The sequence below is a fragment of the Niastella sp. sgz303648 genome (assembly GCF_059587045.1).
This window is the reverse complement of sequence record NZ_JCAPSW010000020.1, coordinates 57,672-115,342: the sequence shown is the minus strand read 5'-3', so window position 1 is coordinate 115,342 and position 57,671 is coordinate 57,672. Positions and strand designations below refer to the sequence as shown.

Genomic DNA, 57,671 nt, shown 5'->3' with positions numbered 1-57,671 from the left:
TCCAAAACGAAAAGAATAGACTTCTCGAATTTTTGATTTGAATGCAATATTTCCTGATTTGTCAATAAAAACAGTTGGATATGCTTTTTCTGTTGGGTTAACCTTTGCAAGTCCGCAAGAAAAAGGTTCAGCGTATTTGAATTGAGGTTTAATAGTAAATGTGCCTCGTTCGTTTATATAGCCCCATAGTCCATTTACTTCAGCTAAAGCTAAGTTCTCAGAAAAATATCCTACACTATCGAACTGATAAGGGATTTTCAGAATTTGGTTATTGTCAATGAAGCCCCATTTCTGATCACGCTTAACAGGGAATAAACAATGGGTACTGTCATCACAAAATGCACTTTGGATTGTCAGGAATAGAAAAATAAAAACTGGCGTTATAACTTTCATAATGTATCGATAGTAGCGCAAACAATGGTTGGCAGATTTGCGATGGTCGGGGCACGAAACCCCTCCTGACCTAATCAGGTAAATCAAATTCATTTCCCTCCAGGAAGTCAAGTGTCGAGTTCAGTTTGATTTTGTAATTCTCTTTGTCGGTATACTTTGAATTATCTAAATATGTTTCATACGATTTATAGATTTCTTCAAAAGCATCTCTGCTATATTTGTTTGCAAGAATTAAACCGGAGGTGAAATGCTTTTCCACACTCATAAACTCAGTCCTTTTTATTGGGAGTGAGTTCAATTCCTTTTCAAGCTTTTTCAGGTCAGTAAATCTATTGAAGAAAGGATTTATAAAAGTTTGATAGCTTTCTATCATATCTTCCGCAGCTTTATTAATCGAAAAATTGTCATACTGATGAGTTGCCTGATCATAAAGGTCAAAACTGTCTTTACCATTATTCTTTTTACATTCTGAATAGTTAAGCAAATCTTGTCCAATAGTTGAATTTAAAATTCGCTGCTTACTCCCATTCATTTGCTTCAATATTTTTTCAAGTTCAAAAAAACTGCTATTCCAATAAATTCTACCACTTACAAGGTGTCCCCATTTTAAAAATGAAGGATATACTTTTTCAATACGGTTACTGTAAGTTCGTTCGAAAAACGTCTTCTTAAATAGATAATTATTTTCAATAAAAAATTTATTCAGTACTTCTAAAAGTCTCTTGCCTGGTGGTAGTGAAGGATCTGTAATTAGCATAGTCGTTCCAATTCTTTAGAGTGTCCCTGTACAATAGCAGCCATCATTATAGTTCCGCTATTATGCTCTATTCCTAACAGCAAACCAATAATGCAATTTATTCTTTTTTAGATACTTAACAAAAGAGCGGTTAGTTGCCCTGCTGGGAAAATGAGTAATGACGAGGCAGTATTACATATGTCAGTCGCACACTTACTGCCAAAAACAACACACTTATCGCCCAAATCCGCACACTTATCAACTCTATCTTTGTAATTTGAAAAATAAATATAATTTCCCATTACGTTAAAGCACTAATAAAAGAAGTAAAAGGAAATTACTAATCGTTTACACCTGATCTGGAAAAAACATTAACAGGTTCAAGTAAAGTAGTCATTGAAACTGCAAAGAAAAATTTAGTGTATATCAACGAACAGCACGCATGAGATCAGGTAATTATCGTACCCCGTTATTGATATTTGTTTTTTTGCCTTTGCTGCTGACCGGTGGACGTCTTTGGCTCGTACAATTATCCGCAGGGCTTATTGCCCTGGGTATCCCGATTGGTTACTATTGGGAAGTTATCTGCAGGGTTTACTCACTTTTACTGGTTTTGTCAATTTTTTTTGTGGCTACCATTTCTGAAAAACTTTTGGCTGCTGCGGTAAATTCAGAAGGCAATAATACAATAGTCGTTGTGTTATTGTCAATTCCAATTTCAGATAACATTTGCATTCTTCGTAATTCGAGTGCAATAGGGCTTCCTTCCATTTCTTTCGCTCCCTGTGTTAATTTTAATGATGCTTCAAGCTCGGCTTCCGCTTTTACAATTCTAGCTCTTTTTTCTCTTATCGCTTCAGCTTCTCTCGCCATGGCTCTTTGCATTGCTTCGGGAATTTCAACGTCTTTCATTTCTACCATTTCTATTTTTATTCCCCAGGGTTCAGTCGCAGCATCTACAATTTTTTGAAGTCTTCCATTTATCTGTTCCCGCTCTTTTAAAACTTCGTCAAGCGAATGTTGACCGATAATGTTTCTCAATGCAGTAACAGAAAATTGATAAACTGCTTTGTAGAAGTCTGCTACTTTTATAATCGCTTTTTCAGGGTCTGTTACTCTAAACCATAGAACGGCATTAACTTTTATCGTTACGCTATCCTTTGTAATTGTTTCCTGTTGTTCTAAATCAACGGTCTTTGTACGAATGTCGATTGTTCTCTTTTTATCAATAAATGGAATAATCCAAAACAATCCCGGACCTTTTGTTCCGTGAAATCTACCAAGTCTAAAAACAATTGCCCGTTCATATTCTTTAGCAATACAAAGTCCAAGGACAATAAAAAGAAGCACAATTGCTCCAATAATAATAGGGATAGGAAGTGTCATTGTTATATTTTTAAAATGTCGATTTACCTGGTCTGCAGGAAAGTATTATAATTAGTTAGTATGCCAACACTGAAAATATTACAACCTGGTCAATAAAATATCTCATTAACAGAGAATAAGCTATACGCAGGCTTAGACCTGCAAAATTCTATCTTCGCAGAGTACCTTGCAAACTGTATCACAAAAGAAAGTGGAAAAAACGCTAAGCGCCTTTACTTGTCAACGGCGGCAATTTACCGGTGGGGTATTTCAAACCAGGTAGTGGGCTCTCCTATTGCCCGCCAGGATGACAGGGATGGGCAGTCGAATGGGAAAAGACCGGCATATCTCATCCCTATTTTTTCCAGCACTCTCCGGGAGGCCAGGTTGTCGGGATGTGTCATCCCATAAACCTCTTTGAGCTGTAATGTCTTCAACCCATATTGCAGGGCAGCACTGGCTGCCTCTGTCGCATAGCCCTGCCCCCAGTATTTCCTGAGAAGCCTGTAGCCAAAATCATAATAATCGGAATGCTGATTGATTGTTTCCTTTATAAGCCGGAATCCCGTCCAACCTACAAACGCTCCATCGTCTTTTTTGATGATCGCCCACCGGCACACGCCGACCTCGGCGTATTGGCGCTGTAAGAACACAATGAGATCTCTGGTCTGTTTGATATCCGTGAAAGGATTATTTCCGAGATATTTGTGCACCTCGCTGTCCGAATCCAACTCGAACATACCTTGTTCGTCTGTGGGATGTATTTCTCTGATTAGCAATCTTTCAGTCTCTATCAGAAGGTTTGCATTTCTCAAGGACTAAAGTTTATAAGCAAATGTAATAGATGCTGTTCGCACCATAACAGAAATAAACCAAACTTTAGTTAAAATACTTATCCAACTTTATAAATCAGGAAACGATATACTATGTTTATCCTGCAATTCTCAAACACCTTACTTCCGGATCATGAAAAAATTATTACTCTGTTTGTCACTTTTACCCACAATCGCAATCTCCTCGTATGCACAACAGATAGTGAACGGCTGGATGAGGTGATGCAGGCCGCCACCAATGCCGGCATTTTTAACGGGGTAGTGCTTGTAGCCCGGAACGACAGCATTTTACTTTTCAAAAGTTACGGCTGGAGGGATTTTGAACATAAAATTCCACACGACACCAATTCCGTATTTCAGATTGGGTCGGTGACGAAGCAATTCACCGCTACGGTCATTCTGTGGCTGCAGGAGCATGGGCGGTTAAACGTAAACGATAAACTTAGTAAATATTTCCCGCAATACCCTTATGCGAACAGGATAGCCATTAAGAACCTGTTAACACATACATCGGGTATCTATAACTTCACGGATGAACATTATTTAGAAGATCATACAACGGCGGAGGATCTGTATCGCTGGAACCTTGCCCTGTACACGAATTCGATCATCAGCCAGGCATCTTTGAACGAGGCTTTTACTCCGTACAAGGGCAATTATGGTTATGGCTGGTATATTGAATCCGGCGGTGGCGTAAAATTTATGGCGCATAATGGCGGCATCTGGGGGTTTGAGGCGCAACTCAAAAGATTCCCGCAGAATCATGGCTGTATCATTATACTCCGCAATGAAATGATGCCTTTCGATGAATATGCTTTAAGCCTTCACCGCATCCTTAATCACGATCCTAATTACTATATCCCCCGAAAAGAAATTGTTGTTGGAGCAGACAGCCTGCGGCCATTTACCGGGCAATATGAGCTTATTGACAAGCCGGAATTCAAGGCTGATATCGTTCTTTCAGCCGATCACCTGGAATTGACATGGTCACATATGGCCCCCGCAGGAAATTTTTGCCGAAAAAAAGGATTTCTTCCATTTCAAAGTATACAATATGCAGTTGGCTTTTACACGCAATGAGCAGGGGCAGGTTTCCGGCTTTTCGGCCATTGGCAGCGGACAGACCTTTAAGTACAGGAAACTGTAATAGCTGTTTTGTATATTCGCTACATTAAAATGATGCCTATAAGTAGCCTATGAAAGCCTTTTTTATTAGTGGAATCGGAGCAGATAAAAGATTATTCTCCTATATCGAATTGCCTCCGGGGATCGATCCCGAATATATTGAATGGATTCTTCCGCACGAAAAAGAATCGCTGCAGGAATATGCTATTCGCCTGTTTACTCCGTATTATACGGATCAGCCCTTTATTCTAATCGGTTTATCACTTGGAGGAATTGTGGCAGTTGAGATTGCTAAAAAATTTCCTCCGGTTTGTACCGTCATTATAAGTAGTGTTCCTGTTAGCAGCCAACTGCCCCCCTATTATAAGTTTGCCAGGAAGATAAATTTACAACGCCATATTCCGGCTGGCTTGTTTAAGATAACCGCTACGCTAAAACATTATATTTTCATGAAATCCCGGACTAATAAAAAGCTAATGCGGCACGTTATCAGGGATGGAAATAGTCGATTCATCAAATGGGGTATGAACGCGGTACTTTCCTGGACCAATGAGGTATTACCCAAACCACTGAGTCATATTCACGGTACCAGGGATGAGGTATTTCCCGTTAAATATGCAAAACCTACCCATGTTATTCCTAAAGGAGGCCATATGCTTGTATTAAACCGTGCAACAGAAATCAACAATATACTTCAGGAAATACTGCTCCCATATAAATCAATCCAAAACTCGTAATAGTTGGATTTTTTGATTTCAATTTCATTCGTGACCGGATAGGTTAAAGTAAACACTAATTTTGTATTTGATATGCCTAAAATATTAAAATACTACAAGCATTTTATTTCGGTCAAAGTGCGTTTTTCTGATCTGGATGTTGTTGGTCATTTAAATAATGCTAAATATCAAACATATCTGGAAGAAGCCCGGATTGCCTACTTCCATGATGTTTTCAGCCAGGATAAAACCAAACTTAATTTTAATACGGTTGTTTCGAGAATTTCCATTGATTTTATTAAACCAATAGAATATGGAGATGATATAACTATTTACACACGGGTATTGAATTTTAATACGCGTAGTGTTGATGTACATAACCTGTTTGTACGAAGAGAAAAAGATAAAAAAGAAATTGTTGCTACAGCTCAAACTTTAATGGCTGCATTTGATTTTCACACCAAACAACCAACAACATTTCCTGAAGAATATTTCGTGATAGTAAGGTCATTTGAGGAAACAGGAGAAATTTCTTCACCAGGAAATTTAATATAAACCGATGTTGAAGGTCTTTTTCCTTCCTGTTACTGAAAACTATATGGCTAACTGGAAGGCTTATATGGAAACCCTTCCGCATACATTTCAACATGACATTTTACGCCTGAAAAACCCACTCACCCGAATTCAGAAAACTTACGCTAAAGTGCTGCTCCAAAAAGTTTTAATTGGTTTAGGGCATACGGAAACTATATTGAATGAGATGGAAATTGGCGAAAACGGAAAACCCGTTATTCCTTCCTTTCCCGGAGATTTCAATATTTCGCATTCTGAAAATTTAATTGCCCTGATTGTATCTGACAAGCCGGGTGTGGGTATTGATATTGAAAAAATAAGGATTGTTAATCCAACCGGGTTTAAACATTTCTTTTCAAATGAAGAGTGGCAAACAATCATTCATTCAAATGAAAACGAAAACACCTTGCTCCGGCTATGGACTATTAAAGAAGCCATATTAAAAGCCAGATCAACAGGTTTTTCGGATGGCGTTGAAAATCTTCATATCAATTACTCCGACAACACGGCCAGCTTTACATCAGATCACAACACGTATTATTGGAATTATATAGATACCATTTCAGCATACATCGTTTGTTATGCTACCTGTCAAAAAGATGTAATACCGGAAATAACTGTCGTAAATAATCTGTAAGGGCCACAAAATTAAACCTGCTCAATAAATTCTTTATCATAAAAACAGCCGTTGAAATTAATTGCCGAAAGCTATAAGTGAAAAAAGGCAAACAAACTCATCATGATCGCATTAATTAGTTAGGGATTTAAGGATGTTTTTCCGGTAGTAATAACAGGCTCCTTTCATTATTTCTTCTGCAACCCTAACCACTTTTCTGTTTTCAGGTTTCTCCAAATCTGTTCCCTTAACCCAACCATTGAACGCCCCCATGGATGGTCCGCACCATATTTGATAATCCAGCTCCCTTCCTTTTTCTCCGCTATTTGCCCAGCGGGATGACAAACCCAAATACCATCGGAATATCAGCGCCATTTTAATCTTCGGGTCTGCCTCGGCAGCATGTAATAAGTTTATATCTCTTTCCCTGAAAAAATCTTTAGTATCGCCCCATACTTCTTCCAGTGAACGTCTGAATATCTGCTTCTCAATCTTTTCTTTTTCTGCTGCCGGTATAGCGTCAATTAAGTTATACGACCTGTATAATTCATACAACTTTTGTGCTCTTCCCGGAAACATGGTTCCTCTTTTTAAAACCTGCAGTTTAACGCCCATTTCAAACATATCTGCTGCAGGAGCCATTATTACATCTGTCATTTCTGCCTGTGCCAATAATTTTCTTACAATATCTGAAGCCCCTGACTCTATGCATGCCTGATTTACAGATCCTGTTACTATAAATGAAGCTCCCATTGAAAATGCGGAATAAGCAGCAGTTGGCGTACCTATTCCTCCGGCTGCGCCAACATGTATTTTATAATTGTAACCATATTGCCCGGTAATTTCATCGCGAAGCGCAATGATGGCAGGCAGTATACAAACCAGCGGACGGTTATCTGTATGTCCGCCTGAATCTGCCTCCACAGTGATGTCATCCGCAACAGAGATGCCTGCCGCCAGTTGTGCCTGCAAGGGTGTAATTTTTTTTTCTTCAACCAGTTTATCCAGTATTGAAGCAGTTGGTGGCTGCATAAACTTTCTGGCAACTTCCAACCTTGATACTTTGGCTATTACTTTGTTTTCAGATTTCACCATTCCATTCTCTTCCGATAATCCGGCGGCCTTATACCAAACGATATATGGTGTTAAATCCATATAAGCAGACGCTTCAACCACCTTTATCTTATGTTTTAAAAACAGCTCTACTCCGTTTTTTTCCAGGGCTTCTTCACTGGGGCTATGTATCAGATTACAGGCAAAAGTTTTATTTCCAAGCGCTGATTTGATATTTATTATTGCCGCTTCCAGCCGCGAAGGGATAAGACCTGCAGCCCCAAATGAGCTTAATATATTGTTTTTACCCAACTCAATTACCATTCTTTCAGAGGCTATACCGTTAGCCATAGCGCCGGTCATGTAAGCGTATTTAACATGATAGCGCTCCCTGAATGTTTTGTCGCCTATATTTTCAGGGCTTACTGAAGGAAGTATTCCGCAATAGTTTAATTGAGGCCAGTCGGGTGTTATTGCTTCCGATATTTCTTCAAAATGTATTTGATTGTTGCTGTCTGAAAAAACGTGATACGCATGTTTAATATTAGAAAGCGCGTTATGGCACCGCGCGCATGCGGTAGAAACAAGCTCCTTCATTTGTAATAATATTTTAGTGATTCAAATGGTTAGTAAATCGTTATTAATTTTCTTCTGTAATGGCAAATGCCAGATTTTTTATTTCATAGATCCTTATATCTTCTTTCCACAGGCTTCCTTCTGCAATAACGATCGTATGATTGTTGTTTTCTGTTATAGAAGTAATATGAATTTCAAGGCTCATGCATTTATCATCCGGCACAATTTGCCCCCTGTATTTCCACATGGTTTGATGGTTTTCAAGTTGTTTAAAACAGGGCTTGACATATTTATCTCCCAAATTTTCGAGTATAGCAAACGCCTGCATGGCTTGTATCATGGCTTCAACACCCAAAGAGCCGGGCATTACGGGGTCCTGGTAAAAGTGGCAATTGTAAAACCAGTCGGCCGGATCTATTTCTTTAAAACCATATATATAACCTTTGCCGTGTTTTCCACCATTTTTTACCCACGATAATGTATCGAGGAAATTCAATTGTGGTTTATTTAAGCGGAAATGTTTTTTGCCGTTCTGTATGCTGAACAATTGCAATCCGGTTTCCGAAGCTAAATCAATATGCCGGATGTCTGACGTTTTTGGCGCTGTGTGAAACCATGCCGGTATTGTTGAACCCTGGTCGAGCCCAACCTGGTTTACCAGGCTTGATTTCGGAAAAAAGCCGAAGGCAGCAGTACCTTTATAAAACACCTTACCATCGCACATCATTTCGAAGATGAACTTTTGTATAATGTTGCCTTCATAGGCTGTATGGCTGGTAAGCACGGCTTTACTGGTAATGGTTTTGCCCCGTACATCTATATTTTCGCTCAATGTACCTTCGCCATCCAGATTTCTGAAGAATACATCCTGATCGGGATAAATAAATATACTTCCCAGGCAGGTGGTTAGCGCACCGCATGGCTGTAAAGCTATTTCCATTAAAATGGAATAGGGTATTACAGGAGCATTGTTTTCGTTACTATACCACGGGCTTATTGGAACATCATATTCGCAAACTATCGAAGGTTTGTTTTTGAATTGATGGCGCTGGCCGTTAAACGATAGTATTCTTGAGATAAACTGTAAATCGGTATTTGGCTGACGCGAAAGTATTCTGTTTTCAAAGGGTACGAATTCGCTATCGAACGCTTTCACTACGGAGCCTAAAGCATAGTTGACAACCTGTTCTTCGTTCAACAGCGGAGTTGCCCGGTTGTGGTTTTTCACTGTAATAAGATGCGAATTATTTTTTTCTTTTAACCGCAATCCAAGGTTTTCGAAATGAACGGCAACAAGTCCGTCTTCGGTCAATATTTCCACATCTGATATAACGCGCGGTTCAGGAATTAAGCTTATTTCCTTAATCTCCATACGGTACGTTAGTTTGGTGTTTTGGGGTGTTACCTGTTTTCTGCACCGTACTTTTTGTGGTAACCCTTCTATTGGCTGAAAACGGGCATCTTTAACCAGTCCGTGCATGCCCAGGTACAACATAAAAAATTGCAACAGCTGCCCCCCACCCTCTGCCTGCAATGAACCAGCGAGTACTTCATCGCCTTTAAAGTGACAGGGAAAATACCAATCGTTTGGATGAAGGTCTTTTTCGGCGGTTATTAATCCTAAGCCCCAGGCGCCACCCTCCCGATCAACTTCCGTTACCCTGTCGAACATTAATAAATGTTCTGATGGAAGACGTAAGGAAGCGTTTCTCCACTGATGGTGATATGATTTACCAAAGCATAGATCGGGTCTGCCATTTACAAGGTGCAGCAAATCGGGTCTGGTGAAAGCCGTTTTTGAGGTGGTTTTTATTGGAGCAAATCTTCTTTTTTTAATATTGCTGCGCAACTCCAGTTCCTTTTTGGATTTAACAACGCCTTGTCCCTGTTGCAGCTCTTCGTCACTAAAAAATCCGGCACAGCCATTGGTCATTGTCAAAACCATTTTTTCGCCTACATAACAGTTGTAGCTGAAAAAGAATAACAGGCTATTGCCATTTCTTACAAATGAATTGATAGAGATGTCGTACCTCAGGGTATCCCCTTCCTTAGGCAGCTCGTCTAAAAAAGTAAGCGTGCAGTCGAGCAGTCTGTAAACCCTTTCGCCTTTGTTTTCAAAATCAATACCCAGAAAGCTTATCAGCATTAAGTCGCATTGACCCGATTCAACCGAAACAGCCCAGGGAACCTGGCCATCTACTGAATACCATGCATTATAAGGAATGTCATATTCCGTGGTCATGTCAGCAGGTTTGAATTCGCCGGTTTTTGCACGCAGTTTGGTTACCCTGCTCACCAGTAAATAAGGTGGCAATGGTAAACGCACTTTTCTTTTAAAAGAGTCAATTATTTTATACTGCTCTCCAAATACTTTGGCTATGCTTCCGCCCGCAAACTCCAGCAAATCTTTTTCATTCCAGATAGCGCCTTCGCTGTTCTTTTTATGTACAGGTAATTTTCCGGCAAAAGCGTCTTCAAAAGAATAAATTTCAGCAGGCACTTTGGGATTGTTTTGTATTTTAACTCCGTTTATGGTTGAAGGTGTTCCATGGTTTGTTTTCGACGCCGGGGAAAAACAATCAGCAAAACGAACGCCTCCGTTTACGATTTTTCTCAGTGAAGCTGCTTTGTTTGCAGGAGCGTTGTTTTCATTGAATGAAACAGGCGTCTTTCCGGCCGAAACGGAGATGAGCCCTGTAGCTCCGGAATGCCTGTTTAATGAAGCAATAATTACCTGATCCTTTGCATTTGCGGGATGCGTGTTGAGCCGTAGCAAAGCTTTTGCAAAACTGGCGGCAACAGAAGCAGCGTACGTATACCCTACATTGGGCGTTACACTTCCTGATTGTAAAGGTTTCAGTTCTTTTACAGCATGCTGCACAAAATCATTGTTATATACCGAGCTGCCTGCAAATTCGAGGTACGAAATATTCTTAAAGCGATTGCTTAATAAAGGCGTTTTGTTTTCATCTATTAAAACGTCGTTCAGGTATGCAAATACTTTTTTATCGGGCGATTCAACCGTATTTTCATTTTGCAATACAAAAGCTGCGGCGCCTTCTCCAACTGGGTAGTTGGTAGATTCAAATTTATTACGCAACAAAACATGTTCATATCCTCCGGCAAGGTCAACCGCTCCAACAACCACGCCGTCGCAGGTACCGGCTTCTATCATCAGTTTGGCTATATCCAGCACTTTGGTAAATGAATCTTCTCCGCACGAAACAGTAAATGCCGGCCCGGTAAAATCCCATAAGGCTGAAACGCGGCTGGCCATAAGATTTCCGATGATCCCTGTATTAATACTAACCGAAGGTTCTTCGGCAATAACATCATTGATAAAATCTTTAATATTTTTTTCAACGTTCGCCAACTGCTGACCGGAAACATTTTTGTTTTCGGGTGCTTCGCCTAATTGCCAGCCCAGGTCCAGGCGGGCCGTATATTTATGCAAAGCCTGTTCGGGCTGCATAGCAATAATAACACCTATGTTAGCGCCTTGCTGCAGGCCTGCCTGCTGTATAGCTTTGTCGGCCGTTTTTAATATTAAAAGTTGCTGTGCAACCATTTTAGATGCTTCGCGGGGAGGTATTTTATAACGCAATATGTCAAAATCAAAAGCATCTATATAATTTCCTTCGGGAGCTTCTTTTACATTAAATCGCTGCAAAATGCTTTTCCTTTCTTCAATGCCATACCAGCGGCCTTGCGGCAGTTGACGTTTTACAATTTTATTGGTTGTAATTACTTCGTTCAATTGATGCAACGATGTAATTTCTCCCAAACAAACCTCCATACCTGTAATGGCAATACGACCCACCGGTTGTGGGTTCGGAAAAATCTCAACATCCTTTGCTGTTGATGGAGTGCCAAGGATCAGATGAGCATTGGCGCCTCCAAATCCAAAAGCGTTGACGGCTGCCAGTTGCAGCTTTTCTTTTGGCCAACCCATATTCCTAATTACTATTTTTTCTTTTAAAGCCACCGGGTTTTCAATTCCAATAGTAGCAGGAATTGTTTTATTGTTTAAGCTGTTGATCACTTTCACCAGGCCCGCTATGCCGGAAGCCATAAGCAAATGCCCGGTATTTGATTTAACCGCGCCCAGATAGGGAACGGTTGCTTCGCCAAAAAATTCTTTAATAGATTCTATCTCGGTTACATCACCAACAGCAGTACCTGTTGCATGGCATTCGATGTAGGCTATATCTTTTGGAGAAATACTTACGTGGCTGTAAGCTCTTTCAAAACATGCTACCTGCCCTTTTATATTGGGACTTAACAGGAACTTTCCTTTGCCGTCGTTAGATAGCCCTATGTTATATATTACCGATAATATTTCATCGCCGTCTTTGAGGGCATCTTCGTAGCGTTTTAAGAGCAATACCCCTGCTCCTTCACCCGGAGTCAATCCCGCAGAGCTTTTATCAAAAGGCTTTGATCTTTCACGATGAGAAGGAAATGCCTGAAAAAAGGAAAACCCCAGGCTTATAAACAGCGGGTCGGAACAGGTTACGGCTCCGGCGAGCATCATATCGGCTTTACCAGTGTTGAGATAATTGGATGCAATTTCAATGGCGTGTAACGAAGATGAACAGGCTGCATCCAGTGCAAAATGCCTTCCTCCCAGCCCTAAAGCCTTTGAGGCAAGGGCAGAAAGATTTTCTCCCGAAAAGGTGTTGTAAAAACTCCACAACTCAGGTTCATTCATGCGCGGTAAAGAAAAATTGTCGACATGGTAAATGCTTTTTATAGCGTCTTCTGCAATATCGGTATACAACTCATTTAATATAGAACGTGATGTTCTGGTAGGCAGGGGAAAACTCCCTATGATCAAACCACATTTTTCGAGCAGCGATTTGTTCCAATAACCGGCTTTTTCCAGCACATCGCGGCTCGTGTGAAGCAGCCACTGATATGTTTCATCAAGATTTGTTAATTCATCTTTGTCAACTTTATAGCCTTCGGGATTAAATGTAAAATCTCTTAAAAACGCTCCGTTTAAGCAATAGCTTTTATCAATTGTATTTTTTTCGGGATGATAAAAATAACCGGCGTCTTTTCTAAACTCTTTTTCGGTAGGCTTTGAAGTAAGACTTTGATTGTTTAAAATACATTGCCAGAATTCTTCTGCATTCTTGTTTTCGGGAAACAGAGCAGAAAGACCAACGATTGCTATTTTCCCTTTCATAAAGCCACTGTATTTTTTTTGTTAGCGAATAACTCGTTCAGTTCTTTGCTTAAAACTATTTCGGCCCCCATCATGTTGGTACAGGTATTCCCATCTTTATCGCAGGTATAAATATCCGCGCTCATCATTACATCGCTGGCGCTGCGCAGTTTAAACAGTACAAAGTATTCGGTATTAAATTGCAATGGTTTAAAAAACTCGCCTTTAACCAATTTAACAGGTAAGCTGGCCGAGCCAAAAAGATGTTTTGCCCATACCACCAGCCCCTGGAATTTTACATCCATTACAAAGCCATTGTAATCCGATACAGGGAACTGTCCCTGCACCTGCACACTAACAGGCTTTATAAGGCATTTTACAATGAGTTCATTATTGTCTATTTTCAAAACTTCTGTAATACCCTTATAGGATGGTCCGTGAAACAAAGTGCCGTCTTCATATAAAACTTCGCCTTTAATGACCCCTGCCTTTTTAATAAATCTTTCAACAGGAATAACGGGTGATGGCTTTAAATGCCTGCAAAGCAACACACGGGTTTTATAGTGCATTAGCTTTTTTCCCGTTTTGGTTTGACTAAATAATATCCCTTCAATCAATACTTCGTTGTTGTTCTTTTTTAATTCAGTTAATTCAAGAACAAAGTTTTCGCTGATTTTTTTGTCAAACACAATTCCTTTCAGCACCCGTGCATCTTCAATAGCGGCAATTTTTAATCCGGGATACAATTGTCTGCTACTGTCTATGATCATACCAACCGCATTAACGGCAGGCAATACGGCGTTCCCGGCTATAACATGGTCGTTAAGGAAAGGATTGTCTTCTAATTTTAATTTTCTTTCAATCGTGTATTTTTTGAGGTTGGGCTTTATAGGTACCGGCGGTAATGGAAGCGCGCTTCCGATAATAACCTGCGCATTTCCGGAATAAACACTACTTAACTCCGAAACAAAAAGCTGTGCGCCGTAATCGGGCGGAATAGTAAAAACATTCTTTTCTTCGAACATCTTTTTCAACCCGGGGCTTACCATTCCCGCATCCCACGGCCCCCAGTTATACGAAACTGTTTTACACTGCCTGTAACATTTAGCAATGTATAATGCCAGTTTGTTCAATATTTCGTTCGACAGGGCATAATCGGCCTGTCCCTGATTTCCATAAAATCCCGCAACAGAAGAGAACAATAACAGGAATTTCAACTTTTCGGGAGGTAATACTTCCAGTACCGAAAGCAGGCCTCCTACCTTTATGGAAAATACCTGTTCAAAATCCTGTTCCGATTTTTGTTCAATGAGTTTATCGGCCAGCACGCCTGCACCATGAATGACACCCGTTATTTCGCCCATTTTCAATCGGGTTTCCTGTACTATTTGCTCCAATTGTTTTTTATCACGCACGTCGGCCTGAAAATAAATTGCTTCAGCACCATTTGCTTTTAATTCAGCAAGCGTTTGTTCTATTTCCCGCTTCGAAATTATCTGCTTCAACATTTTCTGCACTTCGGCCGGCACTGGTTTTTGGCCCTCATGCTGAAACTGTTCGGCAATTTTCTTTTTAAGCTCTTTTTCATCGGTTACTCCGTTTGCCCAGGCTGGTTCAGGGTGGTTTATCGATGACCGGCCCAATAATATAAATTTAGGCTTACAATATTGAGCCAGCTTATTGATGCAGGTACTTGTTATGCCTTTTCCTCCTCCTGTAACCAGAAATACGTCGTTTGAAGTAACCGTTACATGATTCAGCGAATCGGCATCAGTCGCCATCTCTTCTGCAACAATGGTGTTTCTGGTGTTTTTGGTAAGCGCTACCTCTTTTATTTCCCTATTGGGATCGAGCAATTCATCTATAATTAATGAAGCAGCAAGTTGTGTATCCAGGCCCGGCTGTATGTCTATACTCCTGCAGAAAACATCCGGCCACTCCAAACCAATCGTTTTTACCAGGCCGGCGTTACCTCCCTGTATCAGTGATAGGTTAGCATTGTTTTTAAACCCCAGATATCCGTCAATTTGCGATACCGAAATAAAGAAAGGCCTCGACTCAATAGCCTGTTGTTTGTTTAACGAAAGCTTAAAATGTTTGGCTATAAAAAACGCCGCTTTTACATACACATGGTCGTTTATTATTGCATTGAGTGCAGCCGGATCATGGTTTTCAGAAGTGCAGATAACACCTGTAACAGCGCCATACATTTTCGCCATTTCGTCAAAAGCCTGTTTTATGGCCTCATCAGAAACGCTGCTTAATGATACATGGGTAACTTTTTTGAATTTTATATCAGGTGATTTTTTCCCAATGCCTTCGGGCAAATGAAGCAATACAACATTTACAGGCAGGTTTAAAAGGTTATCAACCAGGTCAGTCAACAGCTTTGATCCGTTATCTGTTATAACAACCGTATCGTTTTTATTCCACTCAATTACCAGTTTATCAGGTTTTGGAAGAAATTTTAAGCGGGGCTCAAAACGTTTAATGGTATTATGGATTGAAATTGTTTTATCGGGTGCTGATTTTTTTACCTCCTGACTTACGGCGTTTTCCCCTACTGTTCCGTTTACCTTTGCACCGAGGTAATCTACAATTTGTTCCAGTGTTTTTAGCACCGCCATTTCCTTAGGATTGGCACCTTTAATAGTTGGGAAGGCTTCCTGCATGGCGCCGAAAATCTCTACGCGTTTTATGGAATCAATACCTAAGTCGGCTTCCATATCCATGCCTAGTTCGAGCATCTCCGTTGGATAACCTGTTTTATCACTAACAATTTGTAACAGCGATTGTACAAGCGTAGTTATATCAGTTCCGGGTGAAGCAGTTGTGGCTTGTATCGCTGATGCCGTAGCCGGAGTTGCGGCGGAGGTTGTACCAGTTTTTGCTCCCAGGTAATCTACTATTTGTTCCAGCGTTTTTAACACGGCCATTTCCTTAGGATTGGCTCCCTTTATAGTTGGGAAGGCTTCCTGCATGGCGCCGAAAATCTCTACGCGTTTTATGGAATCAATACCTAAGTCGGCTTCCATATCCATGCCGGGCTCAAGCATCTCCGTTGGATAGCCTGTTTTATCGCTGACAATTTGTAATAGCGATTGTACAAGCGTAGTTATATCAGTTCCGGGTGAAGCAGTTGTAGCTTGTGTCGCTGATGCCGTAGCCGCAGTTGCGACAGAAGTTGTACCGGTTTTTGCTCCCAGGTAATCTACAATTTGCTCCAGCGTTTTTAGCACGGCCATTTCCTTAGGATTGGCTCCTGTGATGGTTGGGAAAGCCTCCTGCATGGCGCCGAATATCTCTACACGCTTTATGGAATCAATGCCTAAGTCGGCTTCCATATCCATGCCGGGTTCAAGCATCTCCGTTGGATAACCTGTTTTATCACTAACAATTTGCAGAAGGGTATTTACAAGTTCGTGCGATGTCGCTGCTATTTTTGTAGTGAGATTGTTTTCCGGAGTAGCCTTTACCGGTGAAGGTGGCGGGGTTACAGGCATCATTCTAATTTCCAAATGCTCCGGAGTAAACAGTTTTGGGTTACGCTCTGTATGATTATTAGTTATTGCTTGTCCCGAATGTAACGACTCAAGCAGTTTTACCTGCTCTGCCATCAATTGAGAAATAGATTTAAACCCTTCTAATTGTTTCCCGAAAATATCGCTGTAAAATGCATTAGCTGCTGTCTCTGGCCGCACATTTTCCAGTGCAGTACCACCCGTACTTACAGCTGTAGTTTGTACCGGTTGTTTACTGTTTGCTGTTTCCGGCGTGTGTTTTGTTTCTGCAGCGGCCTTTAATTTTTTTACTTTTTCAAGGCCTTCATTATAATATTTAATGGTTGCCTCGCTTTGATAATTAGCGCCGTTTAACACAACATTTAGCTTGTCGGCAACGATATTTTTTTGCGCCGGTATTTTAAATACATCCGGATCACCAACAGGCAGGCCTGCTATTTTCATTTTAATAAGCGCATCCTTAAACTGGTATTCGCTGCCTTTCTCTTCCGATGGATTTATTGCAATGGCAATGAATTCCCTGCCGTTCAATATTTTCTTTACAAGATTGGTTAGTATCCCTTTTGGTCCAAATTCAACAAATATCCTTGCATTATCATTGTATAGCTGTTCTATTTCATCTTTAAACAAAACAGGTTTAAGAATGTGTGATGATAAAGTTGCTTTAATGGCCTCAACGGTTTCGGGGTATTTAGCAGCGCTCGTGTTGCTGTATACAGCAATTTCGGGCAATTTGAATTTGGTTTTGGCAATTACTTCAGCAAACGGCCCTGCTGCATGTTCAACATATGAAGTGTGAAAAGCAGCTGAAACAGGGAGTTTAACTGCCGAAATTCCCAAACGCTGAAATTCGGCCAATGCTGTTTCTATTTCTTTTGTATCTCCTGCAAGTACAATTTGATTTTCGGAATTAATGTTGGCAACAAACAATTTTTTTAAGTTGGCAATAATTTCCTTTACGCGTTCCAGCTCTGCACCAACGGCCAACATAGCGCCACGCTCCTCCCCTGTATCAGCACCCATACAACGGCCTCTTGCTGCGGCCAGTAAAAGATAATCTTCTTCCGTTAAGGCTCCGGAAGCCCAAAGGGCCGTGAGCTCACCAAAACTGTGGCCTGCCACCATATCGGGCGAAAAGCCTGATTGCTTAAGCAATTTGTAATATGCCATGCTTATTGCTCCTATGGCCGGCTGTGCATATTGAGTTTGTGTGAGTTCGTGTTTCTGTTGAGCTTTGGTTTGTTCGTTAAATGCCGGTATCGGATAAACGATTTTAGAAAGTGCTTTTCCCCCGCTTTTATCAAATAATTCATCCAGCTTACCCAATACTTCCCTGAAAGGAGGGAAAAGACAAGCCATATCATTTGACATATTTACATACTGGGCGCCCTGTCCGGAAAAAAGCGCAGTGATTTTTCCTCCTTTTACCAAATCGTTTTCGGAATAATAAAATCCTTTGGGATGTTCAAAAGCAGGTGTTGCCGTAGTGCTGATATATTGTATTGCTGCAGATAGTTTGGCAATTGCTTCCTGAACATCCGCTGCAACAAAACCCAGTTTGGGTTGATTACCTTTTACTATAATTTTTAAAGCATTGTCCGAAATATCGGCCAATATTTCTTTTGCGTTGGGCGCATCCAGCTGCTGAAGCACCTGATCGGCTTTATGTATTAATTCGTTTTTTGAATCAGCCGTTAATACCACTGCATAAGAAGAGGTATAAGAACGATATGGCTTAGTATGTTCAGGTTGGTATTCCTCTAACGTAACGTGAAAATTAGTGCCTCCAAAACCAAATGCGCTTACCGAAGCTCTTCGTGGTGCATGTACAGGTTTTATCCAGGGGCGCGTAGAAGCATTGATATAAAATGGCGTATTCTCGATATCAAACTTACGGTTAGGCACGGTTACATTGATAGTACCGGGCAATATCTTATTGTATAAAGCCAGAGAAGCTTTTATAAATCCTGCGGTTCCTGCTGTTGATTTTGTATGCCCTATTTGTGATTTAACGCTACCGAGTGCAATACTTTGTTTTTCGGCTGATTGGTTTGCCATCTCTATTTTCAGCGAATCAAACTCCGAAGGATCGCCGGTAGGCGTTCCGGTTCCGTGACATTCAATCAATCCTACGGTATTCATTGAATAACCAGCCTGTTCGTAAGTACGCTTTAAAGCCAGCGATTGCCCTGATGATTGGGGGGCGTAAATACTTTTATTTTTTCCATCGCTGGAGCTTCCTATACCTTTTATTACAGAATAGATTTTATCTCCATCACGCTCGGCATCTGAAAGACGCTTTAATACTACTAATCCTATGCCCTCTCCGATTACGATTCCATCCGATTCATCATCAAATGGTTTTATCTGGTTCTTTTCTGAGAAAGCCGGTGTTTTGCTGAATGAAAGATACATTACCGGTGAAGCATCGGCGTCAACGCCGCCTGAAATAATCATATCCACATGGCCCAGTTGCAATTCCATAACGGCCATTTTAATGGCAGAAAGAGATGTAGCGCAAGCTGCATCAACAACACAGTTGGTGCCTCCCAAATCAAAACGGTTGGTAATTCTGCCAGCTATAACATTACCAAGCAGGCCCGGGAATGAGCTTTCTTCCCATTTTGGAAATGCCGATTTAATATGATCAATTACTACTGTCAGATCCTTTTCAGGAATTCCATAAGATCTCAGGGTTTTTTCCCAAATGGGGTATTGCAATCTTGAAACAAGCGAACCCAGTAGCTTTTGTCCACCTCCAACACCTAAAACAACTCCGGTGCGCTCGCGCACTTCTTTATTAAACTTTTCATTTTGCCAATAGCCTGCATCTTCCAACGCTGCCCTGGCCGCCACTAACGACAATAGTTGTGCTGAGTCGGTAAGCTCCAGGATATTTGGAGGCAGCCCGAATTCCATAGGGTTGAAATTTATTTCGGGAATAAATCCGCCAACTTTACTATAGCTCTTGTCGGGATCGGAAGGATCGGGAGAGTAATAATCGCTGATCTTCCAACGATTTTCGGGAACTTCCGTAATACAGTTAATTTCTTCAACAATGTTTTGCCAGTATTCGTCAAGATTTGTTGCTTTTGCAAACAAGGAAGACATGCCTACTACTGCAATGTCTTTTTCGATCCCAACTGATTTATTCATTTTGTATTGGTTTTAATGGTTCTACTGATTGATGATTAGTACTGGCAAATGTTTTCTTAACCGGTATGCAGGTTGCCATGCGCTGCCGGTAACAATGACGTTTAAGACGCCAATGCTTTACTTAGAAAAATCTTCGTTAATTGATTTTTTTATTCTTGTTTTCGATAGCTATAAAACACTGTTATGTATTGTTTTCATGCCGGTTCCCGGCATGTCAAATGCATATGCGAAAAATGCGAGGGCAACAGTGTAATCAACAACCAGGAATGGCTGTATTTGTACGGTTATAGGGGAGTGTGATAGGTATGAACGCAAGTAGACATTTTTTTTTGACAAACCGGGTAGTAATAATTGGAAAAATCTTTTATTACAAATTACAACCTTGTGTATATGAAATCATCGTTGCTATTTGAAATCGCGCATTTAAAAGATAATGGAATAGGTTCCTCCTACATCTGATATAGTAATAATTATCAAATCTGCACCTGTTCCGGCATAAACAAACCCTGTTACTTTGCAACCAACATTCTCTTTTATGGAAGTAAAACCCTTTAATGAAGCAGAGATACAGGCATTCAGGGCCGAAACAACAGGCACGGCTGAACGCATTCACCTGAATAATGCAGGCGCTTCTTTGCCGCCGGATATCGTGGTAAATACCATGGTTGATTTTCTGCGCGAAGAAGCTTTGTATGGCGGTTATGAAACAGAAGCCAAATATCGCGCCCGGCTTGACCATACACATGCGCTGATCGCACAACTTATTCATGCGCATGCTGATGAGATAGCCCTCGTAGAAAATGCCAGCGCCGCCTGGGACATTGCTTTTAACGGGCTTGACTTTCAGCAGGGCGACGAAGTAATCACATCTGAAATGGAATATGTTTCCAATGTGCTGGGCTTGCTGAATGCACAAAAGCTTTACGGCATTGTCATTAAAATGATACCCAATGATGTCGAAGGAAATTTTTCTATAACCGCATTAGAGGCTGCCATCAATGCCCGAACGAAGTTGATCGCCGTTACGCACGTTCCCTCTACGGCAGGTAATGTATTGCCTGCAGCTGCAATAGGCGAAGTAGCCCGGAAACATAAAATTGTGTACTTATTAGATGCCTGTCAGTCGGTGGGACAAATGCCGGTAGATGTACAGTCCATTGGCTGCGATATGCTGGCCGTAACAGGACGTAAATATCTGCGCGGCCCACGTGGTTCAGGCTTTTTGTATGTACGCAGGCAAATGCTTGATAAGCTAAAACTGTTGTTCTTTGATGGCCGCACGGTTACCAGTGTAAATCAGCAGGGTTTTGTGGTGCGGGAAGATGCGCGGCGTTTTGAATGGTATGAAAAGAATCCCGCTGTAACGCTGGGTCTTCAAAAAGCCGTGGAGTATGTGTTGAACATAGGCGTAGAGCGAATATGGCAACGGATACAGCACTTAGCGTCTTTGTTCCGGCAACGCCTCAGTGAGTTGGATGGTATTGTGGTGCATGATCAGGGCAATGACCTTTGTGGCATCATTACCTTTTCCATGTACGGCGTACCGTCAGCAGCCATTAGAACAAAACTGGCAGCAAAAAATATCAACGTACATATCGGCTTTGCCAAATCCACGCTGTATTATATGAACCGGAAAGGGCTGGATGGCATTGTACGTGCATCTGTGCATTATTACAATACGGAAGAAGAAATAGAACTGATATGCCGCGAATTGCGTGCGCTGGATTAACAGCATATTAAACATTATCGGTGTTTATGGTTAATTAAGCGTACCTTTTCCCCTTGCCGGTTATACTACCGGCAGGTAAATCAACAAAAATGTCAAATCTTACACAGGTTGTTAACACTGATAAAAACCTGAAAACATTAAAGCAAAGTGTTCATTCTTCCGACCTTGACCAGCTGCTGAGCAGTTCCGGTCCTTTCACTTTTTTTGCCCCTTCCGACCTTGCTTTTGAAAAACTGGATAAGGGGTTTATGGAAAATCTTTTGGAACCGCAAAACAAACTAAAACTTACGGATCTGCTGAATAACCACATAGTAAAAGGAAAATTCTATTTCAAAGATCTGAAAGATGGTGACAGATTGGAAGCCATAAATGGTAATCAATTATTAGTGGAAGTGAAAAATGGCAAAGTGAGTATTGGAGATGCTGTTATTCTTGGACGTGAAGCGAAAATAACCAATGGGGTCATGCATTCTACGGATATGGTGTTTACTAAAAAACACTTTCGCAGTTTGTAAAATTTTCCCGGCATTCATTGCAACTAAAAATGACAAGAGCCTTCAGGTCTTTGGATCTGAAGGCTCTTTTGTGTTTGAATACCCCTGTGCGGAATAACGACCTCTCAGTTTAATAAATCATTTAAAAGTTTGTCTGGGCAATAAGCGCCGCTTTGCCGGCATCAGAAAAATCCATCGGGATAATACCAAATCTTCCCTGTGTATTTGTAGTAAAGTAAGAAGTGATCCTCGGATTGATATTATCAGAAACAGTTGTTATGCTCGGAATACCAAATATGAGCGATTTATATCCGCTGGTAAAATTTATATATAAGGTTGTGTTGCTACCGCTTTTTGCTTCTGATAACAGATTGGTCACATTGACCCATTTGGCATTATTATCCGGAACAACATAATTGTCCTGCACCCGCAATTGCGATTCGGCGTTATTGATCGTAAAAGTAGTATTATCGGCCCAACTCGTAGCTGCAATACCTTTAGGTGTGGCGGTACTGCTGAATCTTCTCAATAAAACAATTTTACCGCGTACTGAACCCAACGTAGGAATGGTAGCGCCGAGGTACCAGTGAGCAGGATTTTTTTGGGTGTAGGCATCAAATGTTTGTTCAAAGGTGCGTGTGTTGTTCGAAGGGTCATATTCTTCTTTTACACTCATAATAATACATTCACCGGGGTTGTTGGTTAAAAAAGAAAAACAGGCATTCAATACATCATCAAAATTCAGGTTCTGATATATCGATCCATGGTGAATAGCAAATGCATCACCTATGTGCCGGCACCTGATATCCAGGAAACGGATACCGGCGTTTAGCTGATCGGCAATAGTTAATGACTGGCATTTAGCAGTACCCGAAACAGGTTCGTAACGGGCGCCGGCATCATGCGAGCCGGGAACTGATAACTGAGAAAGCAAGTAGCTGTCTGACAATGATTGCATCCAGCCGGCAGGACTGATGGCTGCCACCGCGATCCTGCTTTGTGATGAAGGCGTTGCCTGCTCATTGTTAGTAAGAGGATCATGCTGAATATTCTTTTTACAACTGGTTAAAGAAATGGCACATGATGAAATAAAAAGGAATACGTAAAGAATTTGTCTTTTCATAAAAAGGTTTATGCAATAAAGATAAAATAACGGGCTTGCATAACCATTCCGGTGAGCTGATTAATAATTAGATAATATTTTAAATTGTTTGAATAAATAAAGTTTATCAATTGTTCTCGTCTTTCCAATCAACGCATGCTCAACAATGTTCCATTGTGATCTACCACCATAGCAGATCTGCGCCGGCCGATACAGGCAGGCAATTCTGACAGTTGGTGAACATTGTGGGGATCGGCGGATGAAAGGTTGGCTATTTCAAGTTGGCCTATATCAATTCCAAAAGAACGCTCCCCCAATAAATTATATACCGCTGCATAAGCCAGTTGCAAAAACTGACCTTCATTGTTATAGGTGCATAACGGGTGATACACTATAATATCTAAATTGTCCGGATCATTGGTGGCAAAGGAAAAACAGAACTCGCCGGGATGGATACCGGCATCCTCTATTTGTTTTTCCAATAAAAAATCAATTGGCATAGGGTCTTCCAGCGCACCAATGCTCCAACCCGGTATTTCAGGAGCTGTGGCAACAAATGCTTCTACCTTTTTAAAATGCATCACCTTACCGCTTACAGTGATGGTTAACTGTGAAATTCCTTTATCAGGCAACGTTATACTGAACCCAAAGAATTTGAAATAGGCCCGCAAATGAGCGTTCAATTCACGCACCCAGTAAGCAGCTTCTTTTTTAGACTTTTTATTCAGCTCAAGATATTCCTGATTATGGCGTTTGAACCACTCCCAAAAATGACGCTTTGGTAACCTGCTCATATAATTTGTTTGTAGTTATTCAAAAAATGCCCCGTTCCGCTTTACAGCGGGACGGGGCTGGTAAAGCCTTACAAAGTTACATCCAATATTCCTTCATTACCCGGAACATCGGTTGCAATGGCTATCACTTTACTACCGGCCAGCAGGTTATTTGCCTGCGTGGCAGTGTAGGTAAATACTGTGCCACTGATGTCTGTTTCAGCATTACCGTCTTCGAGCAGCGTGCCATTGGCAGCATATATTTCTACCCGTACACTTACTACGCGGAAATCATCTATTGCACTAACAACGATTTTGTCGTTGACGTTGCCTTTGTAATTACGCGTTTTGATATTTGTAACAACGGGTGGAGACATATAATCTTCCAACGCCCTGCTATACACGTTTTGCCGGGGTCGCAGAACAGCGGCGTAGGCTTCTGCCAGGCTTTTGTCCGGACTTCTTATAATTGCCCTTGCATATCGTGTTGCGAACAGGAATCTTTCCTGTGTTTCGGATTGGGAAGATGATGGATCTCCCTTCCGCTTTTTAGGTGCTTTAGCAACAATTGTTTTACCCTCCCACTCGCGATATACGAGTTCTTTTCCGAGGGTTCCACTGAGTTTGCCTGTTGCCAGGCTATTATTTGAGGCCATAAATACCTCCTGATTTTTAATGGTGAATGAATCTGGTTTACTTTACCAGTCGCTGCCGGAGGAGAGGGTTCGCGGGTTCGCTCTACCCGTTAGCCCTGAGCGAAACTCCTTTGGCAGTAACTGATGACACAAATGTATATCAGCTTCCACTTCGTATTTTAATAATGTGATGGTGTTTACCTCAACCTGTGACGAGCTTCGGCTAGTGATGTGATGTTTGGTATTTTTTCCCCGAAAACACTCCGGTTTTTGGGACGGTGTTCGAAAAAATCTGTTACGGGCAGTCGAAAACCGGTGCTGTTTGGTAGTTTCAACTCCGAATCACCTCAGATTCGCCTCCGAATCACCTCGGATTCACCTCGGGTTCACCTCGGATTTACCTCGATTCACCTTAGTTCCTCCCTGATGCTACCTCTTTGCCTTCCCGGATTCCGAGGAAGCAAAGAGGACCTAAAGAGGAGAAATCAAGGTTTCATAAAGGTAGCATTGAGGTTGCATACTGCCTCACCCTGCAAGATGTACACCTTACGCATTCTTGCACAAGGAATTTTTAATGGTACTTTTTTTTAAATTGCCAACATTTATAACCTCAAAGCTCATTCGTTATGCTGAAGCCATTTTTTGTTTGGCAAAACAAAGTATTGGAGCGTATCAACCCTGAAGAAGTAATGTGTCTTTCTACAGAAGGAAATTATACCAAAATTTATCTTTCGGATAAATCTTATTACATGGTGCGATCGACGTTATCGAGTGCATTAAAAAAACTTCCTCCGGAAATGTTTATCAAAACACACCGCTCATATGCAGCTTCCATTCATTTCATTGATAACATAGCCAGAGATCATTTAACAGTTGGCGGGGAAGCCATTCCGATTGCCAGGCAATTTTACAGGTCGGTGATTGAGCAGCTGAATATTATTGAGTGAGGAAAACATTTATTGTCACACAACTAATGTACTATTTCTTTTGATTGAGAAAGGCTGAAAGGTTTTTTAATGTGGGTCTGTGTACAGGCTAAGCAAAAAATCAATAAGGAGACTACTGCGATAAAGGTTTTCATTGTGTACTGTTTGGGTTAATCCGGCGCAAAAATAGGTATTCTGGCTGTTTAATCCTTTTACCGGGTTTCAGGTAAAGTTCAGGGTGTTCGCCTTTATTTATTAAACGTTTGCCACCATAAGTTAGCTTCCATCGGTCTTTCCCTTTCATCAAAGTGCTCAAATATGAAGACGTATTGTGGCCTGGTCAGGAAAACAATCCGTCCGTCATTGTTAAACAAAATGGGATAGACACGTTCTTCTGATTTGTGAATTGCCAATTGGTCATTTAAAATTTCAACAAAGTTCTTCGTGGCGATTCCCCAGGCCCGCAGGTCATTTGGATCACCTTTATATGCAGTGTATTTTTTACCGTTAATAACGATAGTATGTTCCGTAGCATCGTCGCTAAAGTAGTCGTCCTTCCATTCCAGAGGAATATTTAGCTTATCAAAAGTGGCCTTGATGTCTTTCAGATAGTCAACAACACCACCAGGTTCAAAAAGAGTCTCTCCATCGCAGAAGTAGAATCGTCTGCAAAAAGGCTCGTGAGGGGGGCTATATTCATTTATGGTGTTTAGGACTTTAACCTGGTCATAAGTAGTTGCTATTTCCTTTTTGAGTGTATCGAGCTTGTCTGAATCTGTATATTTAAAATATCCAAGCGCATCTAAAGTGTCAACTACTTGTTGCCCTGTTATAGTTGAAATATTTGTGTCAGCAGAAACAGTCTGTCTATTATCGTCTTTCTTTTTCTTTTTAGATAATGAAAGGATGATGATGATTGATAAAATCAGCCCACTTATAATTATTAATGCAGCCTTCATAAAGATTAAACTATTAGTCTATGGTGACTCGCTACGTTCAGGGTTTGGCGAAGCGCGGGTAATAGCTTCCGTCACGCCGGAACTGTTGTTTTTTTTATTAAAGTTCAAGATAAAAATTTTTTCTGAACAGAAAACGTCAGGTTCGAACTGAAACATAAATTTTATGGTAAAAGCACAACATTTCAATTAACCACTGTCCGCCCGTTTTTGCCAGGCTCATATAGCGGCTGCTCTTCCATCCATTTTTGTTCGCGGTTATGGAATGAGATAAATTTTCTTCACTATCAACAATAAAATAATCATCAGGATGCAGGTACCAATTATGATTTTGTGCTTGCCGAAATAGAATAAAATTGTCATTGCTAAAAGTCCGATAGCAGCAATCAAAGAGCCGATCAAAAAAGGCTTTATCTCATCATAAGTCAATATTGTCTTTGAGTAATATTGCAGTCTAAAGGGTTCGCTGATTGCACGAATTAAAGCAAGAAAAATAATGACAGTCGCAATTTTTGAAATCTTACCTGCGTCCCTGAACAAATTTCTAATACCCATTTTCAATTTTATTTTTCATTGCGTTCAAAGTGGCTGTTGTTTCCCTGGCAATTTTGGGTTTGATAATAAAGTTTAGCAACCAAACCTTAAGTTTTGAGCTCGAATAAAAATGTGCAATCTCTACTTTAGTTGTCTTATCGTCAATTTTTTTCAAAGTCGATTCTACAACATAGTCGGGCAGCAACTTTGTCAAACCCATTGTGTCGGATAGAAAGACTGTCACAATTTTATCCATTGGAATAATTTCAATGTCCTTTTCTATGCAGGTATTCTTCCCGTCTGTCAGGTGACACTGATAAGCCACATCAACTTCCCGAAATTGTTTGCCCGAAATAAGGTCAACCTTGTTTACCCGTGGGTGATAGTCGGGTATTTTTGAAAGGTCCTGGTTATATTCCCATACTTTTTCAATTGGAGCATTGATGATAACAGATTGTTTGGATTGAAATTTTGGCCTCATTTGTGTGATGTTTCGTAGTCAAGCTCATTTTTGACCGGCTTAAACCACGGCAAATGAGCAAGTTGCCATAATCATTAAAGTTTTTAACGATAATCAGGATTAATAGCTTACCTTTGCCCCATTCATTCCCTCCCTGCACCTATCTTGATTTCAATTATTCAATATTTGTGAAGGTAAGATTGTAAGGCCATTAATTGTGACGTCTAATGGCAACCTCCTATTTATTATTTATTTTAAAATTCACACATTGTCATTTCAAAATTTAAAGATCATTGACCCTATCTTAAAGGCATTAGAAAACGAAGGATATACCCAGCCAACTCCCGTTCAGGAGCAATGCATTCCCCATCTGCTGCAAGGCAAAGACCTGTTGGGATGCGCACAAACAGGCACTGGTAAAACGGCCGCGTTTGCCATACCGGTTCTTCAGATACTGCATCAAAAAAAATCGCTTTCGAATAATCATGGTATTAAGGCGCTTATACTTACCCCTACAAGGGAACTTGCCATACAGGTACAGGAAAGCTTTGATGTATACGGAAAATTTACCGGTTTAAAGCACCTGGTAATTTTTGGGGGCGTACCCCAAAGGGCACAAGTGGCCGCATTGAGGCAGGGTGTTGACATATTAGTTGCTACCCCCGGACGTTTGCTTGACCTTGCCGATCAAAAATACATCAATTTAAATCACATACAGTTATTGGTATTGGATGAAGCAGACCGTATGCTTGACATGGGCTTTGTACATGATGTTAAAAAAATCATGGCAAGGTTACCTAAACAAAACAGGCAAACGCTTTTATTTTCTGCTACCATGCCTCCCGCCATTAACAAGCTGGCCAATTCATTATTAACAAATCCTGTACAGGTAACCATTACGCCGGTTTCTTCAAGCGCCGCCACTGTTCAACAAACTGTTTATTTTGTTGAAAAAAGAAATAAGATTTCTTTATTAAAGCACCTGCTGCTTAATACCGACATACCTATGGCCCTTGTTTTTACCCGAACCAAACATGGCGCCGACCGTGTTGCAAGAGATTTAAACCAGGCCGGGGTCAGGGCGGAAGCCATTCACGGCAATAAATCGCAGGCAGCAAGGCAAAATGCCCTGCTTCAGTTCAGATCGAGACAGATAAAAGTACTGGTAGCAACCGATATCGCAGCCCGCGGGATAGATATTGACGAACTCCCTTATGTTATTAACTACGAGTTACCCAATGTTCCCGAAACATATGTACATCGTATTGGCCGTACGGGACGTGCCGGTACCAATGGCCTTGCCCTTTCGTTCTGTGACCAGGAAGAGAAGGCATTCCTACACGATATTCAAAAACTCATTGCCAATGTAATACCGGTAATAGCTGAACATTTATTTAAGGATCATTCTGTCAGCAATACAAGGCATTCATCCTTCCATCCTAAACAGAACACTGCTCCTTCTGCCAGACGATTTTCGCGTTCTCCGAAGAAGAAGCGTGCAAACACTTAGTCGTTTTAAATCAGGCATTGGGAGGATGTAAGTCAAAAATTTGGCGTTGAGCAGGAATGATAACGCAGGAGTTTTCATATTCACGAAGTAATGGCTGATAACATTAATATGCTATCAGCCCTTCCGGGCAGTTTATTTTTCAAACAATTTCTTTTCCATTTCAAACACTTTGTTTGCCTCAAAGTAGTAAGTTTTTGTTTCTCCTTCCTCTGTTTTTACAACCATTTTGTCACAGGCATTTTTATCAGAACTACTTGTACTTTGGCTTTGTAGTTGCGCACCAATCATATTTAGGATAAAATACTCTTCTTCAATCTGTGTTACGTGCCAACCTGTTTCACAAGTCGTACCGTCTCCACTTTTTGTGATAGAGTATAAAAGCCCAAATTCGATGTCATGATACTTTTTTTGATTTAAAGTGTCACCAAGGATTTTGTATGTCTGTTGTAAATATTTATGAGCAAACATACTTGTATAGTCAATACCCAACATAGCTTTAGTTAGTCTTATTACTCCCTGAAAATTTTTGTTTCTAATTTCAGTGTAAACCTGCTTTTTCAGACTGTCGTAATTTTTGCCTTTCCTGCTAAATTGCTTACTGTCTAAAAAGCTATTTCTAAAATCAGTATAATCAATATCCAACTCCCCACTTTCAAGTTGCCCTACATACTTTGAATATTTGTCGTTAAAAGCCGGAATTTCAATTTTACTGTCTTGTCCAAAAACAAAAATTGCCTGGAGAAAGAAGAAACCAATCAGGAGTAGTGTCTTGTAGTTTGTCATTTCGATTTAGGTATTTAGGTTTGTCGGATAAAATCATTACGTTGCGCCCTACTCTCAAAAACCTCGTGTTGTACGCTTGCAGGTTACCTTGCTTTAAATGCCTTTCCGTTAAAAGCATACGTCTGATACTTTCCTGAAAATCCTTGTTTCGCTCCTTCAATCGGAACCTGAATAATCCTGCCGCTGTTTTTGATTCTAATCACCGGAACTTTTTGATCTTCTCTAAAAGCATGTAAGTCGAATTCAACATAAAGATTAGTAGCGTTATCGGGAAAAATCTCCGGCTCTATCAGCTTATTATCTTTAATAGAAAATGCCCGTAATTCCTGCCAGGGATTTGCTGTTGAACCTTGTCCATTACCCCAGGCTAAATAAATGTTTTTCCCGTTAGAAGTAGTGATGGTATTTATAGAGTTATAATGCATGTAGGTGTAAGGCATTACCTTATCACTTGTATCCAATAACATTTTTGTTTTAATACCTTGTGATGTTTTAAAGATTGCCATTGTTGTAAATACAATCAACGTTCCGCCCGTTCTTGTGTCCCATGAAACAAGCACAAGATTTTTGTCAACAGATTTGGTCAGGTAAATTAAGTCATAGTTTAATGAATCAGGAAAGTTGAACAAATACGTCTTGTAGCGGTTCAATATAGTAATGATTTTATCGTTTTCTCGTTCCAAAGCCTTATAGCCGCTGGATTGATGCAGGTGGTCAATTCTTGCAAATTGATTGGTGATTGTTTGATAAAATTCTTTGAAAGACCGCGTTTTTACAGAATCACCTCTTCCAACTTGTCCCTGACAGACAAAAACCCATAGAAAAAGTGTCGTTAATAGGATTCTCATTTCTTTCATACAAAGGTTTACGGCCTGGCGGCACAGCTTTGCCCTTTAGTCAATAGCGATCACAATATAACGCTCTGCAGGATTCGTAATTGCAAAAAATTGGTGAAAATTCAACAATTTGATATCCCCCCAAAAACAACAAGGCCGCCCCGATAATTCCGGAACGGCCTCGTAATTTGTTTATTACTTCAAATTAATACTGCGGATTTTGCAGCAGGTTACTATTGAGATTGATCTGATCCTGCGGAATGGAAGTGAGATAATTCTTCTTCGTCATTGGCACTGCAGGCGGACCACTCAATATTACGGCACCGGTTGCCGCATCTACACCAAAAGGATAAGTGCTGGGCTTATAAGCAGGATTCTTGGTATATGGGTTTGTAAAAGTAGCTATCTCCGTTGGCTGTCCATTATACTGTACAATCATTCCCATGGGTACCTGATTCAATTCCTGCTCGGCAATGCCCCAGCGGAACAGATCGGTAAACCGGGTATTCTCGCTCAGCAACTCCAGCGTGCGTTCGCGGCGTATTTCACCCAGCATGGTGAGTGAAGGGTAAGGCGCAATCAGGGCATTGGTTAACGGTGCGGCGCCTGCGCGTTTTCTTATTTTGTTGATAGAAATATTCAGATCCCCATCTGAAATGGTTCCATTGCCCAGTTCGCATTGTGCTTCGGCATACGTGAGGTATACTTCCGCCAAACGAATTTGCGGGTAGTCGTACGACTCCTGGTAGTCGTTACGGTTGGGAGCCTCACTGCTCCATTTGCGGCTACCGTAGCCACTGCCCCCGTTGCTTAAGTCGGGATACGATACATTGATATACGATGGCCAGTTAGATACGGTTAAATAGTTAGCCAGCGTATAATTAGCGCCGTAAGCTGAGCTAAAGCCCCAGTACTTTTGGCGGGGTGCACCGGTAATACAGGTCATGCGTGATTCGCGATTTGTAAACTCGTCGGTCATTAACGCATAGCCTTTCGCCAGGGGCGATACGCTGTAAGGCAAGCCATCCGTGCACAAAAACATATCCATCAGCTTTCTCGAAATACCGCCACCGCCTGTATGGGTAAGGTTGGCAGCTCCCTGTAACAGGGTATAGTCGTACCTGCTGCTCAGGATAAACTCCTTGTTGGCGGTTTTCGTAAGTCCTTTGGGGTTAGAGGCTGCATCATCCAGTATAAACAGGTAACGGTAACTCAGCGAATCAACACCTGTGAAAAGGGAATAATCGCTATACGACATTACCTGCGAACTCAACGAGGCCGCTTCGGTCAGGTATTTGGTAACGTTACCCGCATCGTAGCCCTTGCTGCCGGCGCCGGAAGATACGCCATCGCCATCAGTAGCTTTGCCCACATATTTTTCATAGGTGCCTTCATATAATAACACCCTTGCTTTAAAGGCCATGGCCGCCTGTTTGCTTACCTGTCCTTTGTCAGTGGCGGCAATGTTGGCTTCCAGCGGCAGGCCGTCGATCGCCATATCGAGGTCAGCTAATATCACACGCATAACTTCATAGCGACTGTTGCGTGGCGCCATAAGCAAGTCACTGGTTACACCTGTTACTACTGTATCTATCGGCACGCCACCAAAGCGCTTTAACAGGAAGAAATGTTGCCAGGCGCGAAAGAAGTACGCCGCGGCCACATATTGTTTAATACCTGCATAATCGCCGGTATATTGCGCCCCTTTACCTATCAGGATGTTGGTGGAGCGGATATAAGCATAGGTGTTGTTCCAGTAAAGATCGCTGGCGTTGAGGCTGGAGGGCCAGCCGTAGCCGGGGCTCAGCAGATCACTGCCCCCATCCATCCAGTTATAGATGTTGCTATTGTTAATCGGTTTGAAACCGATCATCTTGTTATAGAAATTATTGGCAGCGGCTTTAAACTGGTCGGGATTTTTATAATACACCGCTTCTGTTGCCTTATCAAGCGGGTCCAGGTCAAGGAAAGTTTTGTTGCAGGATGACAGCAGCAAAATCAAAGCCGCACCCGATATAGTAATTAATGTTTTCATTGTTGGCATAACCATCATTTTTAAGAATCAAACAATCAGAAAGTCAAATTGAGGCCGAATGACCAGGTTCTGAAAAAAGGATAACTGTTATCGGCACTTTCTCCGCGTTCAGGATCAAAGCCGTCTTTCACCGAAGTGAGTTCAAACAGATCGTTGCCTGAGAAAAACACCCTGGCTCTGTCGGCCTTGATACGGGATGATATTGATTTCGGCAGCGTATATCCTATCACCAGCGATTTCAGCCTGGCATAGCGCAGGTTCTGCACATTCACATCGTTAAACTGCCAGTTCCAGTTGTTGATATTGTTATCGAACGAAAGCCTTGGGTACTGCGCATTGGGATTATCGGACGTATATGTTTTACCGATATAAGTAGTGTTTACATTCAGGTAGTTGCGGAAGAATGGCGCACGGCCATTACCAGTTCGCAGGATATTCCATTTGAAAACGCCCTGTATAAAGGCACTAAAATCAAAGCCGTGCCATTGTGCGCCCAGGTTTACACCGAACATGTAATGCGGATCGGCATCTCCATAGTAATACAAATCGCCACTGCCTTTGGCTCCGGTTCCGGTAGCAGTTATTTTATTATCGCCATCAAGGTCTACCACTTTCACATCGCCGGGGCGCAGTACGTTGCTTGCACCGGCGCCACCGCCAAAGGCCTGTACACGGCCGGTAGAGCCGTATTTGGCAAAGTAATCATTGGCTTCCTGCTGGGTTTTAAAAACGCCATCGGTTTTATATACATAGAGACTGTTCAGGGGGTAGCCTTCACGCGGTGTGGTATACTTACCCTCGGCCCAGGTATTGGCGCCGGCGTAAGAGAGTACGGTATTCTTAGCATTGAACAGGTTAAAGCCTACGTTATACTGCACTTCACCTGCTTTGTCTTTCCAGTTCAGGCTCAGCTCCCAGCCACGGGTACGCAGCGTACCGCCGTTGCTAGTAGGTGCAGGTCCGCCCAATATGCTGGGGTATACCACGCGTATAAGCATGCCTATATTTTTGTTCTCAAATAGTTCAAACGAACCGGTCAACCGGTTGTTGAGCACACCAAACTCTACCGCAATGTTCTTCTTGGCCATTCTTTCCCAGGTGCGCTGGTTGGTAGTAATACTATCTGAATAGCCGGTACCTTGTAAGGCTGGTGTAGTACCAAACAACGCTGTACCGGTGTTTATCAGGGCCAGGTAATCGTAGTAACCCAGGGTGGCCTGTCCGCCGGTTTCGCCATAACCTGCTTTGACTTTCAATTCATTCAGCCAATCGAAGTGTTGCATAAATTCTTCCTGGCTTATACGCCATCCGCCGGATACGCCGTAGAAGTTAGCCCAGCGGTTGTTCATATCAAAACGGCTCGATCCATCGCGGCGACCCAGAAACTCTAACAGGTATTTTCTTTTATAGTCGTAGTTGATACGGGTAAAGTAAGATACCAGGCCCCAGTGGTAGGCGCCGCCTCCGTTCAAGCCAGTATAAGAAACAGTAGACGGAGAAATGGCCGTATTCAAATCGTACAGTCCATCGTATTGTAATTGTGAACGGGTGGCGCTCACCGATTTGTTTTCAAACAGCTCGGCACTGGTACCCACCATTGCAGCAATATTGTGGTCTTTAGCAATGGTTTTTGTATAATCGGCCTGTGCACTGTATGTTTGATAAACTGTATTACCTACCGTTTCTGTTAAGGCAGGGTTATTGGGCGCACCAAATTGTACCGAGTTTACTTTTGTGCCCAGCCAGTTCCACAGGTTAAAGGTTTGGTTGTATTCGGTTTTCCAGCCATCGCGTTTTACAACAGCAGCATTACCGGTAAGCTTGAAACCTTTAAATATTTCTGCAGTCAGCTTACCATTCAATCTTACAATACCTTCTTTGTTTTTAGAGGTACCGCCCGATTGCGTAAAGGCTACCGGATTTCTGTAACCATAATCATCATAGTAATTCCCTGCTTTGTTGTAGATCGGAAATATAGGCGCGTCGAAATAGCCATTACCCACACCATTGCGGGGACTTTGTACAAGCCGGTTATCAAACGATACGCCTGTTTCGAGCCGCACGCGGTCGCTGATGTTATAGTCGTAATTAAAGCGGGCGGTGTATTTCTTTTCACCGTCGAACGCAGTTTTTAATAAAGACTTATTGTCGGCATAGCCAAGCGAAAGCATATAGGCTGTTTTACCGCCCGTGCCGCGTACCGAAACGTTTTGCTGGTTACTCCAGGAAGGACTGTACAGCGCACGCTGCCAGTTGTTATCTTCATAATGGTGTACAATACCACCAGGGTCGGTGTAATCGAAAGAAGAATCCGCCGCCATTTTTTGCAGGTTGGCTTTCGTCCACTGCGGAAACCATTCAATCGGGTTGCCCGATGCATCTCTTTTATCAGAGGTAGAAGTTTGCAGGTAAAGGCTGGCCCATTGCGGCATCGAAGCCCAGGGCACGGATATACCAATGGTATTGCGACTGTAGTTAGAATTCAGGCTTACCTGCATTTTACCACCCTTGCCTCTTTTGGTAGTAACAAGGATTACGCCTCCCTGTGCACGCGCACCATAGATGGCCGCGGAGGCATCTTTTAACGCGGTTACACTTTCAATATCATTCGGGTTAATCTGGTTAAACTCCCAGGTACCAATCAATGGCACACCGTCTACAATGATCAGCGGTTCAATGGCTGCCACAGAAGATGCGCCGCGCAAAACAATGCTTAAACCCTCATTACCGGGGCGCGAAGAGGTGCGGGTTATTTGCAGGCCTGGTAGTTCGCCCTGTAAGGCGGTTACTGCGTTGGGCAAAGGACGGTCTTTAAACACTTCCTCTCCCACCTGCACAATTGATCCGGTGAGGGTAGCTTTTTTACGGGCGCCATATCCTACCACTATCACATCGCCTAAATCAGTGGCGTTCGATTTTTCCATCTGAATAACAATGGTATTGGAAGCATCCGGCGTTAACTTTGTTAACCTCAGGGTGGCATACCCAATATGCGTTATTACCAGTTTACCACCTGCGGGCAGGGCAATGGTAAACCGGCCGTCCAAATCGGTAGTTGCTCCTTTAGTGGTGCCTTCTACAATAACAGAAACATTGGTCAGTGGAGAATTAGAGCCGGCATCGATTATCCGGCCGCTCAGGGTTCGGGTTTGTGCCCAGGAGTACGTGCTGCTCAGCAGCACTGCCAGTAAGGGCAATAAAAACAGTCTTAATGTTCTCATACAGCAATTGTTGAAGATTGAATTATAGTGCGAATTAAATCGCAATCGTAATGGTTGAACAACCCAAAAATAGAGGGGGTATTAAAGAAGAAGGGGGGTTTTTTAAACCAAAAAAGGGGGGATAATTGACCAATCCTCCTTTTCCGGGTGCAGGTTAACTTCCGTTTAATTTTTAATGCTCCCAAAAGCTGGTGTACCATATACTACTATATATACAGCTATATGAATACCCGCAGAGAATTCCTCAAAAACGCAACTTTGTTATCAGATGGCGCCGGCCTAATGCAACTGTTCCCCCTTGCATCGCGAAAGCACTGGCTATTGATCCTGAAGCAGGCAGCATCTGATTGCCGCTTTACAACTGCAGCCAGGTAAAAGAGTAATAGTTGTTGCTACCGCTGCCATCGGCTTAGCGAGGCTGCCAGTTCCGCGAAAGGCACTTACAAGGGCAAGGATACAACAGGTTACGGTTACGTAGAACTGGTCGGCCAGTGGAGGTAAGATTTTATTGCTACTGATTTTATAACTTGTAGCTGTTGTCCAACTCAAATTCATTTAGGTATACGCAATGTTCATTTGAAACGGTAATAGGCAGGGTGCGTTTTGGTGAAGGCTAAAAGTGTCGGCCAAGCCCTAAATTACTGAATAGTTTTAGATGAATTGCAGTTAGTCCTACAAATAGAATTATCGCAATTATCTTGTTTATAAGTTTTTCGCCTTTCCGCTTGAAAATCGAAGTCAATAAAATTCCAACTGTCGGGACAAGTCCGGCAAACAAAAACAGATGAACCCACCCAAGTCCTTCAGAGTCGTGTGTTCCACCTGAATATAATTTTAAACCAATATCATTTAATGCAACAAATAGAAAAGTCAGGGTACTTATTAATATTACGCTGATGTTTTTTGTCCTAAAGCAAATAAGTGAAGAAGTTATTGTCAAAACAATGGGTGTCAGTATAATACCATTTGGTGCAAAAAAGTGTCCTATTAGTCCATTTAAAACAACAGTCAAAATAGATAGTCCCAGGGCAGTAATATTTTTCATTTAGTTGCTGTTGTAATGAGTGTCGCCATAGCCATATCCTGCCAACAACTTGTGAATATCGTTAGGGCCTGCGTATGAAAGATTAGCACGTGTATTCGAAAACAGGTTACTTCCCAACAACTACTGCGTATGCAGAGCCATTATCTGCAAGTGCTTTCATAACCCCATTTTTCCAGTAAACAGGAATATATTTTCCCTGTGCATAAATACTACCCACTATATATACATCCTTACCAGCGATGGCTACTCCATTTGCAGCTGAATAAGAATATCCGTCTGTAAGTTTCGTCAATACCCCGTTCTTCCAATATACAGCAGTTGTATTTGCATTATAAGATTTGTACCCCGTTACATACACATCAGTGCCATCAATGGCTATAGCGTTGGCGGCTGCATAGGTATTATCCAGCGAGGTAAACTTAACATCGTTGAGATAAAAAGCCTCACCTCCTGAATATCCCGCAATATATTTATCCGTTCCTGAAACAATAATTGCCTGCAAAGCGGTAGAAGTGGCTATAGATACCCATTTGTCGCGCATACCGTTTTTCCATACAACTGCAGAATCAAAGCCGGTTCTATCATGAACGCTGCCGACGGCGAAAACATCCGAATTCGAAAAAGCGATCGCATAACCAATGCCCTGAGTAACCGGCAAAAAATTAAAACGCTGTCCGTTTTTCCAATAAGCGGCTGTATCCCCATTGACAGTTCCCACTACATATACGTCTGACCCCAGAACGCCAATTCCATAAGTTTGAGAATAGCCGCTGTTTGTTAGCTTAACCTGTATGCCGTTCTTCCAATAAACGGCCAACGCCTGGTTGTCGCCCCTCACCTGCCCGGCCAGATAAACATCGGCACCCGATAAGATAATGCTGCTGGCAAAGCCATTCTTTGCCAGGATTACCTGCTCACCGTTTTTCCAGTAAACGGCATTTCCATCAGTCGATCCGGCTATATAAACATCGGTACCAGGCGTAAAAGCAGGGTCGGTAGTTGTTGTTTTTTTACAGGCAACAAGCAGGGAAAATAAAAGGAGACAAGGAGTTATTAAGGAAAATCTCATATAAGGCTATTATCTATAGGGCGCCTGACGAAGGCTGTTGCAAATTAATGTTTTTGAACTTAATTACATAGTGTTAACCCATCGCCCCCTTAACTAAATAAGCTGCCCCATTTTTCCGGAGCAGCTTATTGTATATATATTATCCTGTAAACAGCTTACAACACCTCTTCCAGTTTTTTGATCAGGGCCTCTCCCCGTAAATGAACTGCTATGATCTTTCCCTGCGGATCGATCAGGTAATTCATCGGAATTTCTTCTATGCCGTACAATTTTCTCATGTTGCTGTTTTCTTCGGGGGTCAGTGTAGCTACCTGTGGCCAGGTAAGCCCGTCTTTTACGATGGCAGCTACCCATGCTTTGCGGTCGCCCGGCTTTTCGAGCGATACACTCAGCACGGTGAAGTTTTTATCTTTGAAACGATCGTAAGCCTTTATGACTGATGTAGTATTTTCAAAGCGGCAGGGTATGCACCACGATGCCCAGAAATCAAGTAGCACATATTTGCCGCGGAAAGAAGATAAATGAACCGGCTTGCCCAGTGTATCGTTCAGCACAAAATCCTCAGATGATTTGCCCGGCCCTAACTTAAAAGCTGTTTCTATCTGCTCGCCCAATTCTTTACCGACAACGGTTTTTTTCAAAGGATCGGCCAGTTTATTGTACAAGGCAAGCAGCATTTCTTTTTCTTCTGCCAGTGACTTTGCAGTAACCATTTCCCGAAGCAATCCAAGCGATACATGCGATGCCGGATTGGCTTTCAGGAACACCAGTTCAACGCTGTCGATCTCATGCTTATTTCTGTCATTGAGGGCGCGATACGTGTTCTTTGCTACGGAATCACGTGCAATGATGGCGCGCAGCATATCGTTGTAGGATGCGCGTTCCTTTTCAACAAAGGGTTTCAGCTTTGCCTGAAACGCCAAAAAATCTTTCTGTGATTTACCGGGGGCGTTGATAACAGCCGTTGCCAATGGCAACCCTTCCACGGTCACTTCGCCGCCTTCGATAAAAAATTCGCATTTTTCACTGGTTGCCCAGGGTGTCACCTGCCGCACTGCCTTTGTTGTATTGATGGATAGCGTTGCCCTGGCAGGGTCAATCACCGTGCCTTCTATAGTAAAGGCGCCATCCTTTATTATTGTCTGGGTGTACACCTTTTTAACGCCATTGAAATAAGCAAACATAACCTTTTCGCCATTCCGGGAAGTATCTTTTAAATTCCCTTTTACTTTGAATGCGGTTTGCGCCGAAAGGGATATGCACATACCGGTCATTAAACTTACTGCAATAAATGTTTTAACTGTATTCATATTTTCTTTGATTTTATGTTTCTTTTTTCTCCTTTAAGGGCGCCAGCGCCCCGAAATGCAGTAGCGCTAAGAGCTTTTTTTTCTCTTTCTACTCCTTTAATCTCTTAGCTAAAAAAGAGAGGCGCGAAGCGCCGAAAGAGTATTTAAACAGTTTTATATTAGTTAATAGCTCGCCAGTTCATATCTTTTACTTTTATTAAACCATCCCAGTCACTTCTGTCAACCGGCGTAATAGTCACGGTATTGGGATCGGCGCCTACCATATAACGGCGCAGCCTTCCTTTGGCAGAAGCGCTGTAAGTAGCAATGTACAGGGCATTGGTAGCATAGTCGATCTGGGTATCGAATTTGAGCATGGTTATTTCATCTGATCCCAACTCGGGAAACCGGTATAATTTTTCATAACCCTTATTGTAATCGTAGGCATACAATATATTGCCTACTGAATAAAATATCACGGAGCGGCGGGATGAGAATGCATAAAAACCGGCTTTGTCAAAATCGGTGGCTATCGAACTTACTATATACAGGTCACGCTTAAGCGGTGTGGCGCCACTGGCGTAAAATTTATAAATATAGTAGTTGTTGCTGTTGTCTTTTAGCAGCGCAAATGAGTTGCCGTTGGTTGAACCGCCGTCGGTATTGCGCGTATTTTCTCCATACACCAATGTGCGGCCTGTGCCTGACTGATTCCAGGGAAAAATATCCGTTGCATTGTCGGTGGGTATGGTTGAATAAGCACCGGTACCAAATGTGGCGTAATTCATAAAGCGCTGGCCTTCGGTATCATACCACATCATAGAGGTCATGCTGCCAATTGCATAAAAAAGGAAGGGTGCCGATTTGATCAGCCTGCCGAAATTAGATTGCTCGCGGTTAACCGGATTGGTATAAAAATCACCGCCCGTGATGTAAGTATGCGTGGCAAAGATATTCCCGTCGCTTGTCATGATGGCTCGTGCATAGGTATTACCCGTAGTGCCCGTCCTTTCTTTGATCTGCGGAATGTAAAGAATGGGGGTAAGACTTTCCTTGTTCAGATTGTCATTGGTAACCAAAATGCTTGCGAAGTTTCGCGCGGTATTGCCCAGCATCGACTTACGGTCAAGATAGTACGATCCGCTGTTTGTCATCACCCACAGCCGGCCGTTTTTGCTTGTTGTATCCTTGCCGCCCGACTGCAGAATGGTTACCGGGTCGTGCAGGGCCGGTAAGCCGCTGTTACTGAGAATGCCGTGCACCACCACGGTATCGTTCACCATCGTTATCATATCCACTTCAGCATTTCCGTTTTCTCCTGTTCCCATCAGCATAAGCCCGGTTGAATAACGGGTTGCAACCGTAACGGTGGTACCTGCCTTCCAGGCTACACCTGTAGTTTTGTCTATGATCCTTAAATACAGCAAATAGGTATCGGGGTTCACATTTACCCGGGCATCGAGTACGGGCTGGGTTCCCAGGGTATCAACCACCGTTGTGCCGCTGTATAATATCCAGTAGTAATTGAATCGCCCGGGATCTGCATCCGCTTCGGTCATCTGTATTTTTGGTGCAATGTGCAGTGTACCTACACCAAGAACAACCGGGTAATTGGCTGCCATACCGGCTATTTTGATCTCATTGATGCTTTGGTAATCATAATTTCCCTTGTCTTTAAAACAGGCCGCCCCGAAAATTATAAAAGCAGTAAGTATGATTGTGTTGATTCTTTTCATAATGAATTACCTCATTGTTAATAATCAGGGATACGGTACGCCAATGGTAGAAGTCCATGGAACAGAACCAACCCACATCAGTCTTCCATCATCCTCCTTTACAGGTGTTCCGGCATTGAACTGGTTGATCAGATAACGCGTCATTTCTGAAGTAATGAGGTTACTCAGCACCAGGGTCATTGTTGTTTCTGAGCCAAAGTCTTCATACGTGAGGTTAAAGAGCTGGCACATCAGTTCCAGTTTTTTCCGGGTAAAGGCGCCCCATGATCCGGCTTCCTTGTTGGCGGCCGTTACTGAACCCCGCCAAACCGCCGGCTGCACCATCAGGTCGTTTACATTGATGGTATGCAGGGAGGCATCAAAAACAGTATCGGCACCAACGGTGCCTGTACCCAATCCCGTAATAGCCTTCCAGCTGGGAAAAGCAAGCCCGAAATACTCGTTGGCAACCAATCGCAGACCGATCTTTTTGGTTGCCGCCTTAAGATCGGGTGTTCGTTTCAGCGTTACCGGTATATACGCCATGGTAGCATTAGCCGGAATAACAATTGATTCAGGAACCGGCAAATAATGTATGTTAAGCTGTGCTGTAGTGGAGTCGGGATTGATCTGTACCCTGAACGGCCGGTCGTAGTCTTTAACGGGACCGGTGATCATTACTTTTATATTGACCAGCATTTCCTGAACGCTGGCAGGTTGTTTTACAAACTCAACGTTTGTGTAGGAGTGGTAAGGCCATGTTGAAGATGCATAGTACGAAGGTCCTGACTGCACCGCAAAATAAACACCCTCTATCCCTTCATATCCCATCATCTCTTTTTTGCAGGATGCCAGCAGCCAACCCACGGCCAGCACCACAAACCAGTATGTATTTTTCATTGTATCAACTTTTTAAAAAGATTAAGAAATTCAGGGGTTTCGAAATTTTGAGATTTCGGGATTAAATCTCAAAATCAAAAAATCTCAAAATCAGCAATACGGGATCAGTTGCCTCTTACTGAAGTTTCACTAACAGGCAGCGGCACTATGTAATTGGATAAAATCATTTGTTTTGTTCCGGTAAGGCTGGCGTGATTAGGCACCGCAGTCATAGCATTTCGCTTATAGTAAAAGAACATCTGCCCTTCGCCAATTACCTCTTTCCTGAACTCGCGGGTGATATAGTCTTTTAACTGTGCCGTTGTGGTGGGCGCCAGGCTAACGCAGCCTCTGCTGTTCCGCACCACATTCAGGTAAGCGGTTCCTTCAGCGATCGAATTGCTGCATTCTGCGGCAATTAAGATCACCTCGCTCATCCTTATCAGCGGCATCATGTAAGGGCCCAGGGTGTTGGTGTTAACATCAAACTTAATATGGGTAAGATAGGTAGCCGTGGTATTGGTTTGTGTTGTCCATGCTTTGAGCCGGTAGTCGTTCTGGTCATCGTACAATTCATTCTTCCGGGCCATATTATCGTCGTTGTTATTAAAACTCAAACGCATACCCTTATCGAGATTCGGTGAAAAGAAATTATTAAAGACGTTTTGCCGGTTGAGGGTGAACAACGAGAACATTACTTCCAATACAACCATATGATCAAAGTCGGATGGTGTAGCTGCAGGATCGATCACCCCTATTCCGAAAATAGGTTTATTGGGATTATAGGCTTCTGTGAATATCTCCTTTGCCTGCGTTAGGGCATTTTCCTTATCCTGCATCCATAGGTACGCCCTGGCCAGCAATGCTTTTGCAGCATAATAGTTAAGGCGGTACTGGCGGAAAAACAGATCGTTGGCGCCATTGGGATTGTTCATATGACGAAGGCCTTCTGTGATAATGGGGTCTGCATCTTTCAGCAAAGCAATAGCTGCTTTTAAATCCCCGATTATATCTTGCATGATCTCTGCAGAACCAAGCAAAGCAGATGACTGTGGCCGTGATGAGGTATTGTAGGGAATACAAGGCTTATCCTTATCTGCCGCTGAATAAATGGGACCAAACAGGCGCAACATATCAAAATGCAGCATGGCCCTTAATGCCAGCGCCTCCCCTTTTACCAAACCGAAATAAGGAGGCGGTAAAAGCTCGTTGCTGTTTTCACCACATCGTTCAATGATCACATTGCAGTTAACGATCAGCTCATATGCTTTCTTCCACATGTTATCAAATACAGGCTTGGTTTTGTCTGATGTATAGGCAAAAGTGGTAAAGTCGTAAAACCGGTGGGTTGAAAGATTCATATAATAATACTGCGCCATCACATCGAGGCCCGACACAGTCATGTTCTCCCCATATATGGCTGCATTGGTCAATTCAACATACACACCATTCAACGCACTCAGGTAGCCTTCCCTGGTACTGAACAACTGATCCTCTGCAAGCCGGTCGGTCGGCTTTACGTCAACCCATTTATTGCATGACCCCAGCAATACAATTAGCAATAGACAATTGACAATAGACAAAGGTGTAATAGTGCGGAATGCCCGGTTATCGGCAGGCTTTGCCAATTGCTTATTGCCAATTGTCAATTGATCCTTGCCTATTGCCAATGGCCTATTGCCTATTGACATTCGCATCATAAATATGTTAACTATCTTCATTTTCATTTTGGATCTTGTTTATTGTTACAACTAAAATCGCACTCCTACCGATAAGGAAACCGACCGGGCAAAAGGATAGTCAATACCACGTTCGTTCACAACAGTAGATAGTCTGAAAATATCGTTCATATAGGCCCTGCAGGTAAATGAAGAAGCTTTTACAACCTTCAGCCAACCGGCAGTGGAGTTTTCATACCCTACTGAAATAGACTCGCCTGCAAGGATATTGTTATCTTCTACAAAACGCGACGACATAGGGGTTGACATTACATCACTAATAGCTTTAAACTTTGCGTTATCGCCGGGTTTCTGCCAGCGGTCGTGCAAAGCACGCCTGTCCTGATTCAGCCCTATATTTCCAAATGGAATATTTTCAACTTTATCATACAGCGTTTGCATGAATATTTGTCCGCCGATACGGTACCGGAGCGCTACGTTGGCTGAAAAACCCTTCCAGGAAACGGAGGTGCCCATGATACCTTCCACATCAGGATCACTGTTACCCACCACTACTTCATCGCTGTAACTGTGCGCAAATGTTTGGTTGCCTTCTTTGGTAAGGAACACTTCCCTGCCTGTGGCCGGATCAATGCCCTTTGAACGAACAGCCCATAAATCAGAAGGACTTGCCCCATCGTAATAACGGGTCATATTTACGCCTTTGTTGTTCTCATTGAAGTTGGAAAGGGCACTACCAAAGTTCCTGTATTTCGATTGCAGCCGGCGCGCATTCAGGTTAACCATCCACGTTAACGCCTTGTGTTGGATCAGGGTATAGCCGGCCGTTAGGGTGAAGCCTTTCTGCTCAAGGCCGCCGAGATTATCTGTAACACTGGTAGCGCCTGAAGAGGAAGGCAGCGCAACAAATACCAGCAGCGGATCAGTTGTTTTTATAAAATAATCTGCATTGATGCGCAGGCGGTTCCTCATCACCTGCAGATCGAGCCCGATGTTTCGATCAAGCGTTTTCTGCCATTTCAACAAAGGATTGCCGTGGTTCGATATGATCACACTGGGCCCGAACGGGTTTCGATTTTCATTGTTGTACCTGTATACCCGCGTTGATATATAATCGCTGAAGTTCTGGTTGCCCGGATTTCCGATAGAAGCGCGCAGGCGCAGGCTGTTTATCCAGTTGTAACGGTCTTTTTTGAAAAATGCTTCATTGTGAATATTCCAGGCCAGGCCCATTGACCAGATGGTGGTAAACTGTTTGTTGGCGCCAAATACCGAAGCACCGTCGGAACGAAGGGTGGCATCGAGCAGGTAACGTTGATCAAAAGCGTATCCCGTATTCAGGAAGTAGCTGGCGCTACGACGCTTTGACTCAAGGTAAGAAGCCTGTTTTGTATCTGAATAACCAAAAGCAAATGCAGGATTGGGAAAATCATCGCCTGTAAATCCACTCACTTCATAAGAGCTGCTAAGTGCCGACACCTGGTTGAGGCGCATACCTGCCACCACATTCAACATATGCTTTTGTGCCAGCAACTTTCCATAGGTAAGGGTAAGATCTCCATCATAGTTCATCTGGCGGTCGTTCGACTCAGAATAGGTTCCCTGCCGCAGCGGATCGGTACCGGCAAATTCCGAGTTGAAGGGCGATCTGAATACTTCATCGCGGATAGCAAGACGGTTAATGCCAAAACGGGCGCGTGCCTTTAGTTCATTCAATAAACGCCATTCGATCTCGAAGTTGTTGGTGAATCCCTGCGACTCGGATTTGTTTACATTATTATTGTGCAAATCATAAAGCGGGTTGTAATAAGTTTCAGTGGTTGCCGATTGTCCGGTGGTCAGGCTCGCCCAGATAAACGACTCCAGCACCTTGTCGATTCCGCCCTGGGCATTGTATTTCCTGAAATAGGGATTGGCCCTGGAGAAATCAGAGAACGGCACGGTTTCGATATTGGCATTCACGATATCTATACTCAGCGAGTTGGTTGCCGACAGGCGTCCTTTGTGATAGATAAGTCGAATATTGCCATTGGTGAGTTTACGATCTGAACCTTTCATAACACCCTGATTATCGCCAAATGCCAGTGATACACCGTAACGCAACGTGGCGTCGCCACCCTCGGCAAATAAGGTATGCCGTTGTGTAGTGGCAAAACGCAACGGTTCGTTCATCCAGAAGGTGTTCACACCGCGTTTTACTTCAGCCAGCCGGGCATTGTATTTTGCATCTGCTTCGGCGGTAACGAAGTTGCCGTTGGCATCAATAGAACCCAGGAACATAGATAGCTTTTCAAACTCCAGTTTCTCTTCCGCATTCATCAGGTTATAGTCGCTCAGGTCGGCAAAACTGAAAGAAGTATTGAGGTTGTAGCTAAGCCGCAAACGGCCGGGGGCGGGGCGTTTTGTTTCAACCACCACTACCCCATTCGCAGCCTTTGAACCGTAGATGGCCGTTGCCGCAGCATCTTTCAGCAGTGTAATATTTTCAATGCGGTCCATACTGTAATCGCTGATAACCTGCAGTGTGCTTTCAAAGCCATCGAGGATAAACAACGGCTGGTTAGGATTGGTGCCGTACTGTTGCGATAAACCAATTACACTGCTTTTTCCCCTGATCTCGATATCGGGTAAGCGGTTAGGATCTGAGCCAAAAGAATTATTTTCTATAATAGCAAAAGAAGGGTCAAGCGTTTTCAATGCCTGCAGCGGACTCTGGTTGCCCACCACTTTCAGCTCTTTGGCGGTAAACGTTGTTGAAGAACCGGAGAAGCTTTCTTTTTTACGCTGATAGATCCCTGTTACTACCTGATCTTTCATGGCAGTAGCGGTTTGAACCATCTTAACAGCGAGCCGGTCGCCGGGTTTTATCCGAACTTCCATTTGCTCGTAGCCCACTGCCGAAAAAATGAGCGTTTGTCCTGTAGCAGCGCGTATTGAAAAAGCACCTTTGCTGTCGGTAGAAGCTCCCCTGAACGTTCCTTTAACGATTACACTGGCGCTTGCAACCGGCTCACCGGCTTCGGAAGTTACCACTCCTGAAATGAGGCGGGCGCTATCTGCGGGAGCACCATATGGCTTCGGTATTTCCTGCACCGGAAGTTCTGCGCCAGCTTTGCGTGAGAGTGTAATGGTTTTCCCCTCGATGCGGAAATTCAGCGATTGTTCTTTCAATGCTGCCTGTAAAAATTCGTTAAGCGGCATGCCTTGTGCCGAAATGGTTACGGGCTTTGTGTTGGTTAACAGTTGCCTGTTGTAGAAAAACACAAAGCCGGTTTGTTGCTCCACCGCTGAAAACACCTCTTTCAGCGAAAGCCCGTTCGCCGACAAGGTTACATTTTGCGAATAGGAGTTTGCAGAAACAGTCACTGAGGCGGCAATCAGAAAAAAGGTTAACAATCTCACAGCTTTGATCGTGGAAGCTGAGAGCAGTGAAGAAGCACCGGCATGTTGAACCGGCGCCAATACCCCGTACAGGTAGCGGATTCGTATGTAAAACGAATCCGGTCCGGTGCACAAAAAACACGCATTGCACCGGCCACAAGTAGCAGTTTTGGGCATACTTTTGTTGCAGTTTGGTTGGTTAATAAAATGCGTAACGCTTAATGCGCAACGCTTAATGCTCAACGCGCAACGCTTAAAGCATAACGCCATTTGAGTTGTATTTGCTTTCTGCGTTCAGCGTTCTGCATTCTGCGTTTTGCGTTCGGCGTTCGGCGTTCAGCGTTCAGCATTCGGCGTTTTGCGTTCAGCGTTTTGCGTCTTATGGCAACACAATCAGTTTACGGCCTTCTACACGAAAGTGCACGTCCATATCTTTCAGGGACCTTAGCAAACCCGACAAACTAACATCGTTGGTCATTTTACCGCCGAACGTTATATCGGGTATGTTTTTTTCATAAACCACTTCTATATCGTACCAGCGCTCAAGCTGTCGCATCACTTCCTCAAGGCTGGCATCTTCGAAATTGAACAGGCCGCTTTTCCAGGCCACTGCCTTGTCTGTCTGGACCGGGATGGGTTTGGATATTTGAGATGACTGAGATATTGATACTTGTTCTCCGGGTTTTAATATAGCTGATGAAGCATCTTTTATAACCTTTACCGAACCTTCCAGCAATGTCGTTTTAATCGAGGGCTCGTTGTCGTAGGCATTGATGTTGAAGTGGGTGCCAAGAACCTCAATGCGGCCTCCCCCGGCCCCTCCGGTGGAGGGGAGTATGTTGACAACAAAAGTTTTTTTGTGCCCATTCCCCCCGATCGCTTTATTAACTTCAAAATAAACTTCGCCTGTAATGTCAACGCTTCTTTCATTGCCGGTAAAAGTCGTGGGATAACGAATTGAAGATGCTGCATTCAGCCATACTTTGCTTCCATCTGGTAAAATCAACTGAAACTGTCTGCCTTTAGGCGTTGTGAGAGTATTGTAAACCGTTGCAGCCTGGCCGGCATCTTTTGTATAGGCCAACGCTCCGTTTTTCAGTGATACCTGTGTTCCGTTCTGGGTGGCTATTACTCCGTTGCCAAGACTGTCAAGCACCACTTGTTTGCCATTAGCCAGCGTTAAAATGGCGCCGTCATGTCCCGGAGGAATATCCGCCGGTTTTTTGGTCACAACTTCGGGGGGAAGACTTTTTTTGCGGGTCAGTAAAAAATAGCCGTAGCTGCCAACACCCGCCAGCAACAGCACCAACGCAGCCACCCGGGCAAAGCGCCACCCCTTACTTAACTTTCGAACAGGCACAATCGCTATATTTCCGGCCATCCGCTGACGGATCTTCGACAGAATAATGGCCTCGTTGTTTTCTTCTTCTTCCTCGCGATACAACAGAACCAGCTGCCGTAATTGTTCTTCGTCATCGATAGATTCAAAAAGACGGCGATTACGTTCTGACTGCGAAATCCACTGGCTAAGCTGCTCCTGATCTGAACCGGACAAATTGCCTTTCAGGTGCTTCGTTAAAAGATCAATAAGGTTGCTAACAGTCATCATATAAACACACTACAATCGAACAACCCCGATCAACCATTCCAAAATGAAGTTTTTTTGAATTTTTTTTGCGGGCGTCAGCGCCCTGAGTGTACCGCCACCGCAGGCAATGCGGTTAAGCTAAGAGTATTTCGCGCAAAGGCGCAAAGCCGCAAAGCCTTTTCTTAGCGTTGTTACTGATCGCGAAGCGATCAACTTTGTCCCGCCACGGCGGGAGCGCCTCTGCGAGAACCTAAGCGCCTCAGAGCTGGTCGTGAAATTCAAGCAGCAGTAATAGTGAGGATAGCATAAAGTCTTTGCCCAGCGCCAGTTGCAACAGGCGCACTGCAGTGACCCGCTGATTGGTTACGGTTTGTACTTTGATCTGCAGCCGTTCGGCAATTTCGGCAGGCTTTAATCCATCGCGGTAAGAAAGCAAAAAAACCTCCTTCATACGGGGAGGTAGTTTATTTACTTCTGCATAAATGCGGCTGACCAGTTGAAGTTGCACCTGTTCTTCGAAGAAATCATCCTGTTCGCGTTCATTGAACTGGCGAAGCAGGTCTTCGCGCCGGCCGGCTTTCATTTGCCGGTGTTTTAGCAAATTATAGCATTTGTTGCGAACGGTTACGTATAAAAATGCCGCTATGGCATCCAATGTGGGAAAGGTATCGTTGTGCTGCCAGAGTTGAACAAAGGTTTCTGCTGTAAGGTCACGGGCATCTTCCTTTTCCTCCACAAATTTCCTGGCAAACCAATACACCCGCTGGTATAAACGCCGGTACACCGTTGTAAACGCCTCTTCGCTCCCGGCGCGGAACTGTTGCATCAATACAACTTCATCCTGTATTTCATTTTCTGTTAGTGCCACAACGTGCGGGAAAACCTGTTAATAGCGTATTAGTATAAATAATATAGGTAAGATAAGGACATTAATTGGCGCATGCAAGATAGGTACATTTTTCAGAAGTGTTAAAATGACGTCAAAGATTCAATCTGCCTTTTGTATCGTCGTTACTGAGCCGGTTGCCCTGCGAAGCGGTTTTTCCAAACTTCCAGGATAAGGCCAGTACAAACTGGCGGCTATCGGTTAATCGAGGCTAAGCCCTCTCGTATCTTCACTGCAGTCGTATTTTATTTCCTGCCGTATTTTGGTTGACAGCACTTTGTTTTCAAGCAAAATCTTTACAATATCTGTTCGGTGTATACCACAGGTTAGTTTGTTGTAGATAGCTTCCAATGGTGCTTTGCAAAAAATGTTGCCAGGTCAAAGAGTTGAACCAAGGCCCAGGTGTCTTTCTTTTCAGTAGCAAGTTTATCGAGAATAGCTTTGCGAATTTTGCCCTGTTGTTTTGAAAGTGCGATCAATTCGGAAACATACAATGCTCTGCTTCCTTCGCATTGCGCATCATAGGCAAAATTTTTCACAGAGGCTTTAATAATGTCTGCCGAAAAGTCGATGTCCCGGTGCTTTTGCATAAGCAAATGAGCCTCACCGGTTCCTCGTCTGATAGAACTTTTAAATTTCTGTTTAATTACGTTTGTATTGGTCAATGTTTTATAGTCTGTTTGTTGCCGTATTTGTTATTTATTTTTTCTTTGCTTCGCCGACCATTCAACAGCCTGCCGTATCAGTATGCGGTAATTGGGATTTGAATAGCCTGAGGGGCCGTGGCCTAACTGTATGTATATGACATCTGAATTGCCGTAATGATTAACCCAGGCAAGGTAGTGCATACTTTTGGGGTGCGTGGTGCTGAGCAAAGGTTTTACCTGTGGTAATATTTCAACGCCGCCGTACACTTCATCAACGATGTCAAAATCGCTGATGCCACTGGTAACAGGATGTTTTTTGTTCTCCACTTTCACGGGAATGTTCACATCATGCTCGTAGCTGGTTTTCAGCGTATCGCCATTTACTACAACGTCATGTGTGTGGTATTGTCCGCCAACGATCTTTATAAACTCGGGCCAGTTTTGGTACGACACCAGCGAATGGTGGAGGAAAATCATGGAGGCGCCTTTTTTCAGCAGACTGATGTAGGCATCCTGCTGTGCCGGCGTAATGGAATCGAGGACCATATCGTAAAACACAAGCACATCATATTTTTTCACTTCAGGTGAAGCGATAAATGCATTGGCCTGCGGCTGAACGAGCGTATCGTATGTTATAGACGGTATAGAATCAAAAACGTCGTAAAAAGGCTGGTGTTTAAATCCATGCCCTCCGCTTATGATAAGCACCTTTATCTTCTTCTGTTGCGCGAAAGAGAAATGGGTACATCCTGCCAGAAAAATGAAAAGCATGAAAACTTTAACCGGATAAGTGGGAATCTTTTTCATCCGGTTAAATTACAAATTTTTAAATATCGAATAACGAAATTTGAATGCCGAATGTTGAAATAAAAAACCCATTCCTTGTGTTACTTCAACATTCGACATTTATTATTCAATATTCATTATTCATTACTCCCTCGATATATTGATCAATGCCCTTCTGTTGCGGCTACGGCCATCGGGATTATCGCGGCCATCAATCAATTCCAGCTCAATGGGGCAACAGGCCCCGAATGCTTCAAAAGTAATACGTTTGGCAACTATGCCTCCTCTAATGAAGTAATCGGCGCATGCCCTTGCCCGGCGGTCACTCAGCTTTTTATTGTATTCATCGGTTCCCTTGCCATCGGTATACGCTGAAATCTGAAGCTTTGCAGCCGGGAACTGCATCAGTATATTGTAAATTGAATCCAATTTGCTGAGCGCATCCTTTTTCAGGTTGCTCATATCAAAATCAAAAAATACGGTAACTACATTATCAGGATTTATGCGTTTTTTCTCAATGAACACATCTGTATTGAATAACTGATCGGCCTGCGGGTTGGTTTCATCTTTCTTAATAATTTTCACAGTAGCAGTGGTGTCCCTATAGAACGATTTGCTGATGTTAATGGTCAAATTATTATCAGCATTATCGAGCGTATCGAACACATATTTACCCTCTTTATCCGTTATTGCTTTTTGTGTTTTGCCGTTCGGGTCGGTAAACACAATCTCTACATCGGCCACAGGATCGTTGCTTATATTATCCCGTACCACACCGGTTAACTGTTTATTTTTTGTAATTTTTGTAACGCGATAACTTTCAAGACAGCATCCGGAACCTCTGTCGGACCCCACCATTGCTTTCGATAAAAGAGCTGTTTTTTCAGGAGCAAAAAAGTAAATATCATCTCTCGAAGAGTTAACCGGATAACCCATATTGTTGGGCACACTCCATGTTGCTTCGCTGCCTTTGGCAGAAAACAGGTCATACCCTCCCATGCCCTGTTTTCCATTGGTTGAATACACCAGGGTGCCGCTGCTGGTTTGATAAAACGGTGCCTGTTCATCACCGGCAGTATTGATCACTGCTCCTGCGTTTACAGGTTCACCGGCACTTCCATCTGCCTGTAAAGGCGCATACCAGATATCGAATCCGCCTGATCCGCCCTTACGGTCTGAAGCAAAAAACAAATATTTTCCATCAGCAGTGCAAAACGGTTGTTTGTTGTTGGATAGGCCGGCATTCACCTTTGGCAATAAAACAGGTACAGACCAACTTCCATTGCTTTGTTTATTTACACAATAGATACTTGAAACTATGCGGCCTTTTTCTTTTCGCCATTGGGTATAATAAATACGTTGGCCATCGGCGCTGATGCTTGCTGCGCCCTGGTTATCCAAAGTACTAACACCGGGCAGCGCAACAGGGGTTAGCTGAGCAAGGCTGTCGTTGTTCAATGTGGCATACAACAAATGGCTATGATTCGGATTGCCTTTATCTTTCCCAACAGGATCGGCTTGTGTACTGCTAACGAGGTATTGGTTACCGCCGGCAGGCACTACAGCGTAAGCGCCTTTTTCATGGCTGTCGGGCGTTTTGAGTTTCATTACATGTATCGCAGAGTCGGCTGCCGCCATTTCTTTGCGTACGTATTGTAGTGTTTGCAACTCTTTTTCAGCCGCCTCTTTAAACTGTTTGTTTTTACCTTCAGCGTTTATGTATTTGCGTAAATTTTCTTCTGCTTCATCATATTTTCCCAGACTGCGTTCGCATACAGCACTCCAGTAAAGCGCATCAGCTTTATCAGTACATTTTTTGTAGGCAGAATCGGCATTTAACCAGTAATTGGCAAGGCGGTAGCATTCTGCCTGCTTGTAAAGAATGTCGGGGCGGGATGCATTCGGAGCTACTGCACCTATTCTGCCTTTTTTAGCATACACCGTATGTGCCTGTATATAGGTGCTTTTACCGGTTGTGCTCAGGTATTGCTGATACAAATAGCCTGCAGTATAATATTCACCGGCCGCAAAATACTGATCGGCCAGCTGCAGCGGGCTTTTATTTTCAACCTGTTGACTTTTTAACGGCTGCCAGCAGGCGCAGGCAATCAATAAGCAAAATGAACTATTGACTAATGATTTGAACTTAATGGGTAAATAGGTATTCATAATAAAACAATAGTTGTTTGATGGATCGATTGTTTGATTGTTGGAAACTCCTTAATTCCGCAACCCGGCCAAAACTTAACAGATTCAGAATTCGGCGAGCCCAGCCATCAAACCATAAAACAATCAAACCATATTTTATAGTCTCGCACAACGGATATAATCAACTATACTCTTTGTGCCCGACCGTTTAATATAAGAAAGGCTTAGTTCAAAGCTGTTTACATTCCTTGTCAGCGATCGCAGTTTCGCTGCATTGGCGTCATAGCTTACACCGATAACAAAATTTTTATAATCAATTCCCACGTAAGGAGCCACCGCATCATTAACACGGTAATAGCCGCCCAGCATAAAATCGGTTTCAGTGTTTACATTTAATTGTGCATATACACCCAGCATGGTTTCGGTAGCGGTACCCTGGCGCAAATACAATACATGCGGTACTATACTGTTACGTTCTGATACATTAAAGCTTACCCCTGCATGTACTGAATAACGAATAGGGATCCGGTTGAGGTCGGTGTTTTTGTTGGTGACGATCGGATCTTTGGGCCTGTTTAAATGATATACTGAAAAACCACCGAATACATTGGTTTTCTTTTCAGGCGTTCCATCAAAATACAGAATGCCGGCCCCTATATCGGGAACGAGTGACGACGTTTTAGAAAAAGTTTCAGTTGTTGGGTTTGATGCCTGGTATCCGGTGATGGGATTCCATTGTTCACCCCATTTGAATTTTGATTGATTGACCGAGCGGTTTATGATACCACCCTGAAGGGCCATAACAATATGCTGATTGAAATCCTTTCCGAATCTAACGCCGGTGTAGGCATAGGAAACGGAAGCAGTAAGGTAATTAAATCCTCCATCGCCGGCCGATTGATTCAACACGTTGACGCCCAGTCCAACATTTTTATTGGTACGTGTATCAAATGAAAGACCAAAAGTGCGATAAGGATTGCTGATGCTACCCCACTGGTTACGAAAAATTGCAGACGCCCTGTAATCGCCGTCGGCGCTTCCTGCCAGCCCGGGATTTACATACATGGGAAAGGTATAATTCTGCGTAAAGTGGGGATCTGTTTGAGCAACTGTTCGAAAAGCAGTTATCAAAAGCAAACAGACCGTAAACCAACTGTATCGTTTGATGGCTTTGCTTTTCATTTGGATATTGTTTTTTATCGTATAAGCGTGATAGAACCTTTCATATTAACATTCTTCCCGTCTTTCAGCACCGCTTTTAATACATACATATAAACACCCACAGGCTGAGCAGTGCCTTTGTATTTGCCATCCCAACCCTGGCTCGTACTGTTAAGCGTTATCATATGTTCGCCCCATTGATTGAAAATGTGCATTTCAACCGTAACGATATAATTACTGTAAATAAAAAGCTGGTCATTTTTTCCATCGCCGTTGGGAGAAAATACATTGGGCACAAAAACATCTTTTGCCAGTGGCAGCACCGTTATTTTATATGATTGGGAGGTAGTGCCTGAACAACCATTAATGAAAGGTGTTGCTGTAACGGTTGCCGTAACCGGCAAATAAGTCGTGTTAACTGCCCTGAAAGAAGGAATTGCGCCAGTGCCCGAAGCACCTAATCCGATCAACGTGTTTGAATTAGTCCATTTTATACTACCGGCCGGATCGTTTACCGTAAAAGTATACGTTGGCATAACGGCACCGTCATAAACGGAAGTATCTTTTTCTATACTATTGGTAATGGATGGTATAGGATTAACCTGATACGTAAATGTAGTGCTTACAGCACACTGACCTGCAGCAGGCGTAAACGTATAGGTACCGGAATTTAGATTGTCAACTACAGCGGGGCTCCATGTACCTGTAATACCGTTTACAGAAATAGTTGGTAAAACGGGAGCCGGATCATGTATACAAACAGATTGTGAAACACCCAATGAAAAAGTGGGTGTAACAATCGGATTAACCGTTACAGTAAAAGTTACCTTAGGTGCACAGGGGTTGGTTGAACTGGTGAACGTGTAAGTTCCGCCTGCCGTGTTGCTCACTACCGCAGGACTCCATGTACCTGTGATTCCATTATCTGAAGTGGTTGGTAAAACGGGTACCGTTCCACCTGAACAGATCGTTAAGGTTGTACCGAAACTAAACGTAGGTGTAGTTTTCGGATACACCGTTACGGTATAGGTTGCCGGTGTAGCGCACTGGCCTGCACCAGGCGTAAACGTATACGTACCGCTTGCGCTATTGCTCACCACTGCCGGGCTCCAGGTTCCTGTTATTCCATTTGATGATGTATTGGGCAATGTAACAACCGGATCGCCTGCACAAACAATAGCGGTGGTGCCAAAAGTAAATGCAGGTGTAAGAACCGGATTAACAGTAACGGTAAAAGTTACCGGAGGTGCACAGGGGTTCGATGTTGGGGTGAATGTATACGTGCCGCTTGCCGTGTTACTCACTACAGCCGGACTCCATGTGCCGGTGATTCCATTTGTTGATGTAGTGGGTAAAACGGGTACCGTTCCGCCTGAACAGATCGTTAACGATGTGCCGAAACTAAACGTGGGTGTAGTTTTCGGATTCACCGTTACCGTGTAGGTCACGGGTGGGGCGCACTGACCGGGATCTGCCGTAAATGTATATGTGCCGCTTGCGGTATTGCTCACCACTGCCGGGCTCCAGGTTCCTGTTATTCCATTTGTTGATGTATTGGGCAATGTAACAACCGCATCGCCTGCACATATAGAAGCAGTGGGCCCGAATGAGAACGTGGGTGTAATAACCGGGTTCACGGTAACTGTAAACGTTGTTCCCTTAACGCATCCGGACGAAGTAGCTGTAAATACATAGGTGCCTGAATGGTTAGGATCAACCACAGCCGGGCTCCATGTGCCCGATATGCCATTTAATGATGTATTAGGTAATACAGGTATACTTGCGGTTGCACCTGCACAGAACGTAAGTGATTTTCCAAACGAAAAGGTAGCTTCCGTTCTTTTGTTTACAACAATGGAAACAGTAGTTGGTAAGCCACAGGTGCCGGCTGCAGGTGTAAAAGTATAGCTGCCTGAATTTTGGTTATCAACTACCGCAGGGCTCCAGGTGCCGGGAAGGCCATTATTCGATGTTGATGGTAAAACCGGTGCAGGATCCCCTTCACAAATAGGCGCAAAGGAACTGAAAAGAGGAACAGCTATAGGGTCTGATAAAACAGTTCCGGTAAGTACCGTAGTAGTGGTGCCGCCGGCTTCGAATATAAAATTGGAGTACAAACCTTTATTCAAACCGGAAATGGTTAACTCCCCTGCCGAATTTGAAACAATGGTTACAGGGCCTTTTGTAACACCATCATCAGTATACGTTAACTGATAAGAAGTGTTTGGCGTTAGTCCGCTGAAAACAATCGACCCTTCGGAACCATTACAGGTTGTAGGATTCTTGCTTATTGTGAGAACAGGATCAAAAGCATTTGCATCAGGTTCGCTGTTATGTAAGATCAAAGAATCATTGTTCAATGATGTAGAAAAAACAGCCAACGCATTCATACCATGCAATTGAGCCCTGGTGTAATTACAGCAAAGTATAATAGTAAAAAAAACTATTATACAGGATATTGGTAATCGTTTCATTTTTTTCTACGGATAATGGGTTGTTGCTAAAAATGAACTTTTAACGGGAGATTAAACGGATCATGACAAGGTAAATTGCGCATAGCCGGGTCGTTTCACCGACGACTTCAGGCTACTCATCGAAAACGGCATGCGTAACATAACTAACGGTGCATCATATATGCAGTATGATATATATACCATACATTATATATGCCATGCGATATATATGTTAATTGAATAATAGAGTGATTGAGCGGGTTATCTTATTTGAAGATTTAATAATCTATATAACAGATTTGAAGTTCGTAAACAAACCCGTATTGATCAGTTACAGTCGCAAAGTTTTAACTCCCCTGTAATTCTTTTGGTTTTAAGTTTACCTGCCTTGTTATATTCAAAACTATAATCTTTGGGATGAGGGATTTTGCCTATCACCGGAGTGACATTTTTTATGGTATCAACCGTGTCAATATATAGGGAATGCAAATACCAAAGTTTCTTAAGTGATTTAAACGTCATGGAAATATTCATGCCGTATCTAAGACTGTCATCCTGAATAAAAATTGTTTCAAGGCGGTTATTCCGGAAACTATTATATATAATAGCAAATCTTTGGTTAGGCCTGTCCATTGTAATATCCCAACTCCATGTTTTTCCATAAGTATCAATGTCAACCTTAAAACGTTTATTGCCTAACCAAAACTCAAGTCCGCTTATCTCGCTATACTGTTTGTAAGGCACTACATAGCATTTGTTAATTTCAGCAGGAATATTTTTTAAAGAAGTGATCTCAAGAATATTTTTTCCTTTTTTTATTTCGATCGACTTAGAAAGCAGTTTTATTTCAACTGTGTCGATATATAATGGGCCATCAATACCTGTAACGTGTAAAGTGAGGGTTTTATCAATATCGGAATATTTAAAAGAGGAATCTGCCAGCCTTACATCTTTAAAATTACCATTCTCAAAATTCATTATATAGAAACCGTCATTGTAACATTTTAAATAATGATCCTTATCGTGGCAGATAGAAGGATTCGTTAAACTTAATTGTGCAATAACAGGTTGGGCCAATAGTGCATTCACCAAAATGAGGAGTGGTTTTAATTTCATGG

39 protein-coding genes (1 of these 39 only partly in view) are annotated in these 57,671 nt (G+C 42.8%); 8 read left to right on the top strand and 31 right to left on the bottom strand.

Translation table 11 applies throughout. The features are described 5' to 3' along the window. The 4 genes from AC59IL_RS34425 to AC59IL_RS34410 form a co-directional block, all read right to left on the bottom strand. Positions 1–393: the start of a WG repeat-containing protein gene (locus tag AC59IL_RS34425; protein WP_496556805.1), read on the bottom strand. Its footprint begins 582 nt before the window's first position; only the first 393 of its 975 coding nucleotides appear in the window; it begins with the start codon at positions 391–393; the stop codon falls past the left edge of the window. A 70-nt stretch (positions 394–463) separates the two neighbouring features. Then, the gene (locus AC59IL_RS34420; RefSeq protein WP_496556804.1) at positions 464–1,150 is read right to left on the bottom strand and encodes a hypothetical protein; all 687 of its coding nucleotides are present in this window, start codon (positions 1,148–1,150) and stop codon (positions 464–466) included. Between the two features lie 573 nt (positions 1,151–1,723). Further along, the gene (locus AC59IL_RS34415; protein WP_496556803.1) at positions 1,724–2,515 is read right to left on the bottom strand and encodes a slipin family protein; all 792 of its coding nucleotides are present in this window, start codon (positions 2,513–2,515) and stop codon (positions 1,724–1,726) included. A 233-nt stretch (positions 2,516–2,748) separates the two neighbouring features. Beyond that, positions 2,749–3,309: a GNAT family N-acetyltransferase gene (locus tag AC59IL_RS34410; RefSeq protein WP_496556802.1), complete on the bottom strand. Its 561-nt coding sequence runs from the start codon at positions 3,307–3,309 to the stop codon at positions 2,749–2,751. A 111-nt stretch (positions 3,310–3,420) separates the two neighbouring features. On the opposite strand from AC59IL_RS34410, the gene AC59IL_RS34405 reads away from it, so the two are divergent. From AC59IL_RS34405 to AC59IL_RS34390, 4 genes are all read left to right on the top strand, one after another. After that, positions 3,421–4,407, top strand: a complete 987-nt coding sequence (locus AC59IL_RS34405) for a serine hydrolase domain-containing protein (protein ID WP_496556801.1) — start codon at positions 3,421–3,423, stop codon at positions 4,405–4,407. 116 nt (positions 4,408–4,523) lie between these two features. After that, complete coding sequence (locus tag AC59IL_RS34400; protein WP_496556800.1) at positions 4,524–5,189, top strand: alpha/beta fold hydrolase; 666 nt, start codon at positions 4,524–4,526, stop codon at positions 5,187–5,189. Between the two features lie 72 nt (positions 5,190–5,261). Further along, complete coding sequence (locus tag AC59IL_RS34395; RefSeq protein WP_496556799.1) at positions 5,262–5,723, top strand: acyl-CoA thioesterase; 462 nt, start codon at positions 5,262–5,264, stop codon at positions 5,721–5,723. Between the two features lie 4 nt (positions 5,724–5,727). After that, positions 5,728–6,378 carry a 4'-phosphopantetheinyl transferase family protein gene (locus AC59IL_RS34390; RefSeq protein WP_496556798.1) on the top strand — a complete coding sequence of 217 codons (651 nt, stop codon included), beginning with the start codon at positions 5,728–5,730 and terminating at the stop codon, positions 6,376–6,378. A gap of 111 nt (positions 6,379–6,489) precedes the next feature. Here AC59IL_RS34390 and AC59IL_RS34385 read toward each other — a convergent pair whose 3' ends face one another. Genes AC59IL_RS34385 through AC59IL_RS34375 form a run of 3 tightly spaced genes read right to left on the bottom strand, consistent with a single transcriptional unit; the run spans position 6,490 to position 19,833 of the window. Next, positions 6,490–8,007, bottom strand: coding sequence for a PfaD family polyunsaturated fatty acid/polyketide biosynthesis protein (locus tag AC59IL_RS34385; protein ID WP_496556797.1), 1,518 nt, complete (start codon positions 8,005–8,007; stop codon positions 6,490–6,492). Positions 8,008–8,050: 43 nt separating this feature from the next. Beyond that, on the bottom strand, positions 8,051–13,177 hold the full coding sequence (locus tag AC59IL_RS34380; protein WP_496556796.1) for a beta-ketoacyl synthase N-terminal-like domain-containing protein: 5,127 nt from the start codon (positions 13,175–13,177) through the stop codon (positions 8,051–8,053). After that, positions 13,174–19,833: an SDR family NAD(P)-dependent oxidoreductase gene (locus AC59IL_RS34375; RefSeq protein WP_496556795.1), complete on the bottom strand. Its 6,660-nt coding sequence runs from the start codon at positions 19,831–19,833 to the stop codon at positions 13,174–13,176. The genes AC59IL_RS34380 and AC59IL_RS34375 overlap by 4 nt, the downstream gene beginning before the upstream one ends. Positions 19,834–20,347: 514 nt before the next feature. Here AC59IL_RS34375 and AC59IL_RS34370 point away from each other — a divergent pair. Together AC59IL_RS34370 and AC59IL_RS34365 are read left to right on the top strand one after the other, a co-directional pair. Next, positions 20,348–21,562, top strand: coding sequence for an aminotransferase class V-fold PLP-dependent enzyme (locus tag AC59IL_RS34370; protein WP_496556794.1), 1,215 nt, complete (start codon positions 20,348–20,350; stop codon positions 21,560–21,562). An 89-nt stretch (positions 21,563–21,651) separates the two neighbouring features. Continuing rightward, on the top strand, positions 21,652–22,077 hold the full coding sequence (locus AC59IL_RS34365; RefSeq protein ID WP_496556793.1) for a fasciclin domain-containing protein: 426 nt from the start codon (positions 21,652–21,654) through the stop codon (positions 22,075–22,077). A gap of 121 nt (positions 22,078–22,198) precedes the next feature. On the opposite strand, the gene AC59IL_RS34360 is transcribed toward AC59IL_RS34365, so the two are convergent. From AC59IL_RS34360 to AC59IL_RS34350, 3 genes are all read right to left on the bottom strand, one after another. Beyond that, positions 22,199–23,179 (bottom strand): phosphatidylinositol-specific phospholipase C, encoded by a 981-nt coding sequence (locus AC59IL_RS34360; RefSeq protein WP_496556792.1) that lies wholly within the window; start codon positions 23,177–23,179, stop codon positions 22,199–22,201. A 128-nt stretch (positions 23,180–23,307) separates the two neighbouring features. Continuing rightward, on the bottom strand, positions 23,308–23,952 hold the full coding sequence (locus AC59IL_RS34355; RefSeq protein WP_496556791.1) for a hypothetical protein: 645 nt from the start codon (positions 23,950–23,952) through the stop codon (positions 23,308–23,310). 68 nt (positions 23,953–24,020) lie between these two features. After that, complete coding sequence (locus tag AC59IL_RS34350) at positions 24,021–24,587, bottom strand: hypothetical protein (protein ID WP_496556790.1); 567 nt, start codon at positions 24,585–24,587, stop codon at positions 24,021–24,023. 605 nt (positions 24,588–25,192) lie between these two features. Here AC59IL_RS34350 and AC59IL_RS34345 point away from each other — a divergent pair. Next, a complete protein-coding gene (locus tag AC59IL_RS34345) occupies positions 25,193–25,513 on the top strand; it encodes a LytR/AlgR family response regulator transcription factor (RefSeq protein ID WP_496556789.1) in 321 nt (106 codons plus the stop codon). 227 nt (positions 25,514–25,740) lie between these two features. On the opposite strand, the gene AC59IL_RS34340 is transcribed toward AC59IL_RS34345, so the two are convergent. Beyond that, the gene (locus AC59IL_RS34340) at positions 25,741–26,451 is read right to left on the bottom strand and encodes a hypothetical protein (RefSeq protein ID WP_496556788.1); all 711 of its coding nucleotides are present in this window, start codon (positions 26,449–26,451) and stop codon (positions 25,741–25,743) included. A gap of 541 nt (positions 26,452–26,992) precedes the next feature. Further along, the gene (locus AC59IL_RS34335) at positions 26,993–27,463 is read right to left on the bottom strand and encodes an SRPBCC family protein (protein WP_496556787.1); all 471 of its coding nucleotides are present in this window, start codon (positions 27,461–27,463) and stop codon (positions 26,993–26,995) included. 247 nt (positions 27,464–27,710) lie between these two features. On the opposite strand from AC59IL_RS34335, the gene AC59IL_RS34330 reads away from it, so the two are divergent. Further along, positions 27,711–28,952 (top strand): DEAD/DEAH box helicase, encoded by a 1,242-nt coding sequence (locus AC59IL_RS34330; protein ID WP_496556786.1) that lies wholly within the window; start codon positions 27,711–27,713, stop codon positions 28,950–28,952. Between the two features lie 132 nt (positions 28,953–29,084). Here AC59IL_RS34330 and AC59IL_RS34325 read toward each other — a convergent pair whose 3' ends face one another. The 19 genes from AC59IL_RS34325 to AC59IL_RS34235 form a co-directional block, all read right to left on the bottom strand. Further along, complete coding sequence (locus AC59IL_RS34325) at positions 29,085–29,735, bottom strand: DUF4919 domain-containing protein (protein WP_496556785.1); 651 nt, start codon at positions 29,733–29,735, stop codon at positions 29,085–29,087. A gap of 83 nt (positions 29,736–29,818) precedes the next feature. Next, positions 29,819–30,592, bottom strand: a complete 774-nt coding sequence (locus AC59IL_RS34320; protein WP_496556784.1) for a hypothetical protein — start codon at positions 30,590–30,592, stop codon at positions 29,819–29,821. Between the two features lie 184 nt (positions 30,593–30,776). Next, entirely contained in the window at positions 30,777–32,615 is a 1,839-nt protein-coding gene (locus AC59IL_RS34315; RefSeq protein WP_496556783.1) for a RagB/SusD family nutrient uptake outer membrane protein, read from the bottom strand. 26 nt (positions 32,616–32,641) lie between these two features. Further along, the gene (locus tag AC59IL_RS34310) at positions 32,642–35,827 is read right to left on the bottom strand and encodes a SusC/RagA family TonB-linked outer membrane protein (protein ID WP_496556782.1); all 3,186 of its coding nucleotides are present in this window, start codon (positions 35,825–35,827) and stop codon (positions 32,642–32,644) included. Positions 35,828–36,440: 613 nt separating this feature from the next. After that, positions 36,441–36,872, bottom strand: a complete 432-nt coding sequence (locus AC59IL_RS34305; RefSeq protein WP_496556781.1) for a hypothetical protein — start codon at positions 36,870–36,872, stop codon at positions 36,441–36,443. A 106-nt stretch (positions 36,873–36,978) separates the two neighbouring features. Then, a complete protein-coding gene (locus tag AC59IL_RS34300) occupies positions 36,979–37,941 on the bottom strand; it encodes a hypothetical protein (RefSeq protein ID WP_496556780.1) in 963 nt (320 codons plus the stop codon). Between the two features lie 155 nt (positions 37,942–38,096). Then, complete coding sequence (locus AC59IL_RS34295) at positions 38,097–39,251, bottom strand: redoxin domain-containing protein (protein ID WP_496556779.1); 1,155 nt, start codon at positions 39,249–39,251, stop codon at positions 38,097–38,099. Positions 39,252–39,409: 158 nt separating this feature from the next. Beyond that, a complete protein-coding gene (locus tag AC59IL_RS34290) occupies positions 39,410–40,966 on the bottom strand; it encodes a PKD-like family lipoprotein (RefSeq protein ID WP_496556778.1) in 1,557 nt (518 codons plus the stop codon). Positions 40,967–40,990: 24 nt separating this feature from the next. Beyond that, positions 40,991–41,845 (bottom strand): DUF4843 domain-containing protein, encoded by an 855-nt coding sequence (locus tag AC59IL_RS34285; protein ID WP_496556777.1) that lies wholly within the window; start codon positions 41,843–41,845, stop codon positions 40,991–40,993. Positions 41,846–41,949: 104 nt separating this feature from the next. Continuing rightward, a complete protein-coding gene (locus AC59IL_RS34280; protein ID WP_496556776.1) occupies positions 41,950–43,551 on the bottom strand; it encodes a RagB/SusD family nutrient uptake outer membrane protein in 1,602 nt (533 codons plus the stop codon). A 24-nt stretch (positions 43,552–43,575) separates the two neighbouring features. Further along, positions 43,576–47,061: a SusC/RagA family TonB-linked outer membrane protein gene (locus tag AC59IL_RS34275; RefSeq protein ID WP_496556775.1), complete on the bottom strand. Its 3,486-nt coding sequence runs from the start codon at positions 47,059–47,061 to the stop codon at positions 43,576–43,578. Positions 47,062–47,263: 202 nt separating this feature from the next. Continuing rightward, positions 47,264–48,493, bottom strand: coding sequence for a FecR family protein (locus tag AC59IL_RS34270; RefSeq protein WP_496556774.1), 1,230 nt, complete (start codon positions 48,491–48,493; stop codon positions 47,264–47,266). Positions 48,494–48,731: 238 nt separating this feature from the next. Next, on the bottom strand, positions 48,732–49,340 hold the full coding sequence (locus tag AC59IL_RS34265) for an RNA polymerase sigma factor (RefSeq protein WP_496556773.1): 609 nt from the start codon (positions 49,338–49,340) through the stop codon (positions 48,732–48,734). Between the two features lie 344 nt (positions 49,341–49,684). Then, positions 49,685–49,897 carry a hypothetical protein gene (locus AC59IL_RS34260; RefSeq protein ID WP_496556772.1) on the bottom strand — a complete coding sequence of 71 codons (213 nt, stop codon included), beginning with the start codon at positions 49,895–49,897 and terminating at the stop codon, positions 49,685–49,687. A 156-nt stretch (positions 49,898–50,053) separates the two neighbouring features. After that, complete coding sequence (locus AC59IL_RS34255) at positions 50,054–50,812, bottom strand: ThuA domain-containing protein (RefSeq protein ID WP_496556771.1); 759 nt, start codon at positions 50,810–50,812, stop codon at positions 50,054–50,056. Between the two features lie 123 nt (positions 50,813–50,935). Further along, positions 50,936–52,960 carry an OmpA family protein gene (locus AC59IL_RS34250; RefSeq protein ID WP_496556770.1) on the bottom strand — a complete coding sequence of 675 codons (2,025 nt, stop codon included), beginning with the start codon at positions 52,958–52,960 and terminating at the stop codon, positions 50,936–50,938. A gap of 135 nt (positions 52,961–53,095) precedes the next feature. Next, on the bottom strand, positions 53,096–54,121 hold the full coding sequence (locus AC59IL_RS34245) for a PorP/SprF family type IX secretion system membrane protein (RefSeq protein ID WP_496556769.1): 1,026 nt from the start codon (positions 54,119–54,121) through the stop codon (positions 53,096–53,098). A 14-nt stretch (positions 54,122–54,135) separates the two neighbouring features. Next, positions 54,136–56,574, bottom strand: a complete 2,439-nt coding sequence (locus AC59IL_RS34240) for a T9SS type B sorting domain-containing protein (RefSeq protein ID WP_496556768.1) — start codon at positions 56,572–56,574, stop codon at positions 54,136–54,138. 306 nt (positions 56,575–56,880) lie between these two features. After that, entirely contained in the window at positions 56,881–57,669 is a 789-nt protein-coding gene (locus AC59IL_RS34235) for a hypothetical protein (protein WP_496556767.1), read from the bottom strand. Positions 57,670–57,671: the final 2 nt, after the last annotated feature.

What these genes read in the sequence shown, in the direction of transcription:
- AC59IL_RS34255 (WP_496556771.1), bottom strand. Translation starts at nt 50,812, where the DNA reads ATGAAAAAGATTCCCACTTATCCGGTTAAAGTTTTCATGCTTTTCATT.
- AC59IL_RS34235 (WP_496556767.1), bottom strand. Translation starts at nt 57,669, where the DNA reads ATGAAATTAAAACCACTCCTCATTTTGGTGAATGCACTATTGGCCCAA.
- AC59IL_RS34250 (WP_496556770.1), bottom strand. Translation starts at nt 52,960, where the DNA reads ATGAATACCTATTTACCCATTAAGTTCAAATCATTAGTCAATAGTTCA.
- AC59IL_RS34420 (WP_496556804.1), bottom strand. Translation starts at nt 1,150, where the DNA reads ATGCTAATTACAGATCCTTCACTACCACCAGGCAAGAGACTTTTAGAA.
- AC59IL_RS34320 (WP_496556784.1), bottom strand. Translation starts at nt 30,592, where the DNA reads ATGAAAGAAATGAGAATCCTATTAACGACACTTTTTCTATGGGTTTTT.
- AC59IL_RS34285 (WP_496556777.1), bottom strand. Translation starts at nt 41,845, where the DNA reads ATGAAAAATACATACTGGTTTGTGGTGCTGGCCGTGGGTTGGCTGCTG.
- AC59IL_RS34245 (WP_496556769.1), bottom strand. Translation starts at nt 54,121, where the DNA reads ATGAAAAGCAAAGCCATCAAACGATACAGTTGGTTTACGGTCTGTTTG.
- AC59IL_RS34300 (WP_496556780.1), bottom strand. Translation starts at nt 37,941, where the DNA reads ATGAGATTTTCCTTAATAACTCCTTGTCTCCTTTTATTTTCCCTGCTT.
- AC59IL_RS34405 (WP_496556801.1), top strand. Translation starts at nt 3,421, where the DNA reads ATGTTTATCCTGCAATTCTCAAACACCTTACTTCCGGATCATGAAAAA.
- AC59IL_RS34325 (WP_496556785.1), bottom strand. Translation starts at nt 29,735, where the DNA reads ATGACAAACTACAAGACACTACTCCTGATTGGTTTCTTCTTTCTCCAG.
- AC59IL_RS34360 (WP_496556792.1), bottom strand. Translation starts at nt 23,179, where the DNA reads ATGAAAAGACAAATTCTTTACGTATTCCTTTTTATTTCATCATGTGCC.
- AC59IL_RS34280 (WP_496556776.1), bottom strand. Translation starts at nt 43,551, where the DNA reads ATGAAAATGAAGATAGTTAACATATTTATGATGCGAATGTCAATAGGC.
- AC59IL_RS34355 (WP_496556791.1), bottom strand. Translation starts at nt 23,952, where the DNA reads ATGAGCAGGTTACCAAAGCGTCATTTTTGGGAGTGGTTCAAACGCCAT.
- AC59IL_RS34275 (WP_496556775.1), bottom strand. Translation starts at nt 47,061, where the DNA reads ATGCCCAAAACTGCTACTTGTGGCCGGTGCAATGCGTGTTTTTTGTGC.
- AC59IL_RS34400 (WP_496556800.1), top strand. Translation starts at nt 4,524, where the DNA reads ATGAAAGCCTTTTTTATTAGTGGAATCGGAGCAGATAAAAGATTATTC.
- AC59IL_RS34415 (WP_496556803.1), bottom strand. Translation starts at nt 2,515, where the DNA reads ATGACACTTCCTATCCCTATTATTATTGGAGCAATTGTGCTTCTTTTT.
- AC59IL_RS34240 (WP_496556768.1), bottom strand. Translation starts at nt 56,574, where the DNA reads ATGAAACGATTACCAATATCCTGTATAATAGTTTTTTTTACTATTATA.
- AC59IL_RS34380 (WP_496556796.1), bottom strand. Translation starts at nt 13,177, where the DNA reads ATGAAAGGGAAAATAGCAATCGTTGGTCTTTCTGCTCTGTTTCCCGAA.
- AC59IL_RS34335 (WP_496556787.1), bottom strand. Translation starts at nt 27,463, where the DNA reads ATGAGGCCAAAATTTCAATCCAAACAATCTGTTATCATCAATGCTCCA.
- AC59IL_RS34345 (WP_496556789.1), top strand. Translation starts at nt 25,193, where the DNA reads ATGCTGAAGCCATTTTTTGTTTGGCAAAACAAAGTATTGGAGCGTATC.
- AC59IL_RS34310 (WP_496556782.1), bottom strand. Translation starts at nt 35,827, where the DNA reads ATGAGAACATTAAGACTGTTTTTATTGCCCTTACTGGCAGTGCTGCTG.
- AC59IL_RS34395 (WP_496556799.1), top strand. Translation starts at nt 5,262, where the DNA reads ATGCCTAAAATATTAAAATACTACAAGCATTTTATTTCGGTCAAAGTG.
- AC59IL_RS34385 (WP_496556797.1), bottom strand. Translation starts at nt 8,007, where the DNA reads ATGAAGGAGCTTGTTTCTACCGCATGCGCGCGGTGCCATAACGCGCTT.
- AC59IL_RS34390 (WP_496556798.1), top strand. Translation starts at nt 5,728, where the DNA reads ATGTTGAAGGTCTTTTTCCTTCCTGTTACTGAAAACTATATGGCTAAC.
- AC59IL_RS34365 (WP_496556793.1), top strand. Translation starts at nt 21,652, where the DNA reads ATGTCAAATCTTACACAGGTTGTTAACACTGATAAAAACCTGAAAACA.
- AC59IL_RS34295 (WP_496556779.1), bottom strand. Translation starts at nt 39,251, where the DNA reads ATGAATACAGTTAAAACATTTATTGCAGTAAGTTTAATGACCGGTATG.
- AC59IL_RS34340 (WP_496556788.1), bottom strand. Translation starts at nt 26,451, where the DNA reads ATGAAGGCTGCATTAATAATTATAAGTGGGCTGATTTTATCAATCATC.
- AC59IL_RS34290 (WP_496556778.1), bottom strand. Translation starts at nt 40,966, where the DNA reads ATGAAAAGAATCAACACAATCATACTTACTGCTTTTATAATTTTCGGG.
- AC59IL_RS34270 (WP_496556774.1), bottom strand. Translation starts at nt 48,493, where the DNA reads ATGATGACTGTTAGCAACCTTATTGATCTTTTAACGAAGCACCTGAAA.
- AC59IL_RS34375 (WP_496556795.1), bottom strand. Translation starts at nt 19,833, where the DNA reads ATGAATAAATCAGTTGGGATCGAAAAAGACATTGCAGTAGTAGGCATG.
- AC59IL_RS34350 (WP_496556790.1), bottom strand. Translation starts at nt 24,587, where the DNA reads ATGGCCTCAAATAATAGCCTGGCAACAGGCAAACTCAGTGGAACCCTC.
- AC59IL_RS34315 (WP_496556783.1), bottom strand. Translation starts at nt 32,615, where the DNA reads ATGCCAACAATGAAAACATTAATTACTATATCGGGTGCGGCTTTGATT.
- AC59IL_RS34305 (WP_496556781.1), bottom strand. Translation starts at nt 36,872, where the DNA reads ATGAAAAATATTACTGCCCTGGGACTATCTATTTTGACTGTTGTTTTA.